The organism is Streptomyces bicolor, assembly GCF_000719285.1.
GTDB lineage: Bacteria > Actinomycetota > Actinomycetes > Streptomycetales > Streptomycetaceae > Streptomyces > Streptomyces bicolor.
This window is the reverse complement of the sequence record NZ_JOFS01000024.1, coordinates 57,672-113,852: the sequence shown is the minus strand read 5'-3', so window position 1 is coordinate 113,852 and position 56,181 is coordinate 57,672. Positions and strand designations below refer to the sequence as shown.

General features: G+C 70.1%; 55 protein-coding genes (1 of these 55 cut by a window edge). 37 read left to right on the top strand and 18 right to left on the bottom strand.

Going from position 1 to position 56,181, the window contains the following annotated elements:
• The first annotated feature begins 60 nt into the window (after positions 1-60).
• The 20 genes from rho (at position 61) to IF78_RS0128700 (ending at position 20,939) form a co-directional block, all read left to right on the top strand.
• A complete protein-coding gene (rho, locus tag IF78_RS0128795; RefSeq protein WP_031485846.1) occupies positions 61-2,094 on the top strand; it encodes a transcription termination factor Rho in 2,034 nt (677 codons plus the stop codon).
• 164 nt (positions 2,095-2,258) lie between these two features.
• Entirely contained in the window at positions 2,259-4,040 is a 1,782-nt protein-coding gene (locus tag IF78_RS0128790; RefSeq protein ID WP_031485844.1) for a trypsin-like serine protease, read from the top strand.
• Between the two features lie 205 nt (positions 4,041-4,245).
• Positions 4,246-5,382, top strand: a complete 1,137-nt coding sequence (locus IF78_RS0128785) for an LCP family protein (RefSeq protein WP_031485842.1) — start codon at positions 4,246-4,248, stop codon at positions 5,380-5,382.
• A 226-nt stretch (positions 5,383-5,608) separates the two neighbouring features.
• The gene (gene rpmE, locus IF78_RS0128780) at positions 5,609-5,833 is read left to right on the top strand and encodes a 50S ribosomal protein L31 (RefSeq protein ID WP_031485840.1); all 225 of its coding nucleotides are present in this window, start codon (positions 5,609-5,611) and stop codon (positions 5,831-5,833) included.
• Between the two features lie 105 nt (positions 5,834-5,938).
• Positions 5,939-7,015, top strand: coding sequence for a peptide chain release factor 1 (gene prfA, locus IF78_RS0128775; RefSeq protein ID WP_031485838.1), 1,077 nt, complete (start codon positions 5,939-5,941; stop codon positions 7,013-7,015).
• A 90-nt stretch (positions 7,016-7,105) separates the two neighbouring features.
• A complete protein-coding gene (gene prmC / locus IF78_RS0128770; protein WP_031485835.1) occupies positions 7,106-7,945 on the top strand; it encodes a peptide chain release factor N(5)-glutamine methyltransferase in 840 nt (279 codons plus the stop codon).
• Between the two features lie 70 nt (positions 7,946-8,015).
• Positions 8,016-8,663, top strand: coding sequence for an L-threonylcarbamoyladenylate synthase (locus IF78_RS0128765; protein WP_031485833.1), 648 nt, complete (start codon positions 8,016-8,018; stop codon positions 8,661-8,663).
• Complete coding sequence (locus tag IF78_RS0128760) at positions 8,660-9,340, top strand: arsenate reductase/protein-tyrosine-phosphatase family protein (RefSeq protein WP_031485831.1); 681 nt, start codon at positions 8,660-8,662, stop codon at positions 9,338-9,340. The genes IF78_RS0128765 and IF78_RS0128760 overlap by 4 nt, the downstream gene beginning before the upstream one ends.
• A 108-nt stretch (positions 9,341-9,448) precedes the next feature.
• Positions 9,449-10,687, top strand: coding sequence for a serine hydroxymethyltransferase (locus tag IF78_RS0128755; RefSeq protein ID WP_031485829.1), 1,239 nt, complete (start codon positions 9,449-9,451; stop codon positions 10,685-10,687).
• Positions 10,688-10,827: 140 nt separating this feature from the next.
• On the top strand, positions 10,828-12,192 hold the full coding sequence (locus IF78_RS0128750) for an MraY family glycosyltransferase (protein WP_031485828.1): 1,365 nt from the start codon (positions 10,828-10,830) through the stop codon (positions 12,190-12,192).
• 329 nt (positions 12,193-12,521) lie between these two features.
• Positions 12,522-12,956 (top strand): Cg1360 family ATP-synthase-associated protein, encoded by a 435-nt coding sequence (locus IF78_RS0128745; protein ID WP_031485825.1) that lies wholly within the window; start codon positions 12,522-12,524, stop codon positions 12,954-12,956.
• 225 nt (positions 12,957-13,181) lie between these two features.
• The gene (gene atpB / locus IF78_RS0128740; protein ID WP_483316148.1) at positions 13,182-14,000 is read left to right on the top strand and encodes a F0F1 ATP synthase subunit A; all 819 of its coding nucleotides are present in this window, start codon (positions 13,182-13,184) and stop codon (positions 13,998-14,000) included.
• Positions 14,001-14,078: 78 nt separating this feature from the next.
• Positions 14,079-14,312, top strand: a complete 234-nt coding sequence (atpE, locus tag IF78_RS0128735; protein ID WP_031485821.1) for an ATP synthase F0 subunit C — start codon at positions 14,079-14,081, stop codon at positions 14,310-14,312.
• Between the two features lie 41 nt (positions 14,313-14,353).
• Positions 14,354-14,902 (top strand): F0F1 ATP synthase subunit B, encoded by a 549-nt coding sequence (locus tag IF78_RS0128730; RefSeq protein ID WP_031485820.1) that lies wholly within the window; start codon positions 14,354-14,356, stop codon positions 14,900-14,902.
• Positions 14,899-15,714, top strand: a complete 816-nt coding sequence (locus tag IF78_RS0128725) for a F0F1 ATP synthase subunit delta (RefSeq protein WP_031485818.1) — start codon at positions 14,899-14,901, stop codon at positions 15,712-15,714. Before IF78_RS0128730 ends, IF78_RS0128725 begins: the two co-directional genes overlap by 4 nt.
• Positions 15,715-15,842: 128 nt before the next feature.
• Positions 15,843-17,450, top strand: a complete 1,608-nt coding sequence (gene atpA, locus IF78_RS0128720; protein ID WP_031485816.1) for a F0F1 ATP synthase subunit alpha — start codon at positions 15,843-15,845, stop codon at positions 17,448-17,450.
• A gap of 21 nt (positions 17,451-17,471) precedes the next feature.
• Positions 17,472-18,389, top strand: coding sequence for a F0F1 ATP synthase subunit gamma (locus tag IF78_RS0128715; RefSeq protein ID WP_031485814.1), 918 nt, complete (start codon positions 17,472-17,474; stop codon positions 18,387-18,389).
• On the top strand, positions 18,389-19,825 hold the full coding sequence (gene atpD / locus IF78_RS0128710; protein WP_031485812.1) for a F0F1 ATP synthase subunit beta: 1,437 nt from the start codon (positions 18,389-18,391) through the stop codon (positions 19,823-19,825). The genes IF78_RS0128715 and atpD overlap by 1 nt, the downstream gene beginning before the upstream one ends.
• A gap of 130 nt (positions 19,826-19,955) precedes the next feature.
• Positions 19,956-20,330 carry a F0F1 ATP synthase subunit epsilon gene (locus IF78_RS0128705; protein ID WP_031485810.1) on the top strand — a complete coding sequence of 125 codons (375 nt, stop codon included), beginning with the start codon at positions 19,956-19,958 and terminating at the stop codon, positions 20,328-20,330.
• A gap of 162 nt (positions 20,331-20,492) precedes the next feature.
• Positions 20,493-20,939 (top strand): DUF2550 domain-containing protein, encoded by a 447-nt coding sequence (locus IF78_RS0128700; RefSeq protein WP_031485809.1) that lies wholly within the window; start codon positions 20,493-20,495, stop codon positions 20,937-20,939.
• A 36-nt stretch (positions 20,940-20,975) separates the two neighbouring features.
• On the opposite strand, the gene IF78_RS0128695 is transcribed toward IF78_RS0128700, so the two are convergent.
• The 3 genes from IF78_RS0128695 to IF78_RS0128685 form a co-directional block, all read right to left on the bottom strand.
• Positions 20,976-22,799, bottom strand: a complete 1,824-nt coding sequence (locus tag IF78_RS0128695) for a glycoside hydrolase family 18 chitinase (RefSeq protein WP_031485808.1) — start codon at positions 22,797-22,799, stop codon at positions 20,976-20,978.
• Positions 22,800-22,934: 135 nt separating this feature from the next.
• Entirely contained in the window at positions 22,935-23,573 is a 639-nt protein-coding gene (locus IF78_RS0128690) for a response regulator (RefSeq protein ID WP_031485807.1), read from the bottom strand.
• Positions 23,574-23,586: 13 nt separating this feature from the next.
• Positions 23,587-24,780: a sensor histidine kinase gene (locus IF78_RS0128685; RefSeq protein WP_031485805.1), complete on the bottom strand. Its 1,194-nt coding sequence runs from the start codon at positions 24,778-24,780 to the stop codon at positions 23,587-23,589.
• Between the two features lie 175 nt (positions 24,781-24,955).
• On the opposite strand from IF78_RS0128685, the gene IF78_RS0128675 reads away from it, so the two are divergent.
• Both IF78_RS0128675 and IF78_RS0128670 read left to right on the top strand, forming a co-directional pair.
• Entirely contained in the window at positions 24,956-25,543 is a 588-nt protein-coding gene (locus tag IF78_RS0128675) for a hypothetical protein (RefSeq protein WP_031485803.1), read from the top strand.
• Positions 25,540-25,728: a DUF5708 family protein gene (locus IF78_RS0128670; RefSeq protein WP_031485800.1), complete on the top strand. Its 189-nt coding sequence runs from the start codon at positions 25,540-25,542 to the stop codon at positions 25,726-25,728. The genes IF78_RS0128675 and IF78_RS0128670 overlap by 4 nt, the downstream gene beginning before the upstream one ends.
• Here IF78_RS0128670 and IF78_RS0128665 read toward each other — a convergent pair.
• Positions 25,725-26,297, bottom strand: coding sequence for a cob(I)yrinic acid a,c-diamide adenosyltransferase (locus IF78_RS0128665; RefSeq protein ID WP_031485798.1), 573 nt, complete (start codon positions 26,295-26,297; stop codon positions 25,725-25,727). The two genes, IF78_RS0128670 and IF78_RS0128665, sit on opposite strands and share 4 nt — an antisense overlap.
• Positions 26,298-26,607: 310 nt before the next feature.
• Between IF78_RS0128665 and IF78_RS0128660 the strand changes: the two genes are divergently transcribed.
• The 3 genes from IF78_RS0128660 (at position 26,608) to IF78_RS0128650 (ending at position 30,865) form a co-directional block, all read left to right on the top strand.
• Positions 26,608-27,456, top strand: coding sequence for a 3-hydroxyacyl-CoA dehydrogenase family protein (locus IF78_RS0128660; RefSeq protein WP_031485796.1), 849 nt, complete (start codon positions 26,608-26,610; stop codon positions 27,454-27,456).
• Between the two features lie 215 nt (positions 27,457-27,671).
• Positions 27,672-27,995 (top strand): STAS domain-containing protein, encoded by a 324-nt coding sequence (locus tag IF78_RS0128655; protein WP_030046661.1) that lies wholly within the window; start codon positions 27,672-27,674, stop codon positions 27,993-27,995.
• 317 nt (positions 27,996-28,312) lie between these two features.
• Positions 28,313-30,865: an ATP-binding protein gene (locus tag IF78_RS0128650; protein ID WP_031485794.1), complete on the top strand. Its 2,553-nt coding sequence runs from the start codon at positions 28,313-28,315 to the stop codon at positions 30,863-30,865.
• Positions 30,866-30,964: 99 nt separating this feature from the next.
• Here IF78_RS0128650 and nucS read toward each other — a convergent pair whose 3' ends face one another.
• Entirely contained in the window at positions 30,965-31,636 is a 672-nt protein-coding gene (gene nucS / locus IF78_RS0128645) for an endonuclease NucS (RefSeq protein WP_031485791.1), read from the bottom strand.
• Between the two features lie 265 nt (positions 31,637-31,901).
• Between nucS and IF78_RS0128640 the strand changes: the two genes are divergently transcribed.
• Entirely contained in the window at positions 31,902-32,294 is a 393-nt protein-coding gene (locus IF78_RS0128640) for an SCO5389 family protein (RefSeq protein ID WP_031485789.1), read from the top strand.
• Positions 32,295-32,416: 122 nt separating this feature from the next.
• Here IF78_RS0128640 and IF78_RS0128635 read toward each other — a convergent pair whose 3' ends face one another.
• Positions 32,417-33,445, bottom strand: a complete 1,029-nt coding sequence (locus IF78_RS0128635) for an LLM class flavin-dependent oxidoreductase (protein ID WP_031485787.1) — start codon at positions 33,443-33,445, stop codon at positions 32,417-32,419.
• Between the two features lie 221 nt (positions 33,446-33,666).
• Between IF78_RS0128635 and IF78_RS0128630 the strand changes: the two genes are divergently transcribed.
• Complete coding sequence (locus tag IF78_RS0128630; protein ID WP_031485785.1) at positions 33,667-34,008, top strand: hypothetical protein; 342 nt, start codon at positions 33,667-33,669, stop codon at positions 34,006-34,008.
• A gap of 7 nt (positions 34,009-34,015) precedes the next feature.
• Here the strand turns inward: IF78_RS0128630 and IF78_RS0128625 are convergent, their stop codons facing one another.
• From IF78_RS0128625 to mce, 7 genes are all read right to left on the bottom strand, one after another.
• A complete protein-coding gene (locus IF78_RS0128625; protein ID WP_031485783.1) occupies positions 34,016-34,885 on the bottom strand; it encodes an ABC transporter permease subunit in 870 nt (289 codons plus the stop codon).
• Positions 34,882-36,186 (bottom strand): ABC transporter ATP-binding protein, encoded by a 1,305-nt coding sequence (locus IF78_RS0128620; RefSeq protein ID WP_031485781.1) that lies wholly within the window; start codon positions 36,184-36,186, stop codon positions 34,882-34,884. The genes IF78_RS0128625 and IF78_RS0128620 overlap by 4 nt, the downstream gene beginning before the upstream one ends.
• 121 nt (positions 36,187-36,307) lie before the next feature.
• Positions 36,308-37,078: an ABC transporter permease gene (locus IF78_RS0128615; protein WP_031485779.1), complete on the bottom strand. Its 771-nt coding sequence runs from the start codon at positions 37,076-37,078 to the stop codon at positions 36,308-36,310.
• Between the two features lie 2 nt (positions 37,079-37,080).
• Positions 37,081-38,037, bottom strand: coding sequence for an ABC transporter ATP-binding protein (locus IF78_RS0128610; RefSeq protein WP_031485777.1), 957 nt, complete (start codon positions 38,035-38,037; stop codon positions 37,081-37,083).
• Between the two features lie 86 nt (positions 38,038-38,123).
• Positions 38,124-39,059, bottom strand: coding sequence for a coiled-coil domain-containing protein (locus IF78_RS0128605; protein ID WP_003997840.1), 936 nt, complete (start codon positions 39,057-39,059; stop codon positions 38,124-38,126).
• A gap of 183 nt (positions 39,060-39,242) precedes the next feature.
• On the bottom strand, positions 39,243-43,091 hold the full coding sequence (scy, locus tag IF78_RS0128600) for a polarized growth protein Scy (RefSeq protein WP_031485774.1): 3,849 nt from the start codon (positions 43,089-43,091) through the stop codon (positions 39,243-39,245).
• A 233-nt stretch (positions 43,092-43,324) separates the two neighbouring features.
• Positions 43,325-43,765 carry a methylmalonyl-CoA epimerase gene (gene mce, locus IF78_RS0128595; protein ID WP_031485773.1) on the bottom strand — a complete coding sequence of 147 codons (441 nt, stop codon included), beginning with the start codon at positions 43,763-43,765 and terminating at the stop codon, positions 43,325-43,327.
• A gap of 148 nt (positions 43,766-43,913) precedes the next feature.
• Here mce and IF78_RS0128590 point away from each other — a divergent pair, with 148 nt between their 5' ends.
• The 3 genes from IF78_RS0128590 (at position 43,914) to IF78_RS0128580 (ending at position 47,726) form a co-directional block, all read left to right on the top strand.
• Positions 43,914-45,116: an acetyl-CoA C-acetyltransferase gene (locus IF78_RS0128590; RefSeq protein ID WP_031485770.1), complete on the top strand. Its 1,203-nt coding sequence runs from the start codon at positions 43,914-43,916 to the stop codon at positions 45,114-45,116.
• Between the two features lie 125 nt (positions 45,117-45,241).
• A complete protein-coding gene (gene meaB / locus IF78_RS0128585; protein WP_031485768.1) occupies positions 45,242-46,198 on the top strand; it encodes a methylmalonyl Co-A mutase-associated GTPase MeaB in 957 nt (318 codons plus the stop codon).
• A 271-nt stretch (positions 46,199-46,469) separates the two neighbouring features.
• Positions 46,470-47,726, top strand: a complete 1,257-nt coding sequence (locus tag IF78_RS0128580; protein WP_051828244.1) for an MFS transporter — start codon at positions 46,470-46,472, stop codon at positions 47,724-47,726.
• A gap of 2 nt (positions 47,727-47,728) precedes the next feature.
• On the opposite strand, the gene IF78_RS0128575 is transcribed toward IF78_RS0128580, so the two are convergent.
• Positions 47,729-48,409: a PepSY domain-containing protein gene (locus IF78_RS0128575; protein WP_031485763.1), complete on the bottom strand. Its 681-nt coding sequence runs from the start codon at positions 48,407-48,409 to the stop codon at positions 47,729-47,731.
• Positions 48,410-48,539: 130 nt separating this feature from the next.
• On the opposite strand from IF78_RS0128575, the gene IF78_RS0128570 reads away from it, so the two are divergent.
• Both IF78_RS0128570 and IF78_RS0128565 read left to right on the top strand, forming a co-directional pair.
• The gene (locus tag IF78_RS0128570; RefSeq protein ID WP_031485761.1) at positions 48,540-49,208 is read left to right on the top strand and encodes a response regulator transcription factor; all 669 of its coding nucleotides are present in this window, start codon (positions 48,540-48,542) and stop codon (positions 49,206-49,208) included.
• A complete protein-coding gene (locus IF78_RS0128565; RefSeq protein ID WP_031498525.1) occupies positions 49,205-50,653 on the top strand; it encodes a sensor histidine kinase in 1,449 nt (482 codons plus the stop codon). The genes IF78_RS0128570 and IF78_RS0128565 overlap by 4 nt, the downstream gene beginning before the upstream one ends.
• Before the next feature lie 28 nt (positions 50,654-50,681).
• On the opposite strand, the gene IF78_RS0128560 is transcribed toward IF78_RS0128565, so the two are convergent.
• The 4 genes from IF78_RS0128560 to IF78_RS0128545 all read right to left on the bottom strand — a co-directional run bounded on the left by IF78_RS0128560 (position 50,682) and on the right by IF78_RS0128545 (position 53,349).
• Positions 50,682-51,158 carry a MarR family winged helix-turn-helix transcriptional regulator gene (locus tag IF78_RS0128560; RefSeq protein WP_031485757.1) on the bottom strand — a complete coding sequence of 159 codons (477 nt, stop codon included), beginning with the start codon at positions 51,156-51,158 and terminating at the stop codon, positions 50,682-50,684.
• Positions 51,159-51,270: 112 nt separating this feature from the next.
• Positions 51,271-52,068 (bottom strand): AIM24 family protein, encoded by a 798-nt coding sequence (locus IF78_RS0128555; RefSeq protein WP_031485755.1) that lies wholly within the window; start codon positions 52,066-52,068, stop codon positions 51,271-51,273.
• On the bottom strand, positions 52,065-52,715 hold the full coding sequence (locus IF78_RS0128550; RefSeq protein ID WP_031485753.1) for an AIM24 family protein: 651 nt from the start codon (positions 52,713-52,715) through the stop codon (positions 52,065-52,067). Before IF78_RS0128550 ends, IF78_RS0128555 begins: the two co-directional genes overlap by 4 nt.
• Before the next feature lies 1 nt (position 52,716).
• Positions 52,717-53,349, bottom strand: coding sequence for an AIM24 family protein (locus tag IF78_RS0128545; protein WP_031485751.1), 633 nt, complete (start codon positions 53,347-53,349; stop codon positions 52,717-52,719).
• A gap of 191 nt (positions 53,350-53,540) precedes the next feature.
• Here IF78_RS0128545 and IF78_RS0128540 point away from each other — a divergent pair, with 191 nt between their 5' ends.
• From IF78_RS0128540 to IF78_RS0128520, 5 genes are all read left to right on the top strand, one after another.
• Complete coding sequence (locus tag IF78_RS0128540; RefSeq protein ID WP_031485749.1) at positions 53,541-53,885, top strand: DUF3817 domain-containing protein; 345 nt, start codon at positions 53,541-53,543, stop codon at positions 53,883-53,885.
• Entirely contained in the window at positions 53,882-54,175 is a 294-nt protein-coding gene (locus IF78_RS0128535; RefSeq protein WP_031485747.1) for an MTH1187 family thiamine-binding protein, read from the top strand. The genes IF78_RS0128540 and IF78_RS0128535 overlap by 4 nt, the downstream gene beginning before the upstream one ends.
• Positions 54,176-54,496: 321 nt before the next feature.
• The gene (locus tag IF78_RS0128530) at positions 54,497-55,609 is read left to right on the top strand and encodes a SchA/CurD-like domain-containing protein (RefSeq protein WP_031485745.1); all 1,113 of its coding nucleotides are present in this window, start codon (positions 54,497-54,499) and stop codon (positions 55,607-55,609) included.
• A gap of 51 nt (positions 55,610-55,660) precedes the next feature.
• Positions 55,661-56,125, top strand: a complete 465-nt coding sequence (locus tag IF78_RS0128525; protein ID WP_031485743.1) for a cupin domain-containing protein — start codon at positions 55,661-55,663, stop codon at positions 56,123-56,125.
• Positions 56,122-56,181, top strand: the 5' portion of a protein-coding gene (locus IF78_RS0128520) for a beta-ketoacyl-[acyl-carrier-protein] synthase family protein (RefSeq protein ID WP_031485741.1). It continues 1,209 nt past the right edge of the window; 60 of the gene's 1,269 nt are visible here — the first part of the coding sequence; the start codon lies at positions 56,122-56,124; its stop codon lies beyond the right edge, outside the window. Before IF78_RS0128525 ends, IF78_RS0128520 begins: the two co-directional genes overlap by 4 nt.

The following is a 56,181-nucleotide window of genomic DNA, read 5'->3' as shown; positions in this document are numbered from 1 at the left end:
AGAAGCACAACCGGTCGCCGAGCCAGACAGGCCGACGTCCGCTCCAGGGAAGGACCCTTCGTGAGCGACACCACCGATCTGATGGGCGCACGTGTCGAGGAGACCGCTGCCGCGCCCGCCACGGACGCCTCCGCGCCTGCCACCGGTGCCGGCTCCCGGCGGCGCCGCGGTACCGGCCTCGAGGGCATGGTGCTGGCCGAGCTGCAGCAGGTCGCATCCGGCCTCGGCATCAGGGGCACCGCGCGCATGCGCAAGAGCCAGCTGATCGAGGTCATCAAGGAGGCGCAGGCCGGAGGAGGTGCCGCGGCTCCCAAGGCGGAGGCCGCTACCGAGACCAAGCCCAAGCGCCGCGCCACCTCCAAGGCCCGTACCGGCGAGGACGCCGAGAAGAAGGCGGAGAAGGCGGCTGAGGCCCCCGCCGAGAAGGCCGTGGCCCAGCAGCAGATCGAGATCCCCGGCCAGCCGGCTGGGGGCCCCTCCCGCGCGAGCGCTTCCGAGCGTGGGGGAGAGGACGCGCCGGCCGAGCGCCGCCGTCGCCGCGCCACCGCCGAGGCGGGCGCCCCCGCGGCCGCCCCCGAGACGGTCGCCGCCGAGGCGAAGAGCGAGCCGAAGGCCGAGACGCCCGCGCAGCCGCAGGCGCAGCAGGGCGACGCGAAGAGCGACGCCGACGGTGGCGAGGGCCGCCGCCGCGACCGCCGTGAGCGCGGCCGCGACCGTGACCGCGGCGACCGCGGTGACCGAGGCGACCGCCGCAAGGGTGACGACCAGCAGGGCGGCCAGCGCGGTCAGCAGCAGAACCAGCAGCAGGGCGGCGGCCGTCAGGACCGTGGCCAGCAGCAGGACGACGATGACTTCGAGGGCGGCCGTCGTGGCCGTCGCGGGCGCTACCGCGACCGCCGGGGCCGTCGTGGCCGCGACGAGATGGGCAGCGCGGAGCCGCAGATCAACGAGGACGACGTCCTGATCCCCGTCGCGGGCATCCTGGACATCCTCGACAACTACGCCTTCATCCGTACGTCGGGCTACCTGCCCGGTCCGAACGACGTGTACGTCTCTCTCGCCCAGGTCCGCAAGAACGGCCTGCGCAAGGGTGACCACATCACCGGTGCGGTCCGTCAGCCCAAGGAAGGCGAGCGGCGCGAGAAGTTCAACGCGCTGGTCCGCCTGGACTCCGTCAACGGCATGGCGCCCGAACACGGCCGCGGCCGCCCGGAGTTCAACAAGCTGACCCCGCTCTACCCGCAGGACCGGCTCCGCCTGGAGACCGACCCGGGCGTGCTGACCACCCGCATCATCGACCTCGTGTCGCCGATCGGTAAGGGCCAGCGCGGTCTGATCGTGGCCCCGCCGAAGACCGGTAAGACCATGATCATGCAGGCGATCGCCAACGCGATCACGCACAACAACCCCGAGTGCCACCTGATGGTCGTCCTCGTCGACGAGCGTCCGGAAGAGGTCACCGACATGCAGCGGTCGGTCAAGGGCGAGGTCATCTCCTCGACCTTCGACCGCCCGGCCGAGGACCACACGACGGTCGCCGAGCTCGCCATCGAGCGTGCGAAGCGCCTGGTGGAGCTGGGTCACGACGTGGTCGTGCTGCTCGACTCCATCACGCGTCTGGGTCGTGCCTACAACCTGGCCGCGCCCGCCTCCGGCCGCATCCTGTCCGGTGGTGTCGACTCGACCGCGCTGTACCCGCCGAAGCGCTTCTTCGGTGCCGCGCGGAACATCGAGGACGGTGGCTCGCTCACCATCCTGGCGACGGCTCTCGTCGACACCGGGTCCCGCATGGACGAGGTGATCTTCGAGGAGTTCAAGGGCACCGGCAACATGGAGCTCAAGCTCGACCGGAAGCTCGCCGACAAGCGCATCTTCCCCGCGGTGGACGTGGACGCGTCCGGTACCCGCAAGGAAGAGATCCTGCTCGGCAACGAGGAGCTCGCGGTCGTCTGGAAGCTGCGTCGTGTGCTGCACGCGCTCGACCAGCAGCAGGCGATCGAGCTGCTGCTCGACAAGATGAAGCAGACCAAGTCGAACGTCGAGTTCCTGATGCAGATTCAGAAGACGACGCCGACGCCCGGCAACGGCGACTGACGCAAGTCACCCCATAAAGGCCGCCGTACGTCATTCAGTGACGTACGGCGGCCTTTTGGCGCTGAGAGGACCAGGGGCATCCGTGTGCCCCTCCCTACTCATGCATCCCTGGGGGGACTTTCTTGACCACCACCACGTCCGGCAAGGGTCGTCACAGACGCCGGATACGTTTCGGGCTGCCCATCGCCGCCGCCGGTGTCGCCGCTGCCGTCGCCGCCGCGCTGCTGACCTCGTCCGCGGGGGCCGCGACCGCGCTGCCCAAGCCCACCGTGAAGCCCACCACCAGCTCCGCCTCGCTCGCTGAGCTGGAGCGGCGCGTCGCGGGCGCCGTCGCCGGTGACGACACCGCGGGGGAGACGGCGCGGAAGTCGTCGTACGGCGCGAGTACCAGCAGCTCCTCCGACGACTCCACCGCGAGCCCCATGGTCATCGGCGGCACCACGACCAGCATCACCTCGGCGCCGTGGATGGCGCAGCTCTGGTACTACGACGACCAGGGCACCACCGACGAGGCCGACGACATCGGTTTCTTCTGCGGTGGCGCCGTCGTCGCGCCGACGAAGATCCTCACCGCCGCGCACTGCGTCAAGGGCTACGACTGGTACAACTACGGCGCCGTCATCACCGGCACCGCCCAGCTGCCGACCACTGACGACGCCGGCAACACCGACCTGCACGGCGGCACCGTCACGCTGCCGCACCGGCAGTGGAACCACCCGTCGTACAGCTCGACGACCATCGACAACGACATCGCCGTCGTCACGCTGGCGGGCCCGGTCAAGGCGACGCCGATCCGCATGACGACGTCCGGCGACACCGCCTCGTACGCCGCCGGGACGAGCGCCAAGGTCTACGGCTGGGGCCGGACCAGCTCCACCAGCCAGGACATCTCCGAGACGCTGAAGACGGCCACGCTGCCCATCCAGTCCGACAGCACCTGCACGGGCTACTACGGCAGCGAGTTCATCAAGGGCCACATGGTCTGCGCGGGCAACCCGGCCAGCGGCAGCGACAGCGGCACGACGTCCGCCTGCAACGGCGACTCCGGTGGGCCGCTCGTCGTGAACGGCCGCATCGTCGGTGTCGTCTCCTGGGGTGTGCAGGACTGCGTGGCCGAGGGCGCGTACAGCGTCTTCGCCAAGGTCAGCTCCTACGTCGGTGCCGCCTACCCGCGCGTCGACGACACCAACATCAGCGGTGACCACCGGGCCGACATGTGGCTGCGCAACGCCTCCACGAAGACCGGTTACTCCAAGAACTCCAACGGCACCTCGTTCGCCGCGCGCGAGTCCTGGGGCGACTGGAGCGGCGTGAACGTCGTACTGCAGACGGACCTCGACCGGGACGGCTACCAGGACCTGGTGTTCCGGCGCAGCTCCGACGGGGCCATGTTCTGGTCGCACTACGTGCAGTCCAGCGGTTCCTGGGCGACCAAGACGATCTTCACCAACTGGAAGACCCGCGCCCGCATCGTCGCCCCCGGTGACGTCACCGGCGACTACAAGCCCGACCTGATCTCGGTCGACTCGGGCGGCGCCCTGTGGATCTACCCGGGCAACGGCAACGGCACCTTCGCCAGCCCGGTGAAGTCCGGCACCGGCTTCAACCAGTACAACTCCCTGCGCGGGCACGGCGACTTCACCGGCGACGGCAAGACGGACCTGATCGCGCGCAGCTCGTCCGGCGGCTACATCTATCTGTTCAAGGGCACCGGCAAGGCCGGCACGGGCGCCTTCGCCACCCGGATCAAGGTGCGCACCTGGGCGAGCTACACCGGCTTCGACGCCGTCGGTGACGTCACCGGCGACGGCAAGGCCGACTTCCTGGCCCGCAACTCCTCCGGCACGCTCTACCTGTACCCGGGCACCGGAAAGGCCACCAGCGAGATCTTTGCCACACCGAAGTCCGTCGGCACCGATTACAAGCAGTACGACATCTTCGGCTGAAATCGCAGGTGAGACGGGCATACCCGGTATCACCGCGCACGCACCGTGCCCACCGCTCCCCGGCGGTGGGCACGGTCCGTTGTGCAACCCTTCTCCGAGTTTCCCCGTCTGACCGGACGGGGTCACGATGGTGTGGTACGGGCCAAATGGCCACGCCTGACCCTGAAAGCAGGGGGTAACCGACCGGACGAGAACCGAGGAGCACATGTCCGCCGAGAGCACGCCGGAGCCCGGCATACCGGGTGGTACCGGCACTACAGGTCCGCGTCACCGCGCGAAGGGCCGCCGTCGCAAGCCACGCGACAAACGCAAGGGCCTGCTGATCATGGCCTGGACGGCCGCCGGCATCGTGGTCCTCGGCGGCACCGGCGCCGGGTACCTGTACTTCAAGCTCAACGGCAACCTCAAGAGCGTCGACATCGACCAGGCCCTGGGCACCGACCGGCCCGAGAAGGTCGACAACGGCTCGGAGAACATCCTCGTCCTCGGCTCGGACACCCGCTCCGGCAGCAACAAGAAGGTGGGCGGCGGCACCGACGACGGCAGCGCCCGCTCCGACACGGCGATGATCGTGCACGTCTACGAGGGCCACAAGAAGGCCAGCGTGGTCTCCATCCCGCGCGACACCCTGGTCGACCGCCCCAAGTGCACCGACACGAACGGCACCACGCACGACGCCGCGTCCGGCGTCATGTTCAACGAGTCCTACGGCACGGGCGGGGCCGCCTGCGCGGTGAAGACCGTCGAGTCCCTCACCGGCATCCGGATGGACCACTACCTGGAAGTCGACTTCTCCGGCTTCCAGAAGCTGATCGACGAACTGGGCGGCGTCGAGGTCACCACGACCAAGGACATCAACGACCCCGACAGCCACCTCGATCTCAAGGCCGGCACCCACGAGCTCACCGGCAAGCAGGCCCTCGGCCTGGTCCGCACCCGGCACGGCGTCGGCGACGGCTCGGACCTCGGCCGCATCCAGCTCCAGCAGGCCTTCATCAAGGCACTGATCAACCAGGTCAAGGACATCAACCTCTTCGGCAACCCCAAGCGGCTCTACGACCTGGCCAACACCGCCACCAAGACGGTCACGACCGACTCCGACCTCGGCACGGTCAACTCCCTCATGTCCTTCGCCAACGGCCTCAAGGGCATCAGCTCGAAGAGCATGAACATGGTCACGATGCCGGTCCAGTACGACCCGGCGGACCCGAACCGGGTGATCGTGGCGGAGGCGAAGGCGAAGCTGGTGTGGGCGGCCCTGAAGAACGACAAGGCGATCCCGAAGGCGGCCACGGAGGGCACGGCGAAGGGCGACGCCAACGGCGTGGTGACATCGTCCTGAGCGACGCGGGGCGAGAATCGGGCTGCCCCGGGGCGCCCCTCAGGGCAGACGGTGATCAAGCCGCTACCCCCGCGGGCGAACCCCTACTCACCTTCGGGGAACAAACAACGGCAACCCCCGGTTTTGGGTGATGGCCCCAGTCCTGGCAGACTGGTACGTCGGCCCCGGTTCACGCTCCCGCATCCCGCGGTTGCGACCCGGCGCCCTCCCGAAACTAGGAGACACCTTGAAGCGCGACATCCACCCCGAGTACGTCGAGACGCAGGTCAGCTGCACCTGTGGCGCGTCGTTCACCACCCGTAGCACGATCTCCAGCGGCACCATCCGCGCCGAGGTCTGCTCCGAGTGCCACCCGTTCTACACGGGCAAGCAGAAGATCCTCGACACCGGTGGCCGTGTGGCCCGCTTCGAGGCCCGCTTCGGCAAGGCTGTTGCCGGCTCCAAGAAGTAGCTGGCTCCAATTCGCCGGTCCACGGCCGCGCCCTTCCCAGGCGCGCCGGGACCGGCGTTTTTGGTCGCCCGCCCTTCAACCCCGTACGCACACAGGAGCCCCAAGATGTTCGAGGCCGTCGAGGACCTGGTCGCGGAGCACGCCGACCTGGAGAAGAAGCTCGCCGACCCGTCGGTCCACTCCGACCAGGCGAACGCGCGCAAGCTGAACAAGCGCTACGCCGAACTCACCCCGATCGTCGCCACGTACCGCTCCTGGAAGCAGACCGGCGACGACATCGAGACCGCGCGTGAACTCGGCGCCGACGACCCGGAGTTCGCCGCCGAGGTCAAGGAGCTGGAGAAGCAGCGCGAGGAGCAGACGGAGAAGCTGCGCCTGCTGCTGGTCCCGCGCGACCCGAGTGACGACAAGGACGTCATTCTGGAGATCAAGGCGGGCGCCGGTGGAGACGAGTCCGCGCTCTTCGCCGGGGACCTGCTGCGCATGTACCTGCGCTATGCCGAGCGCGTCGGCTGGAAGACCGAGATCATCGACGCCACCGAGTCCGAGCTCGGCGGCTACAAGGACGTCCAGGTCGCCGTGAAGACGAAGGGCGGGCAGGGCGCCACGGAGCCCGGCCAGGGTGTCTGGGCGCGCCTGAAGTACGAAGGTGGCGTGCACCGCGTGCAGCGCGTGCCCGCGACCGAGTCCCAGGGCCGTATCCACACCTCCGCGGCCGGTGTGCTGGTCACTCCCGAGGCCGAGGAGATCGACGTCGAGATCAACCCGAACGACCTGCGGATCGACGTGTACCGCTCGTCCGGCCCGGGTGGTCAGTCCGTCAACACGACCGACTCCGCGGTGCGCATCACGCACATTCCGACCGGAGTGGTCGCCTCCTGCCAGAACGAGAAGAGCCAGCTGCAGAACAAGGAGCAGGCGATGCGTATCCTGCGCTCCAGGCTGCTCGCGGCGGCGCAGGAGGAGGCGGAGAAGGAAGCCGCCGACGCCCGCCGCAGCCAGGTCCGCACCGTCGACCGCTCCGAGAAGATCCGCACCTACAACTTCCCGGAGAATCGCATCTCGGACCACCGCGTCGGCTTCAAGGCCTACAACCTGGACCAGGTCCTGGACGGCGACCTCGACGCGGTGATCCAGGCCTGCGTCGACGCGGACTCGGCGGCGAAGCTGGCGGCCGCGTAAGGGTGTACAGGACGTAAAGGACGTACGAGTACGACACGGAGGACTTGCGTGCAGCAATCTCTTGGGGGGCGACCCCAAAGCCCCCGCAGCGTGCTGCTCGCGGAGGTGGCACAGGCCACCCAGCGGCTGGCCGATGCCGGCGTGCCCTCACCGCGCACCGACGCGGAGGAGCTCGCCGCGTTCGTGCACGGCGTGAAGCGGGGCGAGCTGCACTCTGTGAAGGACGCGGACTTCGACGCCCGCTACTGGGAGGTCATCGCCCGCCGTGAGCAGCGCGAGCCGCTCCAGCACATCACCGGGCGGGCGTACTTCCGCTATCTCGAACTCCAAGTGGGGCCCGGTGTGTTCGTGCCCCGTCCCGAGACCGAGTCGGTCGTCGGCTGGGCCATAGACGCCGTGCGCGCGATGGACGTCGTCGAGCCCTGCATCGTCGACCTGTGCACCGGCTCCGGCGCCATCGCGCTCGCCCTCGCCCAGGAGGTGCCGCGCTCGCGCGTGCACGCCGTGGAGCTGTCCGAGGACGCCCTGCAGTGGACGCGCAAGAACGTCGAGGGCTCCCGCGTCGACCTGCGTCAGGGCAACGCCCTTGACGCCTTCCCCGACCTCGACGGCCAGGTCGACCTGGTCATCTCCAACCCGCCCTACATCCCGCTCACCGAATGGGAGTACGTCGCTCCCGAGGCGCGGGACTACGATCCCGAACTCGCCCTGTTCTCAGGGGAGGACGGCCTCGACCTCATCCGCGGTCTGGAACGGACCGCACACCGTCTCCTGCGCCCGGGCGGTGTCGTCGTCATCGAGCACGCCGACACCCAGGGCGGCCAGGTGCCGTGGATCTTCACCGAGGAGCGGGGCTGGGCCGACGCGGCCGACCACCCCGACCTCAACAACCGCCCGAGGTTCGCGACCGCCCGCAAGGCGCTGCCGTGACCACCCCCCACACTTCAGTCCCGCAGTACGTGAACGACGTGTACTTCGTGTACGAGGAGGCCCGCTAGACATGGCACGGCGATACGACACCAACGACGCGACCGACCGCACGACGGGTCTGCGCGAAGCCGCGTCCGCCGTCCGCCGTGGCGAGCTCGTGGTCCTCCCGACCGACACGGTGTACGGCATCGGCGCCGACGCGTTCGCCAAGGAGGCCGTCGGCGATCTGCTGGAGGCCAAGGGGCGGGGCCGCAACATGCCCACCCCTGTGCTGATCGGCTCCCCGAACACGCTCCACGGTCTCGTCACCGACTTCTCCGAGCTGGCCTGGGAACTGGTCGACGCGTTCTGGCCGGGCGCGCTGACGCTGGTCGCCAAGCACCAGCCGTCCCTGCAGTGGGACCTGGGCGACACCCGGGGCACGGTTGCCGTGCGCATGCCACTGCACCCGATCGCGATCGAACTGCTCACCGAGGTCGGCCCGATGGCGGTGTCGTCGGCGAACCTGACCGGCCACCCCGCCCCCGAGGACTGTGACGCCGCGCAGGAGATGCTCGGCGACTCGGTCTCCGTCTACCTGGACGGCGGCCCGACCCCCGGCAACGTCCCGTCGTCGATCGTCGACGTCACCCGCGAGGTGCCCCTCCTGCTGCGCGCGGGCGCCATCTCGGCGGACGAGCTGCGAAAGGTCGTACCCGACCTCGAGGTGGCCAATTGACAGCCCCTGAAGCGGGGCGTGGCATAGGCAACGGGGAACGCGCGGCGGAGATCACGACGACCTTCGTGGGACTCCCGCGCGACAGCTTCCGCATCCTCCACGTCAGCACCGGCAACGTGTGCCGCTCGCCGATCACCGAGCGGCTGACCCGTCATTTCGTGAAGCAGCGGCTCGGTGTGCTCGGCGGCGGGCTGATCGTGGAGAGCGCGGGCACCTGGGGCCACGAGGGCGCGCCCATGGAATCGAACGCGGAGACGGTCCTCGCCGACTTCGGCGCGGACGCCTCCGGCTTCACCGGCCGCGAGCTCCTCGACGAGCACGTGATCCGGGCCGACCTGGTCCTGACGGCCACCCGCGACCACCGCGCCCAGGTCATCTCCATGGGCCACTCGGCGGGCCTGCGCACCTTCACGCTCAAGGAGTTCACGCGCCTGGTGCGGGCGATAGACCCGGCGACGCTGCCTCCCCTGGAGGACGGCGTGGTGTTCCGCGCCCGCGCCCTGGTGCGTGCCGCGGCCGCTCTACGCGGGTGGCTTCTTGCGCCGACGGCGGAGGCGGACGAGGTGTATGACCCGTACGGGGCGCCGTTGCCGTTTTTCCGGTCGGTGGGGGACGAGATACACGAGGCGCTGGATCCGGTGGTCACGGCGCTGACCGGGGTGCCGGCGCGGACGTAGGTGGCTGCCCATGGCGGTCGGTACTGGATATGGACGCCAACACCGGGCGTCCCTGACGTCCCCGGCCTACATTGGACGTACGTCAGCGTCGACGCCCCGGAGCCCACCATGACGGTCACCCCTGCCATCGAGGCCGACGTCCTGCGCCGCCAGGACCCTCAGCTCGCCGACATCCTGCTCGGGGAGCTCGACCGGCAGTCGACGACGCTCCAGCTCATCGCCGCCGAGAACTTCACGTCGCCGGCCGTGCTCGCGGCTCTCGGGTCGCCGCTCGCCAACAAGTACGCGGAGGGGTATCCGGGCGCCCGGTACCACGGCGGGTGCGAGATGGTCGACGTCGCCGAGCGGCTCGCCGTGGAGCGTGCCAAGGCGCTGTTCGGGGCCGAGCACGCCAACGTCCAGTCGCACTCGGGCTCTTCGGCCGTCCTCGCCGCGTACGCCGCCCTGCTGCGGCCCGGCGACACCGTCCTCGCCCTCGGACTGCCGTACGGCGGCCACCTCACACACGGCTCGCCCGCCAACTTCTCGGGCAGCTGGTTCGAGTTCGTGCCGTACGGCGTGGATGCCGAGACGGGGCTCATCGACTACGACCAGGTGCGCACGCTCGCCCTCACACACCGCCCCAAGGCGATCGTGTGCGGATCCATCGCCTACCCCCGGCACATCGACTACGCCTTCTTCCGCGAGGTCGCCGACGAGATCGGGGCGTACCTCATCGCCGACGCCGCCCACCCGATCGGGCTCGTCGCCGGGGGAGCGGCGCCGAATCCGGTGCCGTACGCCGATGTGGTCTGCGCCACCACCCACAAGGTGCTCCGCGGCCCGCGCGGCGGCATGGTCCTGTGTGGCTCGGATCTCGCCGAGCGCGTCGACCGCGCCGTCTTCCCGTTCACGCAGGGCGGTGCGCAGATGCACACCATCGCCGCCAAGGCCGTCGCGTTCGGCGAGGCGGCGACACCGGCGTTCACCGCGTACGCCCATCAGGTGGTCGCCAACGCGAGGCGGCTGGCGGCCGCGCTGGCCGCGCAGGGGCTGGTCGTCACCACGGGCGGCACCGACACCCACCTCATCACCGCCGATCCGGCCCCGCTCGGCGTCGACGGTCGCACCGCGCGCGGGCGGCTCGCGGCGGCCGGGATCGTGCTGGACTGCTGCGCGCTGCCGCACGGCGACGCCCGTGGCCTGCGCCTCGGCACGGCGGCCGTGACCACCCAGGGCATGGGCGAGGAGGAGATGACGTGGCTCGCCGCGCTGCTGGCGAGTGTGCTGAGAGCAGAGACCGAAAGCCAGAAGGCCCGTGAAGAAGTGCGGGAGCTGGCCGGTAGATTTCCGCCGTATCCCGGCTGAGGCGGGGTAGACGCACCCGTATACACAGCCACGCGTGCAACCATCGTCGCTACCCGGAAGTCCCCACACATATGCGTCGCGTACGAGTCCGTCGCTAGTGTGTGGGGCTGAGATGGCCAGCGAGACTTGTGGGGAAGCCCGTGCGTGAATACCTGCTGACGCTCTGCGTCACGGCCGCGGTGACGTATCTGCTGACAGGGCCGGTACGTAAGTTCGCGATCGTGGCCGGAGCGATGCCGGAGATCCGGGCGCGTGACGTGCACCGGGAGCCCACTCCGCGGCTCGGCGGGATCGCGATGTTCTTCGGCCTGTGCGCGGGCCTGCTGGTCGCCGACCACCTGACGAACCTCAGCACGGTCTTCGAGAAGTCCAACGAGCCGCGGGCGCTGCTCTCCGGAGCGGCGCTCATCTGGCTCATCGGCGTCTTGGACGACAAGTTCGAGATCGACGCCCTGATCAAGCTGGGTGGCCAGATGATCGCCGCCGGCGTCATGGTCATGCAGGGTCTGACCATCCTGTGGCTGCCCATCCCGGGCGTCGGCTCGGTCGCGCTGACCCAGTGGCAGGGCACCCTGCTCACCGTCGCCCTGGTCGTGATCACCATCAACGCGGTCAACTTCGTCGACGGCCTGGACGGCCTCGCGGCCGGCATGGTGTGCATCGCCTCGGCCGCGTTCTTCCTCTACGCCTACCGCGTCTGGGTGTCGTACGGCATCGAGGCCGCCGCCCCGGCCACCCTGTTCGCGGCGATCCTGATGGGCATGTGCCTGGGCTTCCTGCCGCACAACATGCACCCGGCGCGGATCTTCATGGGCGACTCGGGCTCGATGCTGATCGGGCTGGTGCTGGCGGCGGGGGCCATCTCCATCACCGGCCAGGTCGACCCGGACGCGTTGAAGGTGTTCGCCCAGTCCGAGAGGGAGGCCGTGCACCAGACGGTGCCGGTCTACATCCCGCTGCTGCTGCCGCTGACGATCATCGCGATCCCGGCCGCCGACCTGGTGCTGGCGATCGTCCGCCGCACCTGGCGCGGCCAGTCGCCGTTCGCCGCCGACCGGGGCCATCTGCACCACCGCCTGCTGGAGATCGGCCACTCCCACAGCCGCGCGGTGCTGATCATGTACTTCTGGTCGGCGCTGATCGCCTTCGGCACGCTCGCCTACTCCGTGAACTCGGCGTCCATGTGGATCGTGCTGGGCGTCGTGTTCCTCAGCGCCATCGGCCTGGTACTCCTCCTGTTGCCCCGCTTCACTCCACGCGCCCCGCGCTGGGCGGAGGGCTTCGTGCCGCCGCGCTACCGCCGCCGCGGGGCCGTCGCGGAACCGGCCGCCACCACACCGCAGACCGCCTCCGCCGAGACAGCGGCGGACGCCCCGGCCGGGGCCCGGTCCGAGGGGGAGCCGCGTACGCCGGTCGCCGCCGGGGTCTCGCGGGTCAACGGGGCGACCGCGATCGGCGCCCGTTCGCGTTTGCTGGACCGGGGCAAGGCCGGAACGTCGCGCTGACGACCGGCGTGAGAACACGGTCAAGGTAAGAATCTGACTAGAGCATTGCCAAACCGTGGGAGTGCGATGGGGGTGCGTAGCGCCCCAATACCAGACAAGTCGGCCGGGATTCTGCACAGACGCGCACGGTCACTCTCATGTGTGACGGTGGGCACACCCGCCAGGTAAAGACCTCATCAAATAGTTTGTGATACCGTTCACGAGAACCCCCCGGATAGAGCCGAAGGACCGTAGTGCGACGGTCCATTGGTGTGAGGTCCTCTCTCAGCCCGGGACTACGCTCGTCCATGACGACACCCTGCCCCCACCGTGAAAGCGGAGTTGCCGCCATGCCGTCCAATGACGTCCGGATCCTGCTTCAGGCTGCCGTGCCCACGGCCGCCGTCGGGGCGGTCGCTGCCGTCGTCAGTGGTGTGGTCGTGGGTGGCAAGGGTGCGATCGGTGCCGTCGTCGCGGCGGTGCTCACGATCCTCTTCATGGGCATCGGGCTTTATGTCCTGCAGCGAACCGCCAAATCGCTTCCGCATCTGTTCCAGATGATGGGCCTGATGCTCTACGCGGCGCAGATCCTGCTGCTGTTCATCTTCCTGAGCTTGTTCAGGGACACCACGCTGTTCCACCCCAAGGCCTTCGCGATCACGCTCATCGCCACCACTCTCGCGTGGATCGCCGCTCAGACGCGTGCTCACATGAAGGCCAAGATCCTCTACGTCGAACCCGACTCCTCGGGCGAAAAGCCCGAAAAATCGGGGCACTCGTCGTGAGGGGTAGGGCCGAGATAAGAGCGTGTAAGAAGTCCTGCTATCGTCCGGTGCCAACTGCGGCATCGCGGGCGCGGGCATCTGAGCTGACGCCTGCTCAATCGCGAGGCTCGATGCCCCCTAGCCGCCCTCACACCCGTAACACCAGTCCGGTGCCGATCCGCGGCTGCGCGCCGCGCCGACACAACGAGGTTGCCGTACCCATGCGTCACGCCGAAGGAGCCCGCGGTGAGTGCTGACCAGACCCAGCTCGCCTTTGACTGGAGTTGTCGGATCATGTCCGACAACGGGTGTGGCTTCCCGGCTCCGGGCCTGCACTCGTTCCTCTTCAAGCCGATCGCCACGGTGGGCGGGTTCGAGTTCAACAAGGTGATGCTGCTCGCCCTCATCACCACGCTCCTGGTCATCACCTTCTTCACGCTTGCTTTCAGCAAGGCGAAGGTGGTTCCGGGCAAGCTCCAGATGATCGGCGAGGCCGGCTACGACTTCGTGCGCCGCGGCATCGTCTACGAGACCCTCGGCAAGAAGGAGGGCGAGAAGTACGTCCCCTTCATGGTCTCGCTCTTCTTCTTCATCTGGATCATGAACATCTGGTCCGTGATCCCGCTGGCCCAGTTCCCGGTCTCGTCGATCATCGCGTTCCCGATGGTGCTGGCCGCCATCGTCTGGATCATCTGGGTCTCGGTGACCTTCAAGCGGCACGGCTTCGTCGGCTTCTTCAAGAACGTCACCGGCTACGACAAGTCGCTGGGCGCGGTGCTGCCGCTCGTGATGGTCATCGAGTTCTTCTCGAACCTGCTGGTGCGCCCGTTCACGCACGCGGTCCGACTCTTCGCCAACATGTTCGCTGGCCACCTGATGCTGGTCATGTTCACCGTCGCCTCCTGGTACCTGCTGAACAGCTGGATGATCCCGGCGGCCGGTGTCTCCTTCGTCATGACCATGGTCATGATCCTCTTCGAGCTCTTCGTGCAGGCCGTCCAGGCGTACGTCTTCGTGCTGCTGGCCTGCTCGTACATCCAGGGCGCTCTCGCCGAGCACCACTGAGCCCCGCAGCAGCACAAGCCCCCAAGAACGTCCGGTGGCCAACCCCCGCCGGTCCATGAAAGAGAAGGAAGAATCAGCATGGCTGCCCTTGAGACCCTCGCCGCCGTCGAAGGCAACATCGGTTCCATCGGCTACGGCCTGGCCGCCATCGGCCCCGGCGTCGGCGTCGGCATCATCTTCGGTAACGGCACCCAGGCCCTCGCCCGCCAGCCCGAGGCCGCCGGCCTGATCCGTGCCAACCAGATCCTCGGCTTCGCCTTCTGTGAGGCGCTCGCCCTCATCGGCATCGTCATGCCGTTCGTCTACGGATGATCGAGCCCTGACGAGCCAACCTTTCAACGAAAGGCACTGATGTGATCGCCAACCTGGTACAGCTGGCGGCCGAGGAAGAGCAGAACCCGCTCGTTCCTCCGGGCCCCGAGCTGCTCGTCGGCACCATCGCCTTCGCCATCGTGTTCTTCTTCTTCTGGAAGAAGCTGCTTCCGAACATCAACAAGGTTCTGGAAGAGCGCCGCGAGGCGATCGAAGGTGGTATCGAGAAGGCCGAGGCGGCCCAGGTCGAGGCGCAGAGCGTCCTCGAGCAGTACAAGGCCCAGCTCGCCGAGGCCCGGCACGAGGCCGCGCGTCTGCGCCAGGAGGCGCAGGAGCAGGGCGCCGCGCTCATCGCCGAGATGCGTGCGGAAGGCCAGCGGCAGCGCGAGGAGATCGTCGCCGCCGGTCACGCGCAGATCGAGGCCGACCGCAAGGCCGCGTCCTCCGCGCTGCGCCAGGACGTCGGCAAGCTCGCCACCGACCTGGCGGGCAAGCTCGTCGGTGAGTCCCTCGAGGACCACGCCCGGCAGAGCCGCGTCATCGACCGCTTCCTCGACGAGCTCGAGGAGAAGGCCGAGGCCGGACGATGAACGGAGCGAGCCGCGAGGCCCTGGCAGCCGCACGTGAGCGTCTCGACGCGCTGACGGACAACACGTCCGTCGACGCGACCAAGCTCGCCGACGAGCTGGCCGCCGTTACCGCGCTGCTCGACCGCGAGGTGTCGCTGCGTCGGGTCCTGACCGACCCGGCGCAGGCCGGTGAGGCCAAGGCCGAGCTGGCCCAGCGCCTGCTCGGCGGCCAGGTCGGCGGCGAGACCGCCGACCTGCTGGCCGGCATGGTGCGTTCCCGCTGGTCGCAGTCCCGCGACCTGGCGGACGCGCTGGAGGAGCTGGCGAACACCGCCGACCTCACCGCCGCGCAGCGGGCGGGCACGCTCGACGATGTCGAGGACGAGCTGTTCCGGTTCGGCCGGATCGTCTCCTCCAGCACCGAGCTGCGCGCCGCACTGACCAACCGCGCCGCCGCGGCGTCGGCCAAGGGCGAGCTGCTGCGCAGCCTGCTCGGCGGCCGGGCCAAGGCGACCACCGAGCGTCTGGTGACGCGTCTTGTGACCGCGCCGCGTGGACGTAGCCTGGAGTCGGGACTGGAGTCCCTGTCCAAGCTCGCCGCCGAGCGCCGGGACCGCATGGTGGCCGTGGTCACCTCGGCGGTGCCGCTGAGCGACCAGCAGAAGCAGCGCCTGGGTGCCGCCCTCGCGAAGCTCTACGGCCGCACGATGCACCTGAACCTCGACGTGGACCCCGAGGTCGTCGGCGGAATCCGGGTGCAGGTCGGTGACGAGGTCATCAACGGCTCCCTCGCGGACCGCATCGAGGACGCCGGCCGCCGACTGGCGAGCTAGCAGCAACTTCATAAGCAGTAAGCAGTACGTATCTACGGCCCGGTTGGGTCGTGCAGAGGATTCCTGGGGGTCGCCCCCAGACCCCCAAGTTGAAACTTCGGGCCCAACAAGGAGAGCAGGGAACCCAGATGGCGGAGCTCACGATCCGGCCGGAGGAGATCCGGGACGCGCTGGAGAACTTTGTCCAGTCGTACAAGCCGGACGCGGCCTCGCGCGAGGAGGTCGGTACGGTCACCCTTGCCGGCGACGGCATCGCGAAGGTCGAGGGCCTGCCCTCGGCCATGGCCAACGAACTGCTGAAGTTCGAGGACGGCACCCTCGGCCTCGCCCTCAACCTCGAGGAGCGCGAGATCGGTGCCATCGTCCTCGGTGAGTTCAGCGGCATTGAGGAGGGTCAGCCGGTCTCCCGTACCGGTGAGGTCCTCTCCGTGGCCGTCGGCGAGGGCTACCTCGGCCGTGTCGTCGACCCGCTCGGCAACCCGATCGACGGCCTCGGCGAGATCGAGACCAGCGGTCGTCGTGCCCTTGAGCTGCAGGCCCCCACGGTCATGCAGCGCAAGTCGGTGCACGAGCCGATGGAGACCGGTTACAAGGCCGTCGACGCGATGACCCCGATCGGCCGTGGCCAGCGTCAGCTGATCATCGGTGACCGCCAGACCGGCAAGACCGCCCTGGCCGTCGACACGATCATCAACCAGCGCGACAACTGGCGCACCGGCGACCCGAACAAGCAGGTCCGCTGCATCTACGTCGCCATCGGCCAGAAGGGCTCGACGATCGCGTCGGTCCGCCGCGCGCTGGAGGAGAACGGCGCGCTGGAGTACACGACCATCGTCGCCGCCCCGGCGTCCGACCCGGCCGGCTTCAAGTACCTGGCGCCGTACACCGGTTCGGCCATCGGCCAGCAGTGGATGTACGAGGGCAAGCACGTCCTCATCATCTTCGACGACCTGTCGAAGCAGGCCGACGCCTACCGCGCCGTGTCCCTGCTGCTGCGCCGCCCGCCGGGCCGTGAGGCCTACCCGGGTGACGTCTTCTACCTGCACTCCCGTCTGCTGGAGCGCTGCGCCAAGCTCTCCGACGACATGGGCGCCGGCTCGATGACCGGTCTGCCGATCGTCGAGACCAAGGCCAACGACGTCTCGGCGTTCATCCCGACCAACGTCATCTCCATCACCGACGGCCAGTGCTTCCTGGAGTCGGACCTGTTCAACGCCGGTCAGCGCCCCGCGCTGAACGTCGGTATCTCCGTCTCCCGAGTCGGTGGTTCCGCGCAGCACAAGGCGATGAAGCAGGTTTCGGGTCGTCTGCGCGTAGACCTCGCCCAGTTCCGTGAGCTGGAGGCGTTCGCCGCCTTCGGTTCCGACCTGGACGCCGCGTCGAAGGCGCAGCTGGAGCGCGGTCAGCGCATGGTCGAGCTGCTGAAGCAGGCCCAGTACGAGCCGATGTCCACCGAGGACCAGGTCGTCTCGGTGTGGGCCGGCACCACCGGCAAGATGGACGACGTGCCGGTCGGCGACATCCGCCGCTTCGAGAAGGAGCTCCTGGAGTACCTGCACCGCAAGGAGCAGGGCCTCATGACCTCCATCAAGGAGGGCGGCAAGATGTCCGACGACACGCTCACCGCTGTCGCCGACGCCATCGCGGAGTTCAAGAAGCAGTTCGAGACCGCGGACGGCAAGCTCCTCGGCGAAGAGGCTCCGGCCGCCCCGAAGGCGACCAGCGCCTCCAAGTGACGTAAGGAAGGGACCTGACTCATGGGAGCCCAGCTCCGGGTCTACAAGCGTCGCATCCGATCCGTCACCGCGACCAAGAAGATCACGAAGGCGATGGAGATGATCGCCGCCTCGCGCGTCGTCAAGGCGCAGCGCAAGGTGGCGGCCTCCACGCCCTACGCGACCGAGCTCACCCGCGCGGTCACGGCGGTCGGTACCGGCTCGAACACCAAGCACCCGCTGACCACGCAGGCCGAGACGGTCACGCGGTCCGCGGTGCTGCTCCTGACCAGCGACCGCGGTCTCGCCGGTGCGTTCAACTCCAACGCCATCAAGGCGGCGGAGCAGCTCACCGAGCGCTTGGAGCGCGAGGGCAAGGAGGTCGACGTCTACATCGTCGGCCGCCGTGGTGTGGCGCACTACAACTTCCGTGAGCGCAAGATCGCGGAGTCGTGGAGCGGTTTCACCGACGAGCCCACGTACGCGGACGCCAAGAAGGTCGCGGCTCCGCTGATCGAGGCGATCGAGACGGCGACGGCCGAGGGCGGCGTGGACGAGCTCCACATCGTCTACACCGAGTTCGTGTCGATGATGACCCAGCAGGCGCTCGACGCGCGTCTGCTGCCGCTCAGCCTCGAAGAGGTCGCGCAGGAGGCCGCGCCGAAGGGCGAGATCCTCCCGCTGTACGACTTCGAGCCCTCGGCGGAGGACGTCCTCGACGCCCTGCTGCCGCGCTACGTGGAGAGCCGTATCTACAACGCGCTGCTCCAGTCGGCCGCCTCCAAGCACGCCGCCACGCGGCGCGCGATGAAGTCGGCCACCGACAACGCGGGCGAGCTGATCAACACGCTCTCCCGTCTTGCCAACGCGGCCCGCCAGGCCGAAATCACCCAGGAAATCAGCGAGATCGTCGGTGGCGCGAGCGCCCTCGCCGACGCGACCGCGGGGAGTGACCGATAATGACCACCACTGTTGAGACCGCGACGGCTACGGGCCGCGTCGCCCGGGTCATCGGCCCGGTCGTCGACGTGGAGTTCCCCGTCGACGCGATGCCGGAGATCTACAACGCCCTCCACGTCGAGGTCGCCGACCCGGCGAACGCGGGCGAGAAGAAGATCCTGACCCTGGAGGTCGCCCAGCACCTGGGTGACGGCCTGGTCCGCACCATCTCCATGCAGCCCACCGACGGTCTGGTCCGCCAGGCCCCGGTCACCGACACCGGCGACGGCATCACCGTCCCGGTCGGCGACTTCACCAAGGGCAAGGTGTTCAACACCCTCGGTGAGGTGCTGAACGTCGACGAGAAGTACGACGGCGAGCGCTGGTCCATCCACCGCAAGGCCCCGAACTTCGACGAGCTCGAGTCGAAGACCGAGATGTTCGAGACCGGCGTCAAGGTCATCGACCTGCTGACCCCGTACGTCAAGGGCGGCAAGATCGGTCTGTTCGGCGGCGCCGGCGTCGGCAAGACGGTGCTCATCCAGGAGATGATCTACCGTGTCGCCAACAACCACGACGGTGTGTCGGTGTTCGCCGGTGTCGGTGAGCGCACCCGTGAGGGCAACGACCTCATCGACGAGATGAGCGAGTCCGGCGTCATCGACAAGACCGCGCTGGTCTTCGGTCAGATGGACGAGCCCCCGGGCACCCGTCTGCGCGTCGCGCTGGCCGGCCTGACCATGGCCGAGTACTTCCGTGACGTCCAGAAGCAGGACGTGCTGTTCTTCATCGACAACATCTTCCGCTTCACGCAGGCCGGTTCCGAGGTGTCGACCCTGCTCGGCCGTATGCCCTCCGCGGTGGGTTACCAGCCGAACCTGGCCGACGAGATGGGTCTCCTCCAGGAGCGCATCACCTCGACCCGTGGTCACTCGATCACCTCGATGCAGGCGATCTACGTCCCCGCGGACGACCTGACCGACCCGGCCCCGGCCACCACGTTCGCCCACCTCGACGCGACGACGGTTCTCTCCCGTCCGATCTCCGAGAAGGGCATCTACCCGGCCGTGGACCCGCTGGACTCCACGTCCCGCATCCTGGACCCGCGCTACATCGCGCAGGACCACTACCAGTGCGCCATGCGCGTCAAGGGGATCCTGCAGAAGTACAAGGACCTCCAGGACATCATCGCGATCCTCGGTATCGACGAGCTCAGCGAGGAGGACAAGCTGGTCGTCCAGCGTGCCCGCCGCGTCGAGCGCTTCCTGTCCCAGAACACGCACGTCGCCAAGCAGTTCACCGGTGTGGACGGCTCGGACGTGCCGCTGGACGAGTCGATCGCCGCGTTCAACGCGATCTGCGACGGTGAGTTCGACCACTTCCCGGAGCAGGCGTTCTTCATGTGCGGTGGTCTCGAGGACCTCAAGAAGAACGCGAAGGAACTGGGCGTCTCCTGACGCACCGGTCTTCGTGAGCCATTGAGCTCTTGATGAGGGGGCGGGGGTTCGTCCCGCCCCCTCATCCACGCCTACTAGACTTGTAACCAACACCCGGCCGAACCGCCGGGTGGTGACCCGAGGAGCCACCTTGGCTGCTGAGCTGCACGTCGCGCTGGTCGCCGCCGACCGTGAGGTCTGGTCGGGCCAGGCCACCCTGGTCGTCGCGCGCACCACGTCCGGCGACATCGGCGTCATGCCCGGTCACCAGCCGCTGCTCGGTGTGCTGGAGTCGGGCCCGGTGACCATCCGTACGAGTGAAGGTGGAACCGTGATCGCCGCGGTGCACGGCGGTTTCATCTCGTTCGCGGACAACAAGCTGTCGCTGCTGGCCGAGATCGCCGAGCTGTCGGACGAGATCGACGTCCAGCGCGCGGAGCGGGCACTCGAGCGCGCGAAGTCGGACGACGACGCGTTCGCCGAGCGCCGCGCGGAGGTCCGCCTGCGGGCGGCGACGGCGCGCTGACCCACGGGGTCACCTTCCGGGCCCTTTAGGCTCTGGGGGAGCGCACGCGATGACGTCACTCAGCCGCGGCTGGGACCGGAGCAATCCGGTGCCGGTCGCGGCTGAGGCAGATATGGAAGTTTTTTCCGTTCCGTTACCTAGGAGACGAGGAGGTCGGTGTCGATGGTCCTCGCTCTGACTGTGTGCGGAATCGTTGTCGCCCTCGTGGTGCTGGGGCTGTTCGTCTTCGGCCTGCGCCGCAGGCTCATCCAGCGCTCCGGCGGCACCTTCGACTGTTCCCTGCGCTGGGACGTGCCCGAGAAACCCGACACCAGCGGCAAGGGCTGGAGCTACGGCGTCGCCCGCTACAACGGCGACCGCATCGAGTGGTACCGCGTCTTCTCCTACGCCTACCGCCCGCGCCGCATCCTGGAGCGCTCCGCGATCGAGGTGGCCGGCCGTCGGGTCCCCGAGGGCGAGGAGGAGCTGGCGCTCCTGTCCGACCACGTGATCCTCGTCTGTCTGCACCGGGGCACGCGTCTGGAACTCGCCATGAGCGAAGACGCGCTGACCGGTTTCCTCGCGTGGCTTGAGGCAGCCCCGCCCGGTCAGCGCGTCAATGTCGCCTAGGGGTTCCGAACCCCTTGAACGTCTCTCTGAAATTCCCTACGACAGCCCGCTGTTGATGGCGCTCACCAGCTCGCCGTTGCTGCTGTCACCGCTGAACTCCCAGAAGAACGCGCCGCCGAGGCCCTGGTTCCTGGCCCAGCTCATCTTCCCGGCGATCGTCGACGGGGTGTCGTACGACCACCAGTTGCTGCCGCAGTGCGCGTACGCGGTGCCGGCGACGGTGCCGGTGGCCGGGCAGGAGTTCTTGAGGACCTTGTAGTCCTCGATGCCCGCCTCGTAGGTGCCGGTCGCCGGGCCCGTGGCCGTGCCGCCGGGGGCGGACTGGGTGACGCCGGTCCAGCCGCGGCCGTAGAAACCGATGCCGAGCAGCAGCTTGCTCGCCGGGACGCCCTTCGCCTTGAGCTTGGCTATGGCGGCGGCGGAGTTGAAGCCCTCCTTCGGGATGCCGGAGTACGACGTGAGCGGCGAGTGCGGGGCGGTGGGGCCCGTCTTGTCCCAGGCGCCGAAGTAGTCGTACGTCATCACGTTGTACCAGTCGAGGTACTGGGCGGCGCCGCCGTAGTCGGCCGCGTCGATCTTGCCGCCGGACGAGGCGTCGGCGGTGATGGCGGCGGTGACCAGGTAATTCGAGCCGAACTCGGCACGCAGTGCCTGGGAGAGGTTCCTGAAGGCCGCGGCGCCGGAGGTGTCGCAGGTCAGGCCGCAGGCGTTCGGGTACTCCCAGTCGATGTCGATGCCGTCGAAGACGTCGGCCCAGCGCGGGTCCTCGACCACGGCCTTGCAGGACTTGGCGAACGCGGCGGCGTTGGCCGCGGCCTGGCCGAAGCCGCCGGAGTAGGTCCAGCCGCCGAAGGAGTACAGCACCTTGATGTGCGGGTACTTCGCCTTCAGCTGGCGGAGCTGGTTGAAGTTGCCGCGCAGCGGCTGGTCCCAGGTGTCGGCGGCGCCGCTGACGGACTGGTCGGCGGTGTAGGCCTTGTCGTAGGCGGCGTAGGTGTCGTCGACGACGCACTTGCCGTCCTTGACGTTGCCGAACGCGTAGTTGATGTGCGTGATCTTCGAGGCGGAGCCGGACGTCACCAGGTTCTTGACGTGGTAGTTGCGGCCGTAGACGCCCCACTCGGTGAAGTAGCCGAGCTTGACCTTGCCACCGGTGGGCGGCGGTTCCGTGGTGCCGCCGGTGGTGCGCACCGCGCGGGCGCCGCTGACCGGGCCGGTCTGGTCGGCGGTGTCGCGGGCCTGGACGGCGTAGGAGTAGTCGGTGCCGGCGGTCAGGCCGGAGTCCGTGTACGAGGTGGTCGTCACGGTCGCGACCTTGGCGCCGTCCCGCAGGACGTCGTAGTTCTTGACGCCCTTGTCGTCGGTGGCGGCGGACCAGCTGAGCTTCACCGAGGTGTTGGTGATGTCGGAGGCGGTGGGGGTGCCGGGGGCGGACGGTGGGTTGTCGCCCGGGACGCTGCCGCCGTCGCAGCTGCCTCCGTTCAGCTTGCAGTTGGCCGGGGCGCCGGCGCCGGTGCCGTTGAAGCCGAAGGTGACGGAGGCGCCGGGGGCGAGGGAGCCGTTCCAGGACTTGTTCCTGGCGGTCCAGTGGGTGCCGGAGGAGGTGACGTCGGCGTCCCAGGCGGAGGTGACGGAGGTGCCGGAGGGGAAGTCCCACTCGACGGTCCAGGAGCTGATGGTGGTGTCGCCGGTGTTCTTGACGGTCCACTTGCCCTCGAAGCCGGAGCCCCAGTCCTGGGTCTTGGCGTAGGTGGCGGTGGCGGACGTCGCGGCCTCGGCGGGGCTCGCGAGGCCGACGAGACCGGCCAGGGGGAGCAGCAGGGTCGCGAACCCTGCCGCGGCTCTGTGTCTGAAGCGCATGTCGCGCCTCCTTGTTGGGGAGTTGTGGGGCATGACTGAGCCTCACGCCCATTCATGGTGCGGTGAGAATAGAAAGGTCTGGACCACAGGTCAATAGGTCTGGACCAGTAGTCCCCTTGCTCCCCGTTGTTCCTGCTAGATCCCCAACTCCTGCGCCAGTACGGCCGCTTGGACCCGGCTGCGCAGCTCCAGCTTCCCCAGCAGCCGGCTGACGTGCGTCTTGACCGTCGCCTCGGCCATGTCGAGCCGGGTCGCGATGTCGGCGTTGGACAGGCCCTTCCCGAGGCAGGCCAGAACCTCGCGCTCGCGGCGCGTGAGGGAGTCCAGGACGGACGGGTCGGCCGTCCCCCGGATGGGCTTCGCGGCGAACTCGGCGATCAGGCGCCGGGTGACGGCCGGGGCGATCAGGCCCTCCCCGCGCGCCACCGTCCGGACCGCCTCGACCAGGTCCTTCGCCTCCGTGTTCTTCAGCAGGAACCCCGCGGCCCCGGCCCGCAACGCCCCGAACACATACTCGTCGAGGTCGAATGTGGTGAGCACGAGGACGTCGGCGAGCCGCTCGGCGACCACCTGCCGGGTCGCGGAAACCCCGTCGAGCCGCGGCATCTGAACGTCCATCAGCACCAGGTCGGGCCGCAGCTCGCGGGCCATCGCCACGGCCTGCTCGCCGTCCGCCGCCTCGCCGACCACCTCGATGTCGGGCGCGCTGCGCAGGATGAGGACGAGCCCGGCGCGCACGGCCGACTGGTCCTCGGCGACCAGGACGCGGATCATGTCCCGTCTCCGTTCACTCTCTGTCTCCTTCGGTCAGGGGAAGCGTGGCGCGTACGGTCCAGAGCTTGCCGTGGCCGGAGGCCGGGTCCTGAACGGGCCCGGCCTCGAACTCGCCGCCCAGCAGCGCGACCCGCTCGTGCATGCCGACCAGGCCGGCACCCGAGCCCGGTGCGCGGGGACCGTCGCGGTCCCCGAAGGGGCTGCTCACGGCGACGGCGAGACAGCGGTCCCGCTGGACCAGCTCGACGGTGACCCGGCCGGGGGAGGCGTGCTTGAGCGCGTTGGTCAGCGACTCCTGGACGATGCGGTAGGCGGCGAGCGCGACCGGGGCGGGGACGGTGCCGTGGGTGGCGTCGAGGGTGACGTCGAGGCCGTTGGTGCGGGCGCCCTCGACCAGGGCGCCGAGCCCGTCGAGCGTGGGGGCCGCGACCGGCGTGGTGTCGCCGCTGGAGTCGCGCAGGATGCCGATGAGCCGGCGCATCTCCGCGAGCCCTTCGACGCTGTTCTCCCGGATGACCGAGAGCGCCTCCCGGGAGGTCTTCGGGTCGTCGAGGGAGAGCGCGGCGGTGGAGTGGATGGCGATCGCGGAGAGGTGGTTGGCGACCATGTCGTGCAACTCGCGTGCCATGCGGGAGCGTTCCGCGGTGACGGCCTGGGCGCGGTCCTTCTCGGCGAGCAGCGCGGTCTGCTCGGCGCGCAGCCGGGCGGCCTCGGCGGCGTCGCGGTGGTTGCGCACGACCCAGCCGGTGAGGGCCGGCATCAGTCCGACCAGGCCGATGACCACGCCGACCAGCAGTGCCTCGGGCACCCGCCACACCGCGACGGGCACCACCGTGCCGGCCACCGTGAGCAGCCCGGAGATCCACGGGACGCGACGCGCGGTGGCCGGCGGCCCGTACACCACGGCCGCGTACACGAGGTCGGTGAACATCAGGACCGTGACCAGGTTGCCCTGGGTGAGGGTGTCCACGGTCAGCGTGACCCAGCCCACCAGCAGTGCCGTGCGCGGCAAGGTGCTGCGCATCACCTCGCAGCCGGCGGTCACGACGAGCGGCACCAGGATCGGCCAGCGGCCGTCGAGGAGCACGATCGGCTCGTCGGCGGACCGGGCCCCGATGCCCACGCCCCACAGCAGCAGGCCCCCGAGCAGTCCGGCGAGCCCGACGCACACGTCGAAGGTGCTCGGGCGGGGCGGTCGTACGGCCATGTCCCCATCCAACACGGGCCGGGCGCTCGGCGCCTGATTCCGGGGAAGGGTCGTGGACTGCATCTTTCGATGTACCGCGACTTCATCCTTCGATGTACGGCGAGTTCGTCACCGCCGACGACGAGAGCGGCCGGTCCCGACGGGAGCCTGGAAAGGTGACCGAAGGGAGCAAGTTGTGATCGTCGCCCTCATCATCGGCTGCGAGGTCGGCTTCTGGGTGCTGCTGGCGCTGGGACTCGCCGTCCGTTACGTGCTGAAGTGGCGCCGGACGAGCGTGGTGCTGCTGTTGTGCGAGCCGGTGCTGGAGCTGGTCCTGTTCGCCGCCACGGCGATCGACCTGCGGAACGGCGCCGAGCCGGGCTGGGAGCACGGCCTCGCGGCGCTCTACATCGGCTACACCGTGGCCTTCGGCTACCGCACCATCCGCTGGCTCGACGGCCACGCGGCCCATCGCCTGGGCGGCGGGCCGCCCCCGGTGAAACCGCCGCGCTACGGCCGCGCCCGCGCCCGCCACGAGGCCGGGCTGTGGCTGCGGGCGGTGTACGGCGGCGCGGTGGCGCTGGCCCTGCTCCAGCTCGCCGTCTGGTACGTCGGTGACTCCGGTGACGTCAGCTCCCTGCGCGCCTTCCAGTGGGTGGCGATCCGCACGGTCGGCATCTACGGCCTGGTCGCCCTGGGGTACTGGATCTGGCCGCCCAAGGAGCCCGCCGCGCCGGTCGCGGAACACCGGCCCATGACGTCGAAGGAGGGAGCCCAGCGATGAACAAGGCGACGAAGGACCTGCTGGAAGGAGTCGTCACCTTCCTGATCGGCCTGCCCTTGTGGCTGTTCACCGAGGACGTGGAAGTCCCGGTCGTCACCCTGACGAAGGTCGGTCTGGTGATGATGTGCGTCGGCGGCGCGCTGGTCGCGACGGGCCTGTACCGGCGGCTGCGGGAGAGCGGTTAGCGCTCCCCGCCCGGCACCCACAGCACGTCACCCACGTCCTTGTTGGCCGTCCGGGCCAGGATGAACAGCAGGTCCGACAGCCGGTTGAGGTAGGTCGCCGTCAGCGGGTTCATCGTCTCGCCGTGGACCTCCAGTGCCGCCCAGGTCGAGCGCTCGGCCCGGCGTACCACCGTGCAGGCCTGGTGCAGCAGCGCCGCTCCCGGCGTACCGCCCGGCAGGATGAAGGACCGCAGCTTCTCCAACTGCTCGTTGAAGCGGTCGCAGTCCGCCTCCAGTCGGTCGACATAGAACTGCTCGACCCTGAGCGGCGGGAACTCCGGGTTCTCCACCACCGGCGTCGACAGGTCCGCGCCCACGTCGAACAGGTCGTTCTGCACCCGGGTGAGCACTTTGACGATCTCCTCGTCCAGGTTCCCCAGCGCGATCGCCGTCCCGAGGACCGCGTTCGCCTCGTTGGCGTCCGCGTACGCGGAGATCCGCAGATCGGTCTTGGCGACCCGGCTCATGTCGCCGAGGGCGGTGGTGCCCTTGTCGCCGGTCCTGGTGTAGATGCGCGTCAGATTGACCATACGGCCAATCTAGACGCTGCCCTCCGAACCGCAGGCACCCCTTCTTTCGTACGTTCATTCTTATGTCGCACCCGTGTCCCGGATGGTCGGGTGTCGTTGGTGGGAAGAGGCGTCAATCCGCGTGGACGCGCAAGGCATTGGCCGTCGGACGGGACGTCGTGACGGGCATCTCACGCCGTGAGACCGTGACTCGCGTTACTAACCGGTCACACAGTGCCTCACGGACGCTAAGGTCCGCCGAAGAGGCAATCGTAAACAGCGTGTAAGCGCACGCGCAGTCATGCTGCCGTGATTCAAAGGGGAGTCGTCAGTGGCACGGAAGCTCGCCGTCATCGGGGCCGGACTCATGGGTTCCGGCATCGCCCAGGTCTCCGCTCAGGCGGGCTGGGACGTGGTCCTGCGTGACGTCACCGATGAGGCGCTCAAGCGTGGCACCGACGGCATCAAGGCCTCGTACGACAAGTTCGTCAGCAAGGGCAGGCTGGAGGCGCACGACGCCGACGCCGCTCTCGCCCGCATCACCGCGACCACCGACCTGGACGCCGCCGCCGACGCGGACGTCGTCGTCGAAGCGGTCTTCGAGAAGCTCGAGGTCAAGCACGAGATCTTCCGCACGCTCGACAAGATCGTGCGTGAGGACACCGTGCTCGCCTCCAACACCTCCGCCATCCCGATCACCAAGATCGCGGCGGCCACCGAGCACCCGGAGCGGGTCGTCGGTGTGCACTTCTTCTCGCCGGTGCCGATGATGCAGCTCGTCGAGCTCGTCCGCGGGTACAAGACGAGCGACGAAACCCTCGCCACCGCGCGGGAGTTCGCCGAGTCCGTCGGCAAGACCTGCATCGTCGTCAACCGGGACGTCGCCGGCTTCGTCACCACCCGGCTCATCTCGGCGCTCGTCGTCGAGGCCACCAAGCTCTACGAGTCGGGCGTCGCCACCGCCGAGGACATCGACCTCGCCTGCAAGCTGGGCTTCGGCCACGCCATGGGCCCGCTGGCCACGGCGGACCTCACCGGCGTCGACATCCTGCTGCACGCCACCAGCAACATCTACACCGAGTCCCAGGACGAGAAGTTCGCCCCGCCGGAGCTGATGCGCCGGATGGTGGACGCCGGTGACATCGGCCGCAAGAGCGGGCAAGGCTTTTACAGCTACTGAGCACTCGTAAAGCACCGCACATCCCCTGAGCGCATCACGCGATGGGGTGAATTCGGTATCGGTTCGCTTACAGACGGCAACCTCCGGCCGCCCAACGCAGTCAGAGGTTGCATCACCGGCCACAGCGAAGACTCATAGCGAACACAGCCACAGGCAATCAGGGCACAGACACAGACACGCATCGCGGAGCACGAACGCACGCTTGGGGAGCGCATATGCACATCAGGGGCGACCACGCCGAACTGGTCGTCGGGGGCGTCCTCGACGTCCGCAGCGCGGCGGACGCCCGTACGGTCCTGCACTCGGCCGTCGACGACGGAGTCGGCGACCTCGTGCTCGACCTGTCCGAGCTGGACTCCTGGGACGCCACCGGACTCGGGGTGATCATGGGGGCCCACCGGCGGGCCGGCCGCTGCGGCCGGCGCCTGGTGCTGCGCGGCGTGCCGCCGCAGATGCAGCGCCTGCTGGTGGCCACCCGGCTGCACCGGATCCTGGCGATCGAGGGCGGCATCGGGGTGGAGTCACTGCCCCGGGTGTGACACCGCGATCGGGCGGGACGCTGCTTAGAAGTGAGGCGCCCGGCACGGGTGGGGCGGGACAGTCGGGCGTTCCGGCTGCGAAGCGCACGTCGTGCACAATTCTCACGAGACTGTGACGTCTCGGACGGCGCGGTACCCCGATCTGTCGTAGATACTGTGCGAAGGTTTAGGGTTCGGCTGCCCGCCGACTAGACAAACCCTTTCGAGCGGGCCCGGACCAGAAGCGACAGCGCGGTGTGCAAAGGCCGGGAGGGGCCCGGGGCCTGTCACCGGAGACAGGGCCTACAGCACACGACGCTTTTGGGGGGCTTGAACCTATGGACCCGAACAACCGGGGACCCGAGGAGTACGGCCATGACGCCGGCGGCCAGTCGTCGCGCCAGCGCCCGCCCCGGGATCCCCTCACCACCGACTTCGGGCAGCACTCGCCCGCACTCGCCCGCACCGTGCAACTGGTCTCGGGTGACTTCCTGCTCACCGTCAATCCCGTCGACGGCAGCGAGATCGAGGCCTGCCCGCCGGCGGAGCGTCCCGCGCGGCCCGGGAAGCTGACCCCGGCCGACCGTGCCGAGGCCGACCGCGCCGCCAGACCGCCCGTCCCGCCCGGCCCGACCCGTCCTGCGCTGCCCCTGCTGGCCCGCCAGGACGAGCGCGAACAGCTCGTCCGGATGCTCGCCCGCGGCCGCTCCGTACGCCTCGTCGGCTCCCCGGGCGCCGGCCGCACCAGCCTTCTCGACCTCGTCGCCGAGGACTGCGCGGACCTCGCCCCCGACGGCGTGGTCCGCCTCACCGGCTTCCACCGCACACCCGCCGACCTGCTGTACGACCTCTTCCACGCCGTCTACAGCGCGCCCCTGCACCGCCCGGGCCGGGACGAACTGCTCACCCTCGTCCGGGAGATCGGCGCCGTCGTCGTCCTGGACGACATCGAGTTCGGCGGCGCCGCGCTCGACGAGCTGCTCGACGCGACCCCCGAGTGCGCGTTCGTCATCGGCGCCACGCCCGATGTACCCGCGCCATCCGTCGACGCCGGCATCGAGGACGTCGTCCTCGGCGGTCTCGGCCGTGCCGAGAGCGTGGAACTGCTGGAGCGCGGCGTCGGCCGGGTCCTCACCGAGGACGAGCTGAACTGGGCCGGCGACCTGTGGTTCGAGTCGGAGGGCCTGCCGCTCCGGTTCGTCCAGGCCGGGGCACTGCTGCGGCAGCGGGACCGGCTGCGGGCCGGCGCGGACGCCGTCGACGAGTACGGCGTCTTCGAGGACGCCCCGCCGGTCGACGCGCCCTTCGACGCGCCGTTCGGCGGCGAGCCCGCCGCCGAGGAGGTGCCGCTGCCGTCGCTCGGCGAGGCGGCGGGGCCCGCACCGCTGCTCGCCTCACGGCTCGGCGCCTCGGCCCGCGCCACCCTGAAGTTCGCCGTCGCGCTCGGCGGCGAGGTGCCGCACCAGGCGCATCTGCCCGCGCTGGTCGGTGACACCCACGCGGACGCCGCGCTGGGCGAGCTGGCCGACTGCGGGCTGGTCTCACCGGTCGGCTCCCGCTACCGCCTGGCCGCCGGTGTGCAGGCCCAGCTGGAGGCCGCCGGATACGCCGAGGACGTCCAGGGCGGCGCCCTCACCGCCGCCCGGCACTACACCTGGTGGGCCGGGCACCCCTCGGTCACGCCGGAGCGGGTGTGCGCCGAGGCCGACGCCGTGCTCGCCGCGCTGGGCGTGCTGGTGCCTGCGACCACGCCGCCCGACGAGGGCGAGGAGAGCCCGACCGTGCAGCTGGCGCGCACGGCCGCCCCCGCGTTCGCCGCGGGGCTGCACTGGAGCGCCTGGGAGCGGGCGCTGCGGGCCGGCGCCGAGGCCGCGCGCCTGGCCGGTGACGTCTCCGAGCAGGCCTACTTCCACCACGAGTTGGGCATCCACGCGCTCTGCGGGGACCGGCTGGACCGGGCCCGCGCCGAGCTGGAGACGGCCATCGGACTGCGCGGCGCCCTCGCCGACAAGCGCGGCACGGTCGCGGGCCGGCGCGCCCTCGCGCTGGTCTCGGACCGCTCCGGTACGACGCCGGGGGTGGCCGCGTTCGCCGCCACGGCGGGCGAGGAGGTGCCGGACGCGCGATCCGAGGAGTCGCAGTCGCCGCCCGGCGGAGTGCCGACCGCGTTCCCGCCGGCCGGGGACACCACGACGCTGGTCACCCACCAGGCGTCCGCGCCGTCGTCCCCGACGGCCTCGCACAAGGGCCGTGGCGGTGTCAGGAACTTCGCCAAGCGCAACCTCGTCGCGGCCGGGGCGGGCGCGCTGCTCGTGGCCGTCCTCGGCACGGTGGTGACGCTGGGGGCGACCTCCGACAACGACCCGGGCGCCCCGGCCGACCAGGTCGGCGTCAACCCCTCCGCCAGCCAGGGGATCGGCGACGACAGCCTGGGCGCGGACAAGGCGGAGGGCGACGACGGGGAGAACTCCGGCGACACGGGTACGGCGACTAGCCGGCCGACGGATCCGGGGCCTGATGGCACCCTCGGCACATCGGACGACCCGACGCCGACGGACGATCCGACGAAGCCGTCGGACGATCCGAGTGGAACGAACAGTTCCGGCGGTGGTGCGACGACTTCTCCGACGAAGCCGCCGTCCCCCACGTCGCCGCCGCCGTCCTCGTCGAGGCCGCCGACTCCGACGACTCGACCGACCTCGCCGTCGCCCACGCCTACGCCGACCGGGAGCACGTCGCCCACGCCGACGGAGGAGCCGACGACGACGGAACCGACGACCTCGGACTCGGCCAGCGGCCCGGCCTCCAGCGCCCCGGCGAGCACCTCGGCAAGCGCGCCGGAGACAAGCCAGGCAGGTTCACCGAGCAGCGGCACAGACTCCGTAATCTGACGCCCCGATCAGGACAAGAGGGCCGGGTCCATCCGATGGACCCGGCCCTCACTGTCGTAGAAGAGTCGAGAACGGCCGATAGCGGTCAGGAACAGCCGCTCAGAACAGCCGCAACTTGTCGTCCTCGATCCCCCGCATCGCGTCGTAGTCCAGAACCTGGCACCCGATCCCGCGGTCCGTCGCCAGGACCCGGGCCTGCGGCTTGATCTCCTGGGCCGCGAAGATGCCGCGAACCGGCGCGAGATGGGGATCGCGGTTCAACAGCTCCAGGTAGCGCGTCAGTTGCTCCACGCCGTCGATCTCGCCCCGGCGCTTGATCTCGACCGCGACCGTCTGGCCCTCGGCGTCCCGGCACAGGATGTCGACCGGGCCGATCGCGGTCATGTACTCGCGTCGGATGAGCGTGTAGCCCTCGCCCAGCGTCTCGATGCGGTCGGCGAGGAGTTCCTGGAGGTGCGCTTCCACGCCGTCCTTGATCAGGCCGGGATCCACGCCCAGTTCGTGCGAGGAGTCATGGAGGATCTCCTCCATCGTGATGATCAGCTTCTCGCCCGCTTTGTTGGTGACCGTCCAGACGTGCTGCTGCTCGCCGTCGCCCTCCTTCAGCGTGCAGGGCGGCGACATCCAGTTGAGGGGCTTGTAGGCCCGGTCGTCCGCGTGGATCGAGACGCTGCCGTCCGCCTTGACCAGGATCAGACGGGGCGCCGAGGGCAGATGGGCGGTGAGCCGGCCCGCGTAGTCGACGGAGCATCGGGCAATGACGAGACGCATGGTCGGCAACGCTACTCGACGGGTCGCGGTGGACGCGATTCGCCCTGGGGGAGTCCGTATGACCCCGGACTGCCCCTGTTCATTTCTGGCCGATTGTGTGCCTAACGGGGACCGCCCATGTACGCAATCTCCTGGTGCCGTCACCGTCCGTTGCCTACCGTATTAAACGGGAGGTCGCGACGTGTGTACACAGCGTGTCCGATATCGCGAACTTCCCTATCTGTCCGGCAACCCCTGCTGCGGTGGGGGTGCGAGAGGAGAACCCATGTCGCTCGACGTCTCACCGGCCCTACTCGAACAGGCCGAGCGAGGCGAGGTCGACGAAGCCGCCTTCGTCGACTGCGTCCGGACCTCCCTGCCCTATGCATGGGAGATGATCAGCTCCCTGGTGGCCCAGCTGAAGGTCGACGGCGGCTCGTTCGCCGACAACCAGACGCCCCCGCCGGACGAGCAGGCACGTGGCCAGCTGCTGCGTGCGCTTGCGAGTGACGCGATACGCGGCGCGCTGCAGCGGCACTTCGGGGTGCGACTGGCCTTCCAGAACTGCCACCGGGTGGCGGTGTTCCCGCTTGACGGCTCGGTCGACGAGTCGCTCGCCCGCTTCACCTCGGTCCGCAGTCAGGTGCTGAACCAGTCCCCGGAATTCCGGGACTGCTGACGCAGTGAGCCGATTGCTTGCCGCTCCTTACGCGGGAGGTGCATTCAGTACGGGGGCGGCAAGCCCTCCTGGCGGCCCAGGCGTTCAGGTGCGACGCGGCCGTGCGTCCTCGGCGAGGCGGTTCAGCCGAGGTGCGGCAGTACTTCGGCACCAAGTCGCCGTACGTTCTCCTCGGTCGCCGCCAGGTCGCCCGAACCCTCGACGAGCAGGGCGAAGCGGGAGATGCCGGTGCGTTCGCTGGTCGCCGCAAGGCGGTCGGCGCACAGGCGCGGAGTGCCCACCGGGTGCAGCCCGCAGAGCAGTTCGGTGTAGGCGAGCGGGTCGCGCATCGCGCGATGGCGGCCGTCCACCGTCACATGGGCCTCCAGGCCCTGCCGCAGCCAGCCCGGCATCGCCTTCGTGAGGGCCTCGACCGCGTCCGTGCGGCGGTCCGCGATCTGGCAGACACCGGCCGACACATGGGCCGCGCCATGGATCTCGTCCGCCGGCCGCCCGGCCGCGCGGGCGTGCTCCCGCCACAGGGCGACCATCTCGGCCTTCTCCTCGTCGCCCACGTGCATCCCGAGCAGCATGGGCAGCCCGCGCTCGGCCGCGAGACGCACGCTCCGGGGTGACGTACACGCGACGACGACCTCGGGCCCCGCCGCCTCCGTGAGGCACTCCGACGGCCTTGGTACGACGGGGACTTCGCGGAAGCCGAACCGCTCGCCGGCGGCCGCGACCGAGGGTTCGCGCAGCCAGCGCAGCAGCAGATCGAGTGATTCCGGGAACCCCTCCTCGTACGCCTTGAGACCCTGGCCGAATACCTCCAGATCGACCCATGGCCCGCCGCGCCCCACGCCCAGCGAGAACCGCCCGCCGGAGGTGATGTGCAGCAGCGCGGCCTGTTCGCCGACGGCCACCGGGTGGGCGGTGGGCAGCACGCTGACCGCCGTGCCGACCCTCAGTCGCCTGGTGCGGCCGAGCAGTAAGGCCGCCAGGGTGATCGCGGACGGACAGGTGCCGTACGGGACGAAGTGGTGCTCGGCGAGCCAGACGGTGTCGAGCCCCGCTTCCTCGGCGACCTCCGCGGAGCGGACCGCTCGGTGCAGCGCCTCCCCGTCGCCCTGTCCCGGGAACCGGGCCGCCAACACGAAACTTCCTACGCGCATTGCTATTTCCTGCTTCCTTGGCTCCGACGCGGAGCTCCCCCACCCGGCATAACCGTCTGACACGTGCCGAGGACACGGCTTGACGAAGAGATTTGCGGATTGTCTGCAGAATGGATCGCCTGGGTGAGGGACTTGTGGGGGTTGGTCCCGTACGGCTACCCCTGTCCGGGCCGCGTAGGCTGGACATGACGTGCATCCTGTATAGCCCCGTGAGGTGTTCCGTGTCCCCGCGTCGCAACCGACCGAATGGCCCCAAGGGCGCCGCCTCGTCCGGGCACGGCGCCGAGGACGACCGTTCCGGCCGTTACGGCGGCTGGCAGTCCACGGAGAGCTGGGGCGGCGAGGACTGGAACGTACGGCACGTGGCGGGCGCGAGCGCGCAGGGCAAGGCGTACCGCTGCCCGGGCTGCGACCAGCTGATCCCGGACGGCGTCCCGCACGTCGTCGCCTGGCCGGACCACTCGGGCGTCGAGGACCGCCGCCACTGGCACAAGGCGTGCTGGAACGCGAAGGACCGCCGCACCACGCGGGTGCAGCGGTCCCGTAACGCGCCGAGGTTCTGAACGCGGACTACACGTCCCGCCTCTCCAACAGCACGTAGGCGCCGGCGAACGCGGCGGCCGTCACGCCGAGCATGATCCACAGCGGGTCCCAGCCGGACGGGCCGGATTCGGAGAGGGACTGCTCGTAGAAGACGCTGAGCTGGTTCGGGATCGAGTACTCGAGCAGGGCCTGCTGCAGGTCCCGCAGCGACTCCGAGAACATGAACATCGCGATGACCAGCGGGGCCAGCAGCACGCCGATCATGATGGTGATCGCGCCCGCCGAGTGCCGGATGATCGAGCCGACGACGAGCGAGAGCAGGCCGAGCAGCGCGATGTAGAACGAGACGCCGACCGTGCCCTTCAGCCACTCCTGGCCGGTGGGCTCCCGCGCGTCCAGCATGGCCACGTCCACGAGGGCGACCAGGACGGCCGACGCCAGCGTCACCACGAAGGCGACCGCGAAGAACACGATCGCCTTCGCCGCCAGCACCCGGGTCCGGCTCGGGCACGCGGTCATCGTGGTGCGGATCATGCCGGTGCCGTACTCCGAGGCCGTGGTCAGCACGCCGAGCGTGATGATGCACATGCTGCCGAGCAGCAGCCCGAAGAAGCCGAAGCCCAGCGGGTTCTGCCCGCGCAGGCTCCCCTCCGACGAGTTGCCGGCGACCAGCGCGGCGGCCGCGAGGCCGATGCCGACGACGAGCAGCACGAACACGCCGAGCGTCCACATCGTGGAACGCACCGACCGGATCTTCGTCCACTCCGAGGCGAGCGCGTGCCCGAGGTGCGTGCGCACGACCGGGATCGGCGAGGTGTAGGTGGCGTACGACGAGCCGGGCGCCGCCTGCCAGTTCGGTGCGGCGGTCTGCGGCATCGGGGGCTGGGGCGTGCTCATCGGGCGTCCTCGGGCTTGGTCGGGGCGACAGGGGCGGAGGGAGCGGCGGCCGGCGCGGGCGGCTGTGCGGGCGCCTGCTGCGGCGCGGGCGCGGCGGCGGCCTGCGGCACGGCGGGCTGTCCCGGAACCGGGCTGGGCGGCGTTTGGGGAGCCTGCTGGGCGTAGGGGTTGGCCGTGCCCGCCTCGGGAGCCGAACCGGGCGCCGCGGGAGCGCCGTAGAGACCGGCGGGCGCCTGGCCCGGCGCGCCCTGCGGCGGGGCGAACGGCTGCCCGCCCTGCTGGGGCGGCGGCGGGGGGTACCAGCCGGGCTGGCCCTGACCCGGGACCGGCATCGGCGGCTGCGCGCCCGGCGGCAGCTGCTGCTGGAGCCCTTCCTTCTGGTCGACCGTGGAGCGGTAGTCGACCGCGCCCTGCGTCATCCGCATGTACGCCTCCTCCAGCGAGGCCTGGTGCGGCGACAGCTCCCACAGCCGTACGTCGGTGTCGTGCGCGATGTCGCTGATGCGGGGGAGCGGCAGCCCGGTCACCCGCAGCGCGCCGTCCTGCTCGGGCAGCACATGGCCGCCCGCCTCGGTGAGCGCGCCGGCCAGCTTCTCGCGCAGCTGCGGCTCGGTGTCGGGGGTGCGGACCCGGGCGAAGCCGGCGGAGTTCGCCGCGATGAAGTCCTTGACGCTCATGTCGGCGAGGAGCTGCCCGCGTCCGATGACGATCAGGTGGTCGGCGGTGAGCGCCATCTCGCTCATGAGGTGCGAGGAGACGAAGACGGTGCGGCCCTCGGCCGCCAGCGACTTCATCAGGTTGCGCACCCAGAGGATGCCCTCGGGGTCGAGGCCGTTGACCGGCTCGTCGAACAGCAGTACCTGCGGGTCGCCGAGCAGCGCGGCGGCGATGCCCAGCCGCTGGCCCATGCCGAGGGAGAAGCCCTTGGAGCGCCGCTTGGCCACGTCCTGGAGGCCGACCACGCCCAGCACCTCGTCCACCCGGCGGGCCGGGATGCCGGACAGCTGGGCGAGGGAGAGCAGGTGGTTGCGGGCCGCGCGGCCGCCGTGCACCGCCTTGGCGTCCAGCAGGGCGCCGACCTGGCGGGGGGCGTTGGGCAGCTTGCGGTAGGGGTAGCCGCCGATCGTCACGCGCCCCGCGGTCGGGTTGTCCAGGCCGAGGATCATCCGCATCGTCGTCGACTTGCCCGACCCGTTGGGGCCCAGGAAGCCGGTGACGGCACCGGGCCGCACCTGGAAGGACAGGTTGTACACAGCGGTCTTGTCGCCGTAGCGCTTGGTCAGGCCGACTGCCTCGATCATGCTCCGCACCCATCGAAAGGTTCAGGACAGCGGGGCACACGCCCCCCGTAAGGGTTAGGAGGATACCGAGGCGCTGACGGTTCCACTCAAGAGCGAGTAAAACCTCGCAACGGCCGTCGCCCTAGGCGTCCCGCTTCTTGAGCGTCACGTACCCGCCCACGATCGCCGCGATCACCCACAGCGCCATGATCCCGAGCCCGCCCCAGGGGCCGTACGGCTTGTCGTCGTCGATCGGGGTGACCACCTGCATGATCCTGCTGCCGGCCTGGTCCGGCAGATACCGGCCGATCTTCTCGGTCGCCGAGACGTTGCCGAGGATGTTGGAGACCAGGAAGAAGAACGGCATCAGGATGCCCAGCGACAGCATCGGTGAGCGCAGCATCGCGGCGACGCCCATCGAGAACATCGCGATCAGGGTCATGTAGAGCCCGCCGCCGATCACCGCGCGCAGCACACCCGGGTCGCCGATCTCCGCCCGATGCTCGCCGAGCATCGCCTGCCCGAGGAAGAAGCTGACGAAGCTGGTGGCCAGGCCCACGGCGAGCGCGAGGCCGGTCGCCACCGCGATCTTGCTGAACAGGAAGGTGCCGCGCTGTGGCACGGCGGCGAGCGAGCTGCGGATCATGCCGGTGCTGTACTCGTTCGACACGACGAGCACCCCGAACACGATCATCGCGAGCTGACCGAGGCTCATCCCGGCGAAGCTGATGAAGGTCGGGTCGAAGGAGAGCCGGTCCCGCTCGGTCATGTTGTCGAACTCGTGCGCCGACAGGCCCGAGATCAGCATGCCGAGCGCGATGGTGATCAGCACGGCGAGCGAGAGCGTCCACACGGTGGAGGCGACGGACCGGATCTTGGTCCACTCGGAGCGGATGACCTGCGTGGTTGCCATGCTCAGCTCCTCCTCCAGCTCTCGCCCCACGCCTGCTGCCCGGGCGGCGCCCCCTGCGCGTGCGCGTGGTATTCCACCGACTCCGCGGTCAGCTGCATGAACGCCTCCTCCAGCGAGGCCTGTTGCGGGCTCAGCTCGTGCAGCACCACGCCGTGCCGCGCCGCCAGCTCCCCGATCTGCTCCGCCTTGCCGCCGTCGACCTCCAGCGAGCCGTTGCCCGTCTCCACGGCCGTGATCCCGGCCGTGTGCAGCACGTCGAGCAGCCGCTCCCGCTGCGGGGTGCGGATCCGGACGTACGACTTGGAGTTCCGCTCGATGAAGTCGGCCATGGTCGTGTCGGCGAGCAGCCGGCCCTGTCCGATGACGACGAGGTGGTCGGCCGTCAGCGCCATCTCGCTCATCAGGTGCGAGGAGACGAAGACCGTACGGCCCTGCGCGGCAAGGGATTTCATCAGGTTGCGGATCCAGTGGATGCCCTCGGGGTCGAGGCCGTTGACCGGCTCGTCGAACATCAGGATCCGCGGATCGCCGAGCAGGGCGCCCGCGATGCCGAGCCGCTGGCCCATGCCCATCGAGAAACCCTTGGTCTTCTTCCGCGCGACCGCCGTGAGCCCCACCGTCTCCAGCACCTCGCGCACCCGGCGCTTGGGAATGCCGTTGCTCTGCGCGAGGCACAGCAGATGGTTGTAGGCGCTGCGCCCGCCGTGCCAGGCCTTGGCCTCCAGCAGGGCGCCGATGTACGTCAGCGGGTCCCTGAGCTGGTGGTAGTGCTTGCCGTCGATGCGGACGTCACCGGCGCTCGGATGGTCGAGGCCGAGGATCATCCGCATCGTCGTGGACTTCCCGGCGCCGTTGGGGCCGAGGAAGCCCGTGACCATGCCTGGTCTGACGGTGAAGGACAGGTTGTTGACCGCCACCTTCTCGCCGTACCGCTTGGTCAGCCCCTCGAGCTCGATCATGCCGCCCACGCTAAAACGGGACAAAGCCCTCTGCCACCCCAGTGGCAGAGGGCTTTGCCAAAATTCAGCAGACGTGCGCCGGATCGTTACCGGGTCTGCTGGGCGGGAACCCCACGGGAGATCGGCTCGTCCTCGGCCGGGGTGCCGGCGGCGGCCACCGCGGCGCCCGTGAGGGTCGCCAGCATCTCGCGGACGTTCGTCAGCTGAGCGTTGATGCTGTCGCGGCGGTTGGTGAGCGCCGCGAGCTCGCGCTCGGATTCCGAACGGATGCGGTCGGCCTTGGCGTTGGCGTCGGCGACGATGTCCTCGGCCTGGCGCTGAGCCGTCTCCACCGTCTGGCGGGCGCGGCGCTCGGCGTCGGTGCGCAGCTTCTCGGCCTCCAGGCGGAGCTGCTCCGCGCGGTGCTCGATCTCCGCGAGGCGCTTCTCGGCCTTGGCCTGACGGGACGCCAGGTCGCGCTCGGACTGCTCGCGGCGCTTGGCGAGGTTCGTCTCGAAGTCGGCGGCGGCCTGCGCGGCCTTGGCGCGGGTCTCCTCGAAGAGGGCGTCGGCCTCCTCGCGCTTGGACTGCGCGTCCTTCTGGGCCTCGGCGCGCAGCTGCGAGGCGTCACTCTTGGCCTTCTCGACGATGCGGACGCCCTCGTCCTCGGCCTTGGCCTTGCGCTCCGCAGCGAACGATTCTGCGTCGTTGCGGACCTGCTGGGCCGCCGACTCGGCGAGCTCGCGGTGCTGCTCGGCCGCGCGACGCGCCTCCTCGCGCAGATCCTTGGCCTCCTCCTCGGCGAGGCGGAGGATCTTCTCGACACGCGCGCCGAGACCCGCGTACGACGGCTCTGCGTCGGTGACGGCGGCCTGGGCGTTCTGCGTCTCGAGGTGGAGCTCCTCGATGCGCTTTTCCAGAGCGGTGATGCGGGCCAGAGCGCTGTCGCGGTCGGAGACGAGCTTCGAGATGCGTTCGTCCACCTGCGCGCGGTCGTACCCACGCCGCACAAGCTCGAAGCCGTAGGGGGAAGTGTCGCTCATGGGGTTCCTGTCAAATGAGACCGGTGAGGTGATAGGTGGAATCCTAGGGGCCGAAGCGGTGTGTCATCGAGCGGATGCGTGTTTGATCTGGAGAATGACACCCCTTTTGGGTGGCTAAACCCAGGACTGCTTGCCAAAGATCTGGTCAAAGGCCCCAGAAAACACCGGAGTCCGGTCTCTTGGCTAGCTGTCCGGCGACTTGCCACCCGAACGGGGGGCGCCCACCGTCGCACCGGCCTTGACCCCGCCGTCCTTGCCCGCGGACGGCGCCTCGAACGACTCCAGCGCCTCCAGGACGTCCTGCACCCGGGAGATCTCGGCGTTGATGTCCTCGCGGCGCCGGACCAGGACCTCCAGCTCGCGCTTGCCCTCCTCGACCGTGCGCTTGGCCTCGCGGATCGCCTCGGCCTTGAGCTCCTCGGCCTCCTTGATCAGCGTGGCCCGCTTCTGCTCGGCCTCCTTCAGCAGACCCTCGGCCTTCTTGACGGCGGCGATCCGGACCTTGCCGGCCTCGGAGTTGGCCTCCGACACCAGCTCCTTGGCCTTCGCCTGCGCCTTGGCCATCTGCTCCTCGGCGGCCTTGATGAGGGTGTCGCAGCGGTCGCCGGTCGACTTCATCGTCTCGGCGATCTCCCGGCGGGCCCGCTCGTGCAGCTCCTCGACCTCGCTCGTGACACGGTCGCGGTGCTCCTCCGCGCGCTCCCGGATCGACGTGGCGTCCCGGCGGGCGCCGACGAGCAGCTCGTCCGCGTCCGTGCGGGCCTTCTCCACCAGCGAGTTGCCCTCGACCGTCGCCTCGGAGACGAGCCGGTCGGCCTCCTTGCGGGCGGCGCCCACCATGGTGTCGGCCTGCGCCTCGGCGTCCGCGGTCGTCTTGTGCGCCTGCGCCTGCGCCTCGGTGAGCAGCTTGTCGGCCTCGGCCGTGGTCTCGGTGATGAGCTTGTCGACCTGCTCGGCCACGTCCTGGCGCCGCTTGTTGGCGTCCTTGCGGGCCTCGTCGAGGGTGCGCTCGGCTTCCGCGCGCGCCGCGTTCACCAGCCGCTCAGCCTCCGCGGCCGCCTCGGCCTTGACGCGCTCGGACTCGCCGCGGACCCGCTCGGCGTGCTGCTGTGCCGACCCGACCGTCTCCGCGGCCTCGGCGCGCAGCCGCTCCGCGTCCGACGTGGCGTCGCCGACCAGCTTCTCGGCCTTGGCGAGCGCGTCGGTGCGCACCCGGTCGGCCTCCGCGACCGTCTCCGACTGCAGCCGCTCCGCCTCCGAACGCGCCTCGGTGATGAGGGTGTCGGCCTGCGTCGCCGCGTCCGAGCGGATCCGGTTGGCGTCCTCGCGGGCGTCCGCCCGGGTGCGCGAGGCGGCCTGCTCGGCCTCGGCGATGGCGTTCGACGCCTCCGTACGCACCCGCTGGGCGTGCTCGGCGGCGTCCGACCGCAGCCGCTCCGCCTCGGCGATGGCCTCCCCGACCGTGCGCTCGGCGAGGGCCTTCGCGGCAGCGGACTCCTCGTTCGCCTCGCGCCGGATGCGGCCCGCGTCCTCGCTGGCCCGCTCCCGCTCGGCGTAGGCGTCGGCACGGACCCGGTCCGCCTCCTCCTGCGCCTCCCGGCGGGTACGGTCCGCCGCGTGCTCGGCGGCGCTGCGCAGCCCGGCGATCTCCTCCTGGGCCTGCTCGTGCAGCCCGGACACGGAGTCGCGGACCTGCTGGGCGTGCTGCTCGGCCGCGGACACCATCTCGGTGGCGCGCCGGTCGGCCTCCTCGACCAGCCGCAGCGCCTCGGCCTGTGCCTCCTCCACCCGGTTGCGGGCGGAGGCCAGCAGCTCCTCGCTCTGCTCGCGGGCCCGCTCGCGCTCCTGGTCGGCCTCCTGGCGGGCGGAGCCGAGGAGTTCCTCGGCCTCGCGGCGGCGCCGGGCGGCCTCCTCCTGGGCGGCGGCCAGCGTCTCGGACGCCTCCGTGGCGAGCCGCTCGGCGGCGGCCTGCGCCTCGGCACGGACCCGGTCGGCGGTGTCCTGCGCCTCCGACTTCAGCCGCTCGGCCTCGGCCGCGGCCTCCGACCTGAGCCGTACGGCGACGGCCTCGCCCTCGGCACGGGACGCGGACGCGTCCGACGCGGCCTCGTTGCGCAGCCGGTCGGCCTCGTCCTCGGCCTGCTGCTGCAGCGTGCGGATCCGCTCGGCGGCCTCCGTGCGCAGCCGGTCGGTCTCCTCGGCGGCCTCGCGCCGGATGCGGGCGGCCTCCTCGCGGGCGTCGGTGAGCGCCTGCTCGGCCGCCGCGAGCCGCTGCTCCGCGTCGGTGTGAAGCCGGGTCAGCTCCTCGGCGGCCTCCGCCCGGCGGGCCTCGACGCCGCGCTCGGTCTCCTCGCGCAGTTCCTGGGCGGCGCGCTCGGCGTCGGCCTTGATGCCCTCGGCCTGCTCGACGACCTCGTCGCGGTGCCGCTCGGCCTCCTGGCGGGTGCGCTGGAGGGTCTCCTCGGCCTGGCGGCGCAGCGTCGTCGCCCGCTCGATGGCCTCGGTGCGGACCTTCTCGCTGTCCGTCGTGGCCTTCTGGCGCAGCTCGTCCGCGTCCTGCTTGGCCTTCGCCAGCAGCTCCTCGGCGGTCTTGGCCGCCTCCTCGATCTGCTGGACGGCCTCCTTGCGGGCCTCCGCGCGGATCTTCTCGCCCTCGGCGACCGCCTCGGAGCGCAGTTGCTCGGCCTCGCCGCGCAGCCGGCGGGCCTCCTCCTGCAGCTCGACCGTCTTGGCGCGGTACTCCTTGGTGTCGTCCTTCGCCGCGCCCTTGAGCTGCTCGGCGATGTCGTGCGCCTCGGCGCGCAGCCGGTCCGCCTCGGCCTCGGCCTCCCGGCGGATCCGCTCGGCCTCCTCGGCCGCGGCCTTGGTGGTTTTCTGGGCGTCCTCCTGCGCCTTGTTGAGGACGTCCTCGGCCGTCTTCGCCGCCTTGGACAGCTGGGTAGCGCTCTCCTCGGCGGTGATCGTGCGGGCCTTCTCGGCGGCCTCGGCGACGATCTTCTCGGCCTCGGCGCGGGCGTCGGCGACGACCTGCTCGGCGTCCGCCTTGGTGGTCTCGGCCTCCTTGGTGGCCTCGCTGACCAGCCGGGCGACCTGCTCCTTCGCCGTACGCATGCGCTGCTCGTTGGCCGACTCGGCGCTGGAGAGCGCCTTCTCGGCGGCCGTCTTCGCCTCGGCGACCAGCTTCTCGGCCTCGGACTGCGCCTTGCGCAGCGCCTCCTCCGCCTCCGCCATGCGCTGCTCGGCGGCCCGGCTGAGTTCGGTGGCCTGCCGGCGGGCCGCGTCCGACTCGGTCGCGGTGGACGTACGGAGCTGCTCGGCGTGGTCGGTGGCTTCCTGAGCCTGCGTGGAGGCGGCGTTCAGCAGGCGCTCGGCGTCCGTACGCGCCCGGCGCAGGATCTGCTCGGCCTCCGCGCGGGCCTCCTCGGCCGCGCTCGTCAGGCGCTGGCGGGCCTCGCTCGTGAGCCGCTCGGCCTCGGCGCGCGCGGCCGCCATGGCCTGCTCGGCCTCGGTGCGCGACTCGTCGAGGAGGCGGCGGGCCTGCTGCTCGGTGCGGGCACGCAGCTGCTCCGCCCAGGCCACGTTCTCGTTGACGTGCGACTCGACGGTCTGCCGGCGCTCGGCCAGCTCCTGGTCGAGCTGCTGGCGGCGGGTCACCGCCTCCTGGTGCAGCTCGGCCTGCAGTCGGGCCGCCTGCTCGGCGTGCTCCTGAAGGATCCGCTGGGTCTGCGCGCGGGCCTGGCTCAGCTCCCGCTCGGCGTCCTGGCGCAGCTGGTCCGCCTGGATCTGGGCGTTCCGCAGCAGCTGTTCGGCCTGATAGCCGATGTCACCGCCGTCGAAGGCGGGCCGGGACATGATGGTGCGCCGCGCCTCGTGCAACTTGGCGCGCAGCACCTCGACCTGGTAGCCGAGGTCCTCGGCGTGCTGGATCGCCTTCTCCCGCTCGGTCTTCAGCCGATCCATCTCGGCCTCGAACCGAGAGAGGTGGTCGACGTCAGCCGCCGGCTCTCGCTCCTGGCGTTCGTAGCCCCGCACTGCGCGGTCCCATCCGTCCCCTGGTCGCAAGTCTCTCCATACGGGCACCGTCCATCCGCCGAACGGGGCCCCCGGGGAATGGTGTCAGATCAACGGCGGAGCACGGGCTGTTGCCCCACCCTCGTCCCCCGAAACCCGGACCCCGGACGGTCCCCCCGTCAGGACGGAGGGGCCGGGTCACCCTGGAGTGAGCGGCGACCGCCCCCAACCCTACCGGCCCATATGTACGAGGGTCAGTGCTCAGGTGACTCAACAGGCGCCGAAGTGACCAGTTCTGTCAGTACGCCGTGGCAATCCTTTGGGTGCAGGAAGGTGATTCGTGACCCCATGGAGCCGCGCCGGGGCTCTTCGTACAGAACGCGTACGCCCTTGTCCTTGATGTCGGCGGCGTCGCCGTCCACATCCGCCGTACCGAAAGCGATGTGGTGGACACCCTCGCCGTTCTTGTCGAGCCACTTGGCGACGGTCGAGTCCGGCCGCGTCGGCTCGAGAAGCTGCAGGTAGGAAGCACCGCCGTCGGAGGTGTCGTTGATCTTGAGCATGGCCTCGCGGACGCCCTGCTCCTCGTTGACCTCGGAGTGGAACACCTCGAAGCCGTATGTGGTCCGGTAGAACTCGACGGTCTTGTCGAGATCGAAACAGGCGATTCCGATGTGGTCGATTCGCGTCAGCATGTTGTTCAGTGGAGCGCTCCCGAGGTGGTTACGCAACGTGCGCGCGATCACACTGACGGCCCGGTGACGGCACGGAGTGCCACTCAGTACATTCGAAGTAAACCCTCGTTCACTCCTCGGCAGTGCAGCCGGAAGGGGATCGCACCTCATGTCTGGAACGAACAGCAGTACCTCGGTGATCGTCGCGGGGGCCCGTACGCCCATGGGACGCTTGCTGGGCTCGCTGAAGTCCTTCTCGGGAGCCGACCTCGGCGGCTTCGCGATCAAGGCCGCCCTCGACCGTGCGGGGATCGGCGGCGACCAGGTGCAGTACGTGATCATGGGCCAGGTGCTGCAGGCCGGCGCCGGCCAGATCCCGGCCCGTCAGGCGGCCGTGAAGGCCGGCATCCCGATGAACGTCCCGGCGCTCACCATCAACAAGGTGTGTCTGTCCGGCCTCGACGCGATCGCGCTCGCGGACCAGCTGATCCGCGCCGGCGAGTTCGACGTGATCGTCGCGGGCGGCCAGGAGTCCATGACCAACGCTCCCCACCTGCTGCCGAAGTCCCGCGAGGGCTTCAAGTACGGCGCGGTGCAGATGCTCGACGCGATGGCGTACGACGGGCTGACCGACGCCTTCGAGAACATCGCCATGGGCGAGTCGACGGAGAAGCACAACACGCGCCTCGGCATCGGCCGTGCGGAGCAGGACGAGATCGCCGCCCTGTCCCACCAGCGCGCGGCCGCCGCGCAGAAGAACGCCATCTTCGAGGCCGAGATCACCCCGGTGGAGATCCCGCAGCGCAAGGGCGACCCGATCCTCTTCAGCAAGGACGAGGGCATCCGCGCGGAGACGACCGCCGAGTCGCTGGGCAGGCTGCGCCCGGCGTTCTCGAAGGAGGGCACCATCACGGCGGGCTCGTCCTCGCAGATCTCCGACGGCGCGGCCGCGGTCGTCGTCATGAGCAAGGCCAAGGCGCAGGAGCTCGGCCTGGACTGGATCGCGGAGATCGGCGCGCACGGCAACGTGGCGGGCCCGGACAACAGCCTTCAGTCCCAGCCCTCCAACGCCATCCTGCACGCCCTGAAGAAGGAGGGCCTGGAGGTCTCCGACCTCGACCTGATCGAGATCAACGAGGCCTTCGCCGCCGTCGCGGTGCAGTCAATGAAGGACCTCGGCGTGTCCACGGAAAAGGTGAACGTCAACGGCGGAGCCATCGCCCTGGGTCACCCGATCGGTATGTCGGGCGCACGCCTCGTGCTGCACCTGGCCCTGGAGCTGAAGCGCCGGGGCGGCGGAGTGGGCGCGGCCGCGCTGTGCGGTGGCGGCGGGCAGGGTGACGCGCTGATCGTGCGGGTACCCAAGGCCTAGCGCGCCTGTTCGGCGGATGAGGCCGGCTGCGAGGAGCGGATCCTTTCAGCCGGGCCCCGCGATGTCGGCATGATCCGCCGGACAGGCCCTGACCGTCGGTACGTGATTCTCGGAACGGAGCTGTGATGCAGGACATCTCCACGCTGGTGGCCCAGGCCAGGGAGGGGCGGCCGCGGGCCGTGGCCCGGCTGATCTCGCTGGTGGAGGGGGCGTCCCCGCAGCTGCGGGAGGTGATGGCGGCGCTGGCCCCGCTGACGGGCAACGCGTATGTCGTGGGGCTCACCGGGTCCCCGGGCGTCGGCAAGTCCACGTCCACCTCCGCCCTGGTGACCGCGTACCGCAAGCAGGGCAAGCGGGTCGGCGTCCTGGCCGTCGACCCGTCCTCGCCCTTCTCGGGCGGCGCCCTGCTCGGCGACCGGGTGCGCATGTCGGACCACGCCTCCGACCCCGGCGTCTACATCCGCTCGATGGCCACCCGCGGCCACCTCGGCGGCCTCGCGTGGGCCGCCCCGCAGGCGATCCGCGTCCTGGACGCTGCGGGCTGCGACGTGATCCTGGTCGAGACGGTCGGCGTCGGCCAGTCGGAGGTCGAGATCGCCTCCCAGGCCGACACGTCGGTGGTGTTGCTGGCCCCGGGGATGGGCGACGGCATCCAGGCGGCGAAGGCGGGCATCCTCGAGATCGGCGACGTGTACGTCGTCAACAAGGCCGACCGCGACGGCGCGGACGCCACGGCGCGCGAGCTGAACCACATGCTGGGGCTCGGCGAGTCACGGGGCCCGGGCGACTGGCGCCCCCCGATCGTCAAGACGGTCGCCGCCCGCGCCGAGGGCGTCGACGAGGTGCTGGAAGCCCTGGAGAAGCACCGCGCCTGGATGGAGGAGCGGGGCGTCCTCGCCGAACGCCGCCGCGCCCGCGCCGCCCGCGAGGTCGAGACCATCGCCGTCACGGCCCTGCGCGAACGCATCGCCGACCTGCACGGCGACCGCCGCCTGGGGACACTGGCGGAGCAGATCGTCGCCGGGGAGCTGGACCCGTACCGGGCGGCGGACGAGCTGGTGGCGGGGCTTACGCGGGGTTGAGGGCGCCTTCATGGGGGCTGCCTTCGCGGGGGCTCCCAAGGGGGCGGCTCGCAGGTGCGGAAGCTGGTGCGACGCGGCGTTCACGGCCCTCACGCGGTCGGTCCCCCATACATTCTTCCTGGTGAACTGCCGTTCGCCGCTGGTATGTTGACCGGCATGTACCTCCTCTTGGCATAGGGAACGCCCCGCCCGCGCACGGTGAACGGCCGCTCGGCCGGGACCGTCGCGGCGATTCGGCGTCCCCTTTTCCGCCTCGAGTCGAGGAACTCCCGTGTCTTCCACGTCTGTCGCGCGGCCTTCGTATGCCGCCGTTCTCCGGATCCCGTACGCCCGCCGCACCTTCGCCGCCGCCCTGCTCGGCAGGCTGTCGTACGGCATCGCCCCGCTGTCCATGATGCTCGCCGTGACCCGGGCCTCCGGGTCGTACGCGGTGGCCGGCATCGTCATGGCGCTGTTCTCCGGCACCAGCGTCTTCCTGTCGCCCGCGCGGGCGGCGCTCATCGACCGGCACGGGCCGCGCCGGGCGCTCGTGCCGATGGTCGCGGTCCACACCGCCCTGCTCGGCCTGTTGACCCTGGTCGTGTGGCACCCGCACGCCGTCTCGCCGCTCGTACTGGGCGCGGTGACCACCGCCGCGGGGGCCAGCACCCCGCCGCTGGGGCCGACCATGCGGGCCGTGTGGGGCCGGATCGCCCCCGACCGGGCGCTGGTGCAGCGCGCCTACAGCCTGGACGCCGTCGCCGAGGAACTGCTCTTCGTCTCGGGCCCGTTGCTGGTCGGCGTGCTCGTCGGGCTCGCTCCGCCGGCGGTCGGGATCGTCGTCGGGGCGGTGCTGATGGCGGTGGGGACCGCGGGGTTCGTGTCGTCGCCCGCGGTGCGGGACGTGCCACCCGGCGCGGCGAAGGCGAGGACGCACGGCAAGGGCCGGCGCCGGGTGCTGCGCGGGCTCGGGCGGCCCGTGGTCGCCGCCGCGGGCGTCGGGCTCGCGCTGGGCGCCGTCGATCTGCTGGTCGTGGCTTTCGCCGAGGGGCGCGGATACGGCGGTGACAGTGTGGCCTGGGTGCTGGCCGCCCTGTCGGCCGGAAGCGCCGTCGGCGGGCTGCTCAACGGGGCCGTCGCATGGCGCACTTCGGCGGCGGCACGGCTGCCGCTCCTCGCGGTGGGCCTGGGGCTGGCGCTGCTCGGTGCGGGGCTGGCTCCGGGGCTCGGCTCACTCGCCTCGGCCACGGCGGTCGCCGGGCTCTTCGTGGCGCCGGCCATCACCACGGCGTATCTCATCGCCGACGAGACCGCCGCGCCCGAGGCACGGGTGCAGGCCGGGGCCTGGATCAACACGGCCGTCAACGCGGGGATCACGGCCGGTGCCGCTTCCGCCGGTGTGCTGGTCGGACGGCTGCCGACGGGGTGGTGCTTCGCGGTGGCCGGTGCGGTGACGCTGCTCTCGGCGGTGCTCGTGGCGAGGGGCGCCACCCGTGACGGGGGCGCCCCTGAGGCGGTGCGGGACGGGGATGCCGCGCGGACGGTCTGACGTCAGTCGTCGTCCCCGGCGCGGTCGTCCTGACCGTCGCGGTCGTCGTGGTCCTGGGTGACCTTGCCCGTCTTGAGGTCGACCTTCCACTCGCCCTTCGTCGTCTCCACGCTCCAGGCGGCGGGGCCGTCGTCGTCCAGGTCGACGTCGGTGACCGTGCCCTGCGCCGCGGCGGCCCGCGCGGCCTCGCGGGCGTCCACGCTCGCGCCCTTCAGGGCGGCGAGGTCGTCGCGGCCGTCGTTGTCATCGTCGTCGTCGCGCTGGGCGCCGAGGACCTTGCCGTTGTCCGCCGAGACCCGGACGTCGTGGTCGGAGCCGTCGCCCTTCACGACGCTCACCTCCCAGACGTTCGAGCCGTTGTCGTCCAGGTCGGCGGCGACGGCCGTGCCCGGCGTGTGCTTCAGCGCGGCGGCGATCGCGTCCGCCGCGCTGACCTCGGCGGTGCGGGCCTGCGTGCGGATCTCGGCGGCGTCGTCCCGGTCGTCGGCGGCGTCGTCCGCCTTGTCCTCCGCGGCGTCCTCCGCGGCGTCCTCCGCGCTGTTGTCCCGGTCGTCGGCCACCCGTACGCTCGACTGCCGCTGTGTGGGCGCGCTTTCGTCGCCACCGACCGCGTAGGCCGCGACGGTGCCGCCCCCGATCAGGGCCGCGGCGGCGACGGTGGCGATGACGATGTTGCGCTTCATCCCGGTTCCTCCAGAGTCGTTCGGTTTCGCATCGGTTCGTTGCGACGCTGATCAATCTGCCGAACCGACGCTGAGAGGAACCTGAAGGCCCCTGAAGAGATCTTCAGCTTCGCTTTGCGAACCTTTCCGCATGCGCCTGTTGATCGTGGAGGACGAAAAGCGGCTCGCCCTGTCGCTCGCCAAGGGCCTGACGGCCGAGGGATACGCCGTGGACGTCGTCCACGACGGCCGGGAAGGGCTGTACCGGGCCTCCGAGGGGTCGTACGACCTCGTGATCCTCGACATCATGCTGCCCGGCATGAACGGCTACCGCGTCTGCGCCGCCCTGCGCGCCGCCGGCCACGACGTGCCGATCCTGATGCTCACCGCGAAGGACGGCGAGTACGACGAGGCGGAGGGGCTGGACACCGGCGCCGACGACTACCTCACCAAGCCGTTCTCGTACGTCGTCCTCGTCGCGCGGGTGAAGGCGCTGCTGCGGCGCGGGGGACAGGGCGCCGGGGCCTCGCCGGTGCACGTCCACGGTGACCTGAAGGTCGACACCGCCGCCCGCCGGGTCTTCCTCGGCGACGACGAAGTGACCCTCACCGCCAAGGAGTTCGCGGTCCTGGAGCAGCTCGTGCTGCGGGCCGGCGAGGTGGTGTCCAAGTCCGAGATCCTGGAGCACGTCTGGGACTTCGCATACGAGGGCGATCCGAACATCGTCGAGGTGTACGTCAGCACCCTGCGGCGCAAGCTGCGCGCCGGGCTCATCCGGACGGTGCGCGGCGCCGGGTACCGGCTGGAGAAGGAACGATGAGAAGGCTCTTCGGCTCGGTCCGGTCGCGGGCCACGCTCGGCGCCACCCTCGTCGTCGCCGTGGCGCTGGTCGCTGCGGGCGCGGCGGTGCTGCTGTCGCTGCGGTCCAACCTGATCGACCAGGCGGGCAACGACGCGGAGCGCACGGCCCAGAACGTCGTCGCCCAGCTCGCCACCGGGAAGGCGTACGACCAGCTGGACATGGACGACGACAGCCCGGTCCAGGTCGTCGACGCCAACGGCACGCTGGTCGCGGCGACCGACGACCTGGAGCGCATCAGCGGCACGGCCACCGACGCCGTGAAGCCGCGGCCGCAGGTCGGAGGCACCGGCAGCACGCCCGCCACCGGAGGCGACGACGACGCCGACGACGCGGACGACGACACCGCCGGGAAGGCCGGCGAGATCGGCGAGGGGACCAAGTTCTCCGACGGCTCCGCGACGATCGACGGCGACACCGCCGACTACCGCTTCGCCGCCGTCCCGGTGGAGGCCGGCGACAGGGGACCGCTCACCGTGTACGCCGGAGGTTCGCTGGACGCCGAGCAGAGCGCCGTGAACACCGCGCTCACCGTCATGCTCATCGGCTTCCCGCTGCTGCTCGCCGTCGTCGCCGGCGTCACCTGGCTGGTCACCCGGCGCGCCCTGCGCCCCGTCGAGGGCATCCGCGCCGAGATGGCCGCGATCACCCAGTCCGAGGACCTCGCGCGCCGTGTGCCGGTGCCGGACACGCACGACGAGGTGGCCAGGCTCGCCCGCACCACCAACGAGACGCTGGCCGCCCTGGAGACCTCCGTGGAGCGCCAGCGCCGTTTCGTCGCCGACGCCTCGCACGAACTGCGCAGCCCGATCGCCTCCCTGCGCACCCAGCTGGAAGTGGGCGCGGCGCACCCCGAGCTGCTGGACCTCGACGGAGCGGTGGAGGACACCGTACGGCTCCAGGGCCTCGCCGCCGACCTGCTGCTCCTTGCCCGCCTGGACGCGGGGGAGCGGCCGAGTGACACGCGGTTCGACCTCGGGGCGCTGGCCCGCGAGGAGGCCGAGGGGCGGGCGAACGTCACTGTTCAGGCGCAGGACGTGGACGTGGCCGGGTCGCGGGGACAGGTGGGCCGGGTGCTCACCAACCTGCTGGACAACGCCGAGCGGCACGCCCGTTCGGCGGTCACCGTGACCGTTCGGCGAGACGGGGGCCGGGGGGCCGGGGAGGGCGCCTGGGCCGTCGTGGCCGTCGCCGACGACGGGGACGGAGTGGCCGAGGCCGACCGGGAGCGGATCTTCGAGCGGTTCGTACGGCTCGACGAGGCCCGCAGCCGCGACGACGGCGGCGCCGGTCTTGGCCTGGCCATCGCCCGCGACGTCGCCGTACGGCACGGCGGAACACTCACCGTGCGCCGGGCACCGGCGGGCGGAGCCCTGTTCGAACTCCGCCTGCCGCAGGCTCGCTAGGGCGGGCCAGGCGCTGGACTCGCCCGGGTTACGGGCGGCCGCGCTGGCCGCGCAGGTGCTCCGCGATGGGCTTGAGGCCCTTGTCGAGCTCTGTCAGGGCCTCGGGGGACAGCAGGTCGATGAAGTGTCTCCGCACGGACGCCACATGGTGCGGCGCGACCTTCTTCATGGTCTCCATGCCGTGGTCGGTGAGGACCGCGTAGAGCCCGCGGCGGTCGGACTCGCAGTTCTCACGCCGGACCAGGTTCGCGTTCTCCATCCGGGTGATCTGGTGGGAGAGGCGGCTCTTGGACTGGAGGGTGGCGGACGCGAGGTCGCTCATCCGCATCCGTACGTCCTCCGACTCGGAGAGATTCACCAGGATCTCGTAGTCGTTCATTGTCAGGCCGAACGGCTGCAGGTCCTTTTCGAGCTGGTACGTCAACAGCCTGTTGACCTCCAGGTGGGTGCGCCAGGCGCACTGCTCCGCATCGGTCAGCCAGCGCGTGGCCGTCTCGGTCTCCATGAATGAAGTCTACCTAAGAAGTTGAAAGGCGAACTAGTGAGGGTTTTCTATGACCCGATCATGTGAAGCCTGTGTGCTCACACGTTCGATGTCACACTCCGCAGACTACCGCTCACAGCCCGAAGCGACGCTGGAGGTCTCCCAGCTGTCCGGGAAGGCGCTGTGCTCCAGCCACTTGTGAAGGGCCTGTGTGCGTCCCGCCGGAACCGGGTACTCCGGCGTCCGGCGGCACCGCCCCCGTGGCCTGCTCGGCCATGAGGGTCTCGGTCGACTGGAGCAGTACGGTGCCGGCTCCGACGAACTCGAACTGATGCTCCTCTCCGGAGGCCCCTCCGAGGCCCGTCAGTGCACGTAGACCGCCCATTACGCCGGTCATGTAGCCATGGTCGTAGTGGTGACACGGCGACGGGCAGTCGGCCCAGCCGACGAGCGCCTGCGGGTCCACCCGGATCGGGGGTTCCATGAACACCACCGGACCGTTAGATGCGGCCACGAACTTCCCGGTTCCGATGAGGGTCAGAAAACCCGGCACAATCGATTGCTTGAGCGCGAGACTTGGCTGAAAAGCGAGCAGGTTGCCCGAGCGAATGGTCAGATTGCCGTCTTCGAGGTCGTACGAGTTCACGTCGAAGGCCCGGTCGGCCAGCAGCATCTTGCCCGAGCCCTCGGCGACGACCCAGTCGCTCGCGTGCAGTGGCGAATGAAAGGACGTACGGACAAGGCGGTCCAGTCGCCCCTGCCCGACGCCGTTGAACTCCATCTGGCCGTAGTAGGCGATCATCTTCCCCTTCTGCAGGAACCACTGGCTCCCCTTGAGCTCCACGCAGAAGGTGTAAGCGTTGACGTTGTCGTCGGAGGGCAGCGTCATGGGGTCGTACACGGTGGGACCCGCGCCCGGGTAGTGGCTCACAGCTTCTCCTCCGACGCCTGGACGTACACCGCACCATTGCCGCTGAGCTCCAGCTGGAAGGCCTCGCCGGAGCCGCGGCCCACCATGTCGCGCCAGCCCAGGGCGGTGGACAGCTTGTTGCGTACGTCACCGTGGTGGGCGACATAGGCCTGGGGGTCGACATGGACGGGGCGCTGCGGGGTGATCGGGATCTCGAAGACGCCGCCGTGCGCCATCACGGCCACCGCCCCGTGCCCCTTGAGGGTGGTCGTGAACAGGCCCTGCCCGCTGATCTGCCCCCGGACCATGCCCATCACCCCGCCCTGCGAGCCGAGGAACATCGTGCCCTGCTGGAGGGTGCCCTCGAAGGCGAGGAGGCGGTCCGCCTCGACGCACAGGGTGTCGCCGGAGAGGTTGATCACCTGGACGTGGTGGCCGCCGTGCCCGAAGAGGACCGTGCCGCTGCCCTCGACGGTCATCAGCGGGGTGTCCTCGTTCGCCACCCGGCGCCCGATCATCGACATGAGGCCGCCCTGGCCGCCGGCCGTGTTCGGGGTGAAGGACACCTCGCCCTGGTAGGCGAGCATCGCGCCGCGCTGGCTGAACAGCCGCTGCCCGGGCATCACCGTGGCCTCGACCATCTTGGAGTTGATCTCGCGGAAGCCCATGTCACACATCCCCCGCGATCGTGTTCCGCTCGCTCGGCTGTACGTACACCAGCCCGTCCCCCTCGAACCGGATCTGGAACGCCTCGCCGCCGCCCTCGCCCATGAGCGTGCGGAACGTCACACCGGACTGGAAGGACTGCCGCAGGTTCCCCTGATGGGCCACATACGCCCCCGGGTCGACGGTCAGCGGGTACTGCGAGCTGACCCGCAGCACCACGGCCGGCCCGTCCGACATGATCGCCGCCTGTCCGTGCCCCTCGACGGTGGTCGTGAACAGCCCGTTGCCCTGGGAGGCGCCGCGCATGCCCGTGAAGGACGTGCCGGTGCGCAAGCCGGCGTCGGTCGCGAGCAGGTTGCTCGACTCGACGTAGAGCTTGTCGCCCTGGAGGCTCACGAGGTTGATCTCGGAGGCGCGGTCCGCGAACCAGCACGTCCCGTGCCCCTTCACCTCCATCATCGTCATCTGCTCGCCGGTGAGGCGCCGGGTCACCATGCCCCTGAGGCCCTCACCGCCGCCGCTCATCTTCTTGAAGGCCATCTGCCCGTCGTACGCGACCATCGAGCCGTTCTTCGCCTTCACGGCGTCCCCGGTCATGTCGACGGCGAGCACCTTGCTGCCCTGAAGTCGGAACATCGCCACGCAGCGAAGGTAACCGCAGGTGCCTGCCGCCAACAGATCCCGTAGGTGGACTTCACCCCTGACGGGACCCCGAGCCACACCCACCCCCCGGCATTTGCCACAATGGGCGAGCGCTTGTGCCCCCGTTCACAAGCTGAGCCGAGCCGACCGACGTCACTCCCACCGAACCCCACCGAAGGTGACCCGTGGACATCAAGACCGCCACCGCCCTCCGCCGCCTCCGTCTCGTCTCGGCCCCAGAGGCGGTGTCGTTCCTGATCCTGCTCGTCTGCTCGGTGCTGAAGCGGACCACCGAGTTCGACGCCGTCCGGCCGATGGGCATGATCCACGGCGTTCTCTTCATCCTGTACGTGATCTTCTGGGCGGACGCCTGGAACCGCACCAAGTGGTCCAAGAAGACGGCGGCGATCTACTTCGTCCTCTCCGTCCTCCCGACCGGCGGCTTCTTTGCCGACCGCAAGCTCAAGCGCGAGGCCGAGGACGCGGTCATCGCCGCCCGCGCCCGCCGGGAAGGCAAGGTCAACGCATGATCGTCGCGTTTTCCGTGACGCCGCTCGGCGTCGGCGAGGACGTGGGGGAGTACGTCGCCGACGCCGTCCGGGTGGTCCGCGAGTCGGGTCTGCCCCACCGCACCGACGCGATGTTCACCTCCGTCGAGGGCGACTGGGACGAGGTCATGGACGTAGTCAAGCGCGCCGTCGCGGTCGTCGAGGAGCGGGCGCCCCGGGTGTCGCTGGTGCTCAAGGCGGACATCAGGCCCGGCGTGACCGACGGTCTCACCTCCAAGGTGGAGACCGTGGAGCGGCATCTGGCCCCATAGGCAGTGGCACGCGCCGGGGCGGACGTACGCAAGCCGTACGTCCGCCCCGGCGCGTTGTCGTGTCCAACTCCGTCCGGCGAAGGGGTACTTCGGTTCGCCGCCCGGCCACCGCACGGGGCGAGAACCCTTTGCGAGGGTGAGTCAAGTCGCCGCTGCCGCACACGCCTTCCGACGCGTCCGACCGGCAGATCCCTCAATTGGCCGCTGCGGCTCGCGGAGCCCGGGGCCCTGACCCACGATGAAGGCTCAGGGCCGAACCCGCGTTCGCGCTGGTGGACAGGGACGGCCGCCGCTTGCTCCCGCGAAGGAAGGGTCTGCCGGATGACCACTTCGCCCTACACATCCCAGTCGGCGTTCGACGGCTCCAGGATGCGCGTCACCCTGCTCGTCGATCTCCACGAAGGTGCCCAGCAAGAGTTCCTCGACGCCTACGAGCAGATGCGTGACCGAGTCGCGTCGGTCCCCGGTCACCTCGGTGACCAGTTGTGCCAGTCCCTGGAGAACCCGAACCAGTGGCTCATCACGAGCGAGTGGGCGACCGCCCCGCCGTACCTCGCCTGGGTGAACAGTGAAGAGCACTTCGACACGGTCAAGCCCCTGCAGAAGTGCGTCCGCGAACTGAGGTCGATGCGCTACGGCATCGTCCGCGAGACCGGCGGCGCCCGCCCGGGCATCGGTGGACTGCAGGCGGCCGTGCGGGTCGGCGACGGGGTCACGCGCCACGCCCTGACCTTCACCGTCAAGCCCGGCTCCGAGTCCAAGGTCGCGGAGATCCTCGCCGGGTACGCCCCGCCCCAGGCCCGCGTCGACGACTCCACGAGCCTGCGCCGCACCACCCTGTTCATGCACGGCAACCGGGTCGTGCGCACCGTCGAGGTGGAGGGCGACCTGATGGCGGCCCTGCGCCACGTCTCGCGCCAGCCGGAGGTGCGGGCCGTCGAGGAGGCTCTCAACCCGCATCTGGAACAGCGCCGGGACCTGTCGGACCCCGAGTCCGCGCGGGCCTTCTTCGCCCGCGCCGCCATGCCGCCCGTGCACCACGTGGCACGCGGCGGACCGGAACCGGACGACATCACGCGGCACGCCCTGTACTACCCGGCCCGCCCGGGCTGCGGCATGGCGCTGGCCCGGTTGCTCTCCAAGCAGGACGAGACCGCGGCGGCCGACCCGGCCGGCCCCGTGCACCGCAGCACCGTCTTCCAGCGCGAGGACATCGTCGTCCGTCTCATCGACGTACGGGGTGATCCCGAGACCGACCCGGTCATGGCGCTCGGCATCCATGGCCCGAGGAAGCCCGCCGTGCTGGCCCGTCTGCTGGACGGCGCCGCACTCGGCGTGGCGGGACCGCTCACCGGCGAGCGGGAGGCGACCCGTCTCCTGGCGCACGCCGACATGAGCCTGATCACCGACCGCAGGGCCGCCGAGCAGGCCTGACCGACAGGCCCTGAGGGACCAACACCCCATCGACCGACCTGGAGACAGACCATGGACAAGATGCGCCCGCGCGTCGTGGACATCCGAGAGATCGAGCCCAACCGCAAGCGCGGGGGCGACCTGCGCACGTTGCTCACCCCTGTCACGGTGGGTGCCACGAGCGGGTTCATGGGCCTGGCCATCATGCGGCCCGGCGAACGCATCAGCGAGCACTACCACCCGTACTCCGAGGAGTTCGTGTACGTGGTCGAGGGCAGGCTGGAGGTCGACCTGGACGGAGAAACGTTTCCGCTCCGCTCCGACCAGGGCCTGATGATCCCGATCAACATGCGGCACCGCTTCCGCAACGTCGGTGACGAGGAGGCACGGATGGTCTTCCACCTGGGCCCGCTCGCACCGAAGCCCAGCCTCGGCCATGTCGACACCGAGGCCCCGGAGATCAGCGACGACGTCAAGGCCTACCCGCTCGTCCAGGAGGAGGGCGGGCAGCCCGAACGACCGGGGGTCCTGTCGTGAGCCGGCGGGTGGCGGTCACCGGCATAGGCGTGGTCGCTCCGGGAGGAATCGGGGTG

Coding starts and splice junctions, on each gene's coding strand:
- IF78_RS0128785 (WP_031485842.1), top strand. CDS start 4,246: ATGTCCGCCGAGAGCACGCCGGAGCCCGGCATACCGGGTGGTACCGGC.
- prfA (WP_031485838.1), top strand. CDS start 5,939: ATGTTCGAGGCCGTCGAGGACCTGGTCGCGGAGCACGCCGACCTGGAG.
- IF78_RS0128765 (WP_031485833.1), top strand. CDS start 8,016: ATGGCACGGCGATACGACACCAACGACGCGACCGACCGCACGACGGGT.
- IF78_RS0128755 (WP_031485829.1), top strand. CDS start 9,449: ATGACGGTCACCCCTGCCATCGAGGCCGACGTCCTGCGCCGCCAGGAC.
- IF78_RS0128745 (WP_031485825.1), top strand. CDS start 12,522: ATGCCGTCCAATGACGTCCGGATCCTGCTTCAGGCTGCCGTGCCCACG.
- atpE (WP_031485821.1), top strand. CDS start 14,079: ATGGCTGCCCTTGAGACCCTCGCCGCCGTCGAAGGCAACATCGGTTCC.
- IF78_RS0128725 (WP_031485818.1), top strand. CDS start 14,899: ATGAACGGAGCGAGCCGCGAGGCCCTGGCAGCCGCACGTGAGCGTCTC.
- atpA (WP_031485816.1), top strand. CDS start 15,843: ATGGCGGAGCTCACGATCCGGCCGGAGGAGATCCGGGACGCGCTGGAG.
- IF78_RS0128715 (WP_031485814.1), top strand. CDS start 17,472: ATGGGAGCCCAGCTCCGGGTCTACAAGCGTCGCATCCGATCCGTCACC.
- atpD (WP_031485812.1), top strand. CDS start 18,389: ATGACCACCACTGTTGAGACCGCGACGGCTACGGGCCGCGTCGCCCGG.
- IF78_RS0128700 (WP_031485809.1), top strand. CDS start 20,493: ATGGTCCTCGCTCTGACTGTGTGCGGAATCGTTGTCGCCCTCGTGGTG.
- IF78_RS0128695 (WP_031485808.1), bottom strand. CDS start 22,799: ATGCGCTTCAGACACAGAGCCGCGGCAGGGTTCGCGACCCTGCTGCTC.
- IF78_RS0128690 (WP_031485807.1), bottom strand. CDS start 23,573: ATGATCCGCGTCCTGGTCGCCGAGGACCAGTCGGCCGTGCGCGCCGGG.
- IF78_RS0128685 (WP_031485805.1), bottom strand. CDS start 24,780: ATGGCCGTACGACCGCCCCGCCCGAGCACCTTCGACGTGTGCGTCGGG.
- IF78_RS0128670 (WP_031485800.1), top strand. CDS start 25,540: ATGAACAAGGCGACGAAGGACCTGCTGGAAGGAGTCGTCACCTTCCTG.
- IF78_RS0128665 (WP_031485798.1), bottom strand. CDS start 26,297: ATGGTCAATCTGACGCGCATCTACACCAGGACCGGCGACAAGGGCACC.
- IF78_RS0128655 (WP_030046661.1), top strand. CDS start 27,672: ATGCACATCAGGGGCGACCACGCCGAACTGGTCGTCGGGGGCGTCCTC.
- IF78_RS0128650 (WP_031485794.1), top strand. CDS start 28,313: ATGGACCCGAACAACCGGGGACCCGAGGAGTACGGCCATGACGCCGGC.
- nucS (WP_031485791.1), bottom strand. CDS start 31,636: ATGCGTCTCGTCATTGCCCGATGCTCCGTCGACTACGCGGGCCGGCTC.
- IF78_RS0128640 (WP_031485789.1), top strand. CDS start 31,902: ATGTCGCTCGACGTCTCACCGGCCCTACTCGAACAGGCCGAGCGAGGC.
- IF78_RS0128635 (WP_031485787.1), bottom strand. CDS start 33,445: ATGCGCGTAGGAAGTTTCGTGTTGGCGGCCCGGTTCCCGGGACAGGGC.
- IF78_RS0128625 (WP_031485783.1), bottom strand. CDS start 34,885: ATGAGCACGCCCCAGCCCCCGATGCCGCAGACCGCCGCACCGAACTGG.
- IF78_RS0128620 (WP_031485781.1), bottom strand. CDS start 36,186: ATGATCGAGGCAGTCGGCCTGACCAAGCGCTACGGCGACAAGACCGCT.
- IF78_RS0128615 (WP_031485779.1), bottom strand. CDS start 37,078: ATGGCAACCACGCAGGTCATCCGCTCCGAGTGGACCAAGATCCGGTCC.
- IF78_RS0128610 (WP_031485777.1), bottom strand. CDS start 38,037: ATGATCGAGCTCGAGGGGCTGACCAAGCGGTACGGCGAGAAGGTGGCG.
- IF78_RS0128605 (WP_003997840.1), bottom strand. CDS start 39,059: ATGAGCGACACTTCCCCCTACGGCTTCGAGCTTGTGCGGCGTGGGTAC.
- mce (WP_031485773.1), bottom strand. CDS start 43,765: ATGCTGACGCGAATCGACCACATCGGAATCGCCTGTTTCGATCTCGAC.
- IF78_RS0128590 (WP_031485770.1), top strand. CDS start 43,914: ATGTCTGGAACGAACAGCAGTACCTCGGTGATCGTCGCGGGGGCCCGT.
- meaB (WP_031485768.1), top strand. CDS start 45,242: ATGCAGGACATCTCCACGCTGGTGGCCCAGGCCAGGGAGGGGCGGCCG.
- IF78_RS0128575 (WP_031485763.1), bottom strand. CDS start 48,409: ATGAAGCGCAACATCGTCATCGCCACCGTCGCCGCCGCGGCCCTGATC.
- IF78_RS0128570 (WP_031485761.1), top strand. CDS start 48,540: ATGCGCCTGTTGATCGTGGAGGACGAAAAGCGGCTCGCCCTGTCGCTC.
- IF78_RS0128565 (WP_031498525.1), top strand. CDS start 49,205: ATGAGAAGGCTCTTCGGCTCGGTCCGGTCGCGGGCCACGCTCGGCGCC.
- IF78_RS0128560 (WP_031485757.1), bottom strand. CDS start 51,158: ATGGAGACCGAGACGGCCACGCGCTGGCTGACCGATGCGGAGCAGTGC.
- IF78_RS0128550 (WP_031485753.1), bottom strand. CDS start 52,715: ATGGGCTTCCGCGAGATCAACTCCAAGATGGTCGAGGCCACGGTGATG.
- IF78_RS0128545 (WP_031485751.1), bottom strand. CDS start 53,349: ATGTTCCGACTTCAGGGCAGCAAGGTGCTCGCCGTCGACATGACCGGG.
- IF78_RS0128535 (WP_031485747.1), top strand. CDS start 53,882: ATGATCGTCGCGTTTTCCGTGACGCCGCTCGGCGTCGGCGAGGACGTG.
- IF78_RS0128530 (WP_031485745.1), top strand. CDS start 54,497: ATGACCACTTCGCCCTACACATCCCAGTCGGCGTTCGACGGCTCCAGG.
- IF78_RS0128525 (WP_031485743.1), top strand. CDS start 55,661: ATGGACAAGATGCGCCCGCGCGTCGTGGACATCCGAGAGATCGAGCCC.